The sequence below is a fragment of the Steroidobacter agaridevorans genome (genome assembly GCF_009932555.1).
GTDB classification, from domain to species: domain Bacteria; phylum Pseudomonadota; class Gammaproteobacteria; order Steroidobacterales; family Steroidobacteraceae; genus Steroidobacter; species Steroidobacter agaridevorans.
The window spans coordinates 711,842-763,207 of the sequence record NZ_BLJO01000001.1 but is presented as its reverse complement, the minus strand read 5'-3'; the positions used below and the strand labels follow the sequence as shown (position 1 = coordinate 763,207).

The window sequence follows — 51,366 nt, the reverse complement described above, 5'->3', positions numbered from 1 at the left end:
CGCCCGCGAGCGCCACTGGCCACCATCGCGACAGGAGCCAGCCCGCGAGCGTGCCGCCGATGAATAAACAAACTGCGAGCAGTACGAGACGATAGGCGGTGGTCTCGCGCCCCGCCTGCTCCAGGATGCGGGCCAGGCGCTCCATGCCGGGCAGGGATTCCAGCGTCCGCTCGAACGGCGACAGGTCGCGCAGATACTTTTCCCGGAGCAAAGATGTGAATTCCGGCCCTCCGGACGCATCGGCGAGCCGTTGCAACCGCTCGTGGATGCGCTTACTCATCTTGCGCGAGTCGCTGAAGACCGGAACCACCGTGCCCTGCAGGAGCAACACCACGGTGAAGAACACCAGCAGAACGAACAGCCAGATGCCGTTGGACATGACTTATCTCCGCGTGAACTGAGCGCCTGAAGCGTCGGTGCGGAACACGTCGATCGGCAGCTCGATGCCACGGGCGTGCACTTCCCGCAGGAACGCCGGAACGATGCCCGTCGGCTTCAGCTCGCCGAGCACGTTGCCCTTCGCATCGATGCCGCGACGCTCGAAGGCGAACAGCTCCGTCGAGGTGATGATGTCGCCCTCCATGCCGTTGATCTCCTGCAGGCTGACGACGCGCCGCCGGCCGTCTTCCATGCGCTCGACTTGAATGACGATGTCGATCGCCGAGGCGATCTGCGAGCGCAGCGCCTTGGTGGGAAAGCTGATGCCGGTCATCGACACCATGTTTTCGATTCGGCCGAGAGCATCGCGCGGCGTGTTGGCATGAATGGTCGTCAATGAACCGTCATGTCCAGTGTTCATCGCTTGCAACATGTCCAACGCTTCGCCACCGCGAACTTCGCCCAGCACGATGCGATCGGGCCGCATGCGCAAGCTGTTTCTCACCAGGTCGCGCTGCGTGACTGCGCCGCGGCCTTCGATGTTCGGTGGGCGTGTTTCCAATCGAACGACGTGCGGCTGTTGCAGCTGCAGCTCCGCGGAGTCCTCGATGGTGACGATACGATCGGTGTCTGGAATGAAACCGGACATCAAGTTGAGCAGCGTGGTCTTGCCCGCGCCGGTGCCGCCGGAGACCACGACGTTCAAGCGCGTCTTCACGATCGCATCCATGACTTGCGCGATCGCCGCCGTCAGGCTGCCGAGTTGGATGAGATCGGCGATGCTGAGCAATTCGACGGCGAAACGCCGGATCGACAGCGTGGGGCCGTCGATGGCCAGCGGCGGAATGATTGCGTTGACGCGCGAGCCGTCCTTCAGACGGGCGTCTACCATCGGCGACGACTCGTCGATGCGGCGCCCGACCGCCGATACGATGCGATCGATGATATTCAGCAAGTGAGCGTCGTTCGTGAACGTGATGTTGGTGAGCTCGAGCTTGCCGCGGCGCTCGACATAGACCTGGCGGGCGCCGTTGACCAGGATATCCGAGACGGTTTTATCGGCGAGCAGCGGCTCGAGCGGCCCGAGCCCGAGCACCTCATCCTCGATGCGGCGAATGATGCGTTGACGTGAAGCAATGCTGAGCGGTGCGCGCTCCTCGGCGATGAGGTTTTCGCAGACCTCGCGGATCTGCCGGCGGGCGTCCTTGTCTTCCACGCCGCCCAGCAACGACAGATCGAGCACTTTGAGCAGGCGCTGATAAACGGTCTCCTTCCACTCCCGCTCGGCCGGCGACAGCGGCCGCATGCGGTCATCGGCCTCGCCGGGCTCGCCCGATGCCGAGTGTTTGGCAGCCAGACTGAGGTCTGCGCTCATCGTGATCTCCCAGGAATCAAGCTGGAAAAGGTGCGCGCGATAACGCTGGAGCGCGGCTGGGCGGAGCTGCCGCCGAGACGTGTTTCCAAAGTCATCACCGCGCGCGTGATGGATGCGGACCCGGCGTAGTCGAGCAGGGCAGTGCCGCTATTGATGCATTCCGAAACGGTTTTGAAATCGTTGGGCACGAGCGCGGGCGCGTTGCATGCCAGGGTCTTCTGGATATCCTCGACGCCGATTTCCGAGCTCTTCTCATGGCGATTGACGACGACGCACAGCTGATCCTTGGCGACTCCAACATCCGAGCGCAGCCATTGAATCAGGCGTGTCGCGTCGCGCACGGCAGTCACGGATTGCTGAAGAACGATGACGATCTGATTCGCTCGCTGCATCACCGCTGTCGTGACGGCATCCACGCATCGGGGCATGTCGACGACGACGTGCTCATGCGTGCGCAGCGTGACTTCCAGGAGTTGGCTGACCGCACTGGCGGAGATCGTCCCCGGCGCGAGCGGCTCATCCGCGGCGTGACTCAGAACGTTCAGCCCAGACGCGTGCTTTGCGAAGTAGCCATCGAGCGCTACTTCGTCGAGATGGCTCAAGTTCTCCAGCGCCTGCGCTATGCCGCGTTTGGGATAAAGATCCAGATAGAGCGGGGCGGCGCCGAACTGCAAGTCGAGATCGAGCAGCGCCGCGCGTCGCTTCGATTTCGCAGCGAGCACGTGTGCGACATTACATGCAAGCATGGTCGCGCCACAGCCGCCCTTGGCATTCATGAACACCGAGATCCGCGCGGCCGTCACCGGCGCCGGCCGGCGGCGCTCCTCCTGCGTGCGTTGAATCGCTTGTAACAGGTCGGCCGGGTTGAGCGGGTCAGGAATGAGATCTCGAGCGCCGGCCTGCATCGCCAGGCGCATCACGTTCATCTCATTGGCGCCACCGACCACGATGAGTGCGGGCCTGCGGTCCGGCGAGCGCGCCGCAATCGCTTCCAACTCCTCACGCCACAAGTGGCTCAAATGCACGATGACGACATCGGGCAGGGAATCCACGCCATGCAACGGATCCACGTGCCCATTGCTGTTGAGCTGCAGCGACGGATTGAAATCCGCAGCCACCAGGATCTGCTCGAGGCGATCGAGCATGTCCTTACGGCGCGAGACCAGCAGGAGATTGAGCGGATGCGTCATGCGGGCACTACCGTGCAGGGAAGGAAGGCCTGTTGCGTCGGCGAATACCCGAGGCTCTCGATGGGCAGCGTCGCGGTGAACGCCGGCATCAGGAATTCGGGCATGACGAACGGAATCAGCAATTGGACCGTGTAGTCGACGATCTGCACCCGGACGTAGCGGATGGCTGCGAAGCTTCCCGCAGGATTGGGCAGCGTCGCGCCCGCCTGATCCAGATAGGAAACCACGACGTTGTCGGTCGTCAGACCCGGAGCGACGAGACTGTTGCCATTGGCCGTGGCGAAGATCGCGACGCGCGCCGGCCCCGGATCGCCGACGGGACAGATCGCGGCTACGCGGGCGCCACGACGCGTGCTCTCCGAGAGAGCATTGGCAATGAACAGCGCCCGGCCGAATTCGATCACGCCGAACATCACCGTGAGCAGCACGGCGCCGACGATGGCGAACTCGACACAAGTGAGACCTTGTTGATGACGGCGCATGGCTACCTCATGACGACGGCGGCGGAGAGAGTCATGGACAGATCGATTGCGTCCCCGAAACCGAACGTCGGCAGCGTTCCGAGCATGGGCCGATAGACGTACGTCGCAGAGACACGGATGAACCCATCGTCATCGTCAGTCACATCGACAGCAGCCACCGTCAGTTCTGGCAACACCGGTGCGCCCGAGCCAGCGATGTTGCCGGTCACGACCAGATTGCGGGTCGCGCTGCTCATGGCGGGCGTGATGGACACCACTCCCGAGGTGTTGGTTGCGGCGGTCACGGCGTAGCGCGCGCCATCTCGAACGGCTTTGACGAGCGTGTTGTATTGAAACAGGACGCGGCCAACCTCAGCGGTGGCAAACAGCAGCAGGAACAGGACCGGCGCGCAGAGCGCAAACTCGACCGTTGCGAGGCCTCGTTGCCGGCGAGCAAGTGAAGCGGCACTGTGCATGTGAGTCACGACCTTCATGAATCGTTGCTATTGGGGTCGTCGTACAGTTGAATGATCTGCGGCCCGAAGCTGGAGACCGGGTTGGGCCCCGGGGTGCCGTTGACCTGGCAATCTTCGATGAACTGACCGAACACGAACGCGTCGTTGCCGCCGCCGCTGACCGGCTGCAGCAGGAAGAAACAAGCAAAGCCCAGTAGCGGCACCGAGCCTGCGCCGTTGACCGTGCCGGAGCAGTCGCCGACGGGCACCGTCAGCACACGGCGTCCGAACGCGGCTTCGCCGCCTTCCGAGATGGGTAGATGATCGTAGTCGGCGTCGTTGAGCCGCTCCTCATAGTCTCGATGGTCGAACAGCCGATCGCGGATATTCTCCGGCGTGATACGAGTGCTGCCCTGATAGACGTCATAGCCTTGAGAGGGATCGCGCCGCACTCGGGGCACTGCGGTCACTTCCGGCGCCTGGCCTTCCACGATCACATCGGGAGGATAGTCCGTCGAATTCACCGGTCCGCGATATTCGCCGAAGCGCGTGTTCAAGCCGTGTGACACCGGGCCGACGTCGCCGCCTGGCTCGGTTTCTATCGTGCTGCCGGTGGTCATACAGGCGCTGTAGCTGCCTGCCATGTTTTCAAGAACGTTCCTGCCGCCGGGTCCGCCGAGCCGAACCAACTGAAAGTTGCCGGGCCCGACCGCGGACTGACCGCCCGGCGCGGCGTTCTTGAGCACGACAGGCGCGTAACGCTCGTAGCCCCACGTGCCCGGTCCACCTGGAGCACCGCACACCATCATGGGCGCGAGGTTACAAACGGTACTGCCGGCGTTGAGTGTGCGCGGGCCGGCAACGGCGGTCGCGGCGACGGTTTTCTCGAATATTCCGCCGACACTCACCAACCATGCAGGCATCACGAACCCAGTAGCGCGCACGCGAACGTAGGGTCCGTTCGGCGCGCCCGGAGCGAACGGCGGCAGTGTCGCGGAAAATTCCACGACGACGGTCAAGTCGCCACCGCCGTCACCATAAGAGATCGCCAGCTCTCGATTGCCTGCAGCGGCTGCATTGCGAGCGAATGCCTCGAACGCGTCGGCCTCGGCTTCGACGATGTTTCCCGCGGTGGCTGCGAGCGTCTTTGCCGCGGCGAGCGCGGCCGCGTCCACGGTGTTCTGCAATCGCGTCTTGTTGAGAAAGGCATGACCCATGTCGAGCGCCAATCCTGCCGTCAGGATCAATGCGCTCATGGCAATCGCGATCAGGACTGCAACGATGCCTCGTTGAGCATGGGGTGATTCGTGCAACTGCATGGCAAGCCTCGCTGCGGAGTGGGCGAACAATGGGCGATCAGTTGGTGCCGACCTCGAAGATGATCGGCTGTTTCACTTCGGTATTGCCCTTCGGGACGTCCTTGCGATAGACATCGAGCGCATTTTCCAGGCGCGCGCCGTCTGTCCCTTCCGGCGGTAGCTCTGCTGGGTTGCTCGCGGCGACGGGATCGAAAATCTGTGCCTGGACCATTTGCTGGACCGAGCTGCCGTAATCGGCATCGGCAAGCGGAGTGTCGGCACAACCGGCGATGGCGACGGTGGCGATGGCGACCGCGGTGGGTTTTGCGATGTTCATGAGTCGTACCTGGCTGGTGGACAATGCGGATCACTTGCTCGGCGGCGTGGCAGGCGGCGCCGGCTTGGCTTTGGGCTCGCCTTCGATCTTGCCGCCGAGGAAAAACGCGGCGTTGCTCGGATCGCCGACGGCGTCGGTCGGCAACTTGATCTGAGCCGGGTTGATCGGCTTGGCCAGTCGCGGCGTGACCATGATCACCAGCTCGGTCTCGCCCTTCTGATAGCTCTGGCTGCGAAACAGGTAACCGAGAATCGGAATGTCGCCGAGGCCGGGAAACTTGTTGATGGCCGAGCGCATGTTTTCATTCATCAGGCCGGCGATGCCGATGGTCTGGCCATCGCTCAGCTCGACGGTCGAGGCCGCGCGCCGCTCCGTCAGCGACGGAATCGTGAATACGGCCGAAGTGCCGATGGGCGTCAGCGCAACGGAGTTGGTATTGGCCAGCTCGCTGACGCTGACGTTGAGCTTGAGGTTGATGCGGCCGCGATCGAGGATCAGCGGGATGAAGGACAGCTTCACGCCGAAGTCCTTGAACTCGATGCCGATCGTGCCGTTGTCCTGCGAGACCGGGATCGGGAAGCTGCCGCCGGACAGGAACTGCGCGTCCTGTCCCGATAAAGTCGTGAGCGTCGGCTCCGCGAGAATCTTCGCCAGGCCGCGGTTCTGATAAGCATCGAGCACCACATTCGCGACGAAGTCGCTGCTCAAGAAGCTGGCGAACAGCCCGGTGCTGTTGATGGTCGGCAGATCCGGCGCGAATTCGTCCAACACCGGCCCGATCGGGTTGCCGCTGCCGGGGGGAAGGCCGAAAATCGGCACGCGCAAGTTGCCAGGCTGGAACAGCGCGTCTGGAAAACTCGCGCCGCCATTGACGCCGCCGGTTACCCATTTTCCGGTGTTTTGTAGCGCGTTGAATTGCGCGTTCAGATTGCGAACGGCTTCGCGGTTCACTTCCGCGATCTTCACTTGCAACATCACTTGATGCGCGCCGCCGACCGTCATCAGGTTGATGATGTCGCCGGACTTCTTATCGGGCTGTTCGCCGCCGCCGCCGCCGGACTGTTGTTTGAACATGATCTTGTCCTTGGCGGTGGCCATTTGCTCCAGATAACCCCGGGCTACCTGGATGGCGGCGTCCATCTTCGTCGCGCTCGAGACCTGTCCCGACAGCACGATGTTTCTTTGCGAGCTCCACAGCTCGACGCTCTCACCGGGCAGGACCGTCGCAAGCTGTTTCTTCAAGCTGTCCAGATCGTGAGTGACGGTGATGTTGAGCGCGCTCACCAGCCGGTCCTCGCGATCCCACAGCATCACGTTGGTGGCGCCGAGATCCTTGCCCAGCACATACAGGCCGTCATCGCCCAGCAGCAGCACGTCGGCGATGTCGGGATTGCCGATGGAAACGCGTTTGACCGGCTCCGGCAGGTCGACGATGCGGCTCTTGTATATCGGCACGGAAAACGTGGTGCTGCGAGTGGCGCGAATGACTTGGTCGCCGGCTTCCTGCGCCGGCGCCGTGATCGACGCCGTCGCGGCGGTCAATCCGATCAGCAGAGCACACACAGTGGATCTGGGGCTTGAGGGACTCATATGGAGAAAGGTCCGTCCTGAAGTTAAGTGAGTGGCAAGTTCAGTGGCTGCTCATTCAAGTGCGGGTCTCGCCGTTGTCGACCAGCGTGCCGCGGATGATCGTCACACTGGGCTCTGCGGGGCGTGGCGGTGCCGGTGCACGCCGCGGCTTGGCAACAGGCGCTGGCGGCGGAGGCTCGGGAGTTGCAGCGAGCTGCGGCCGGAACTCATCGGTGGGGTTGCGCAATGTGAGCTGGATGCGACCCTCTTCGCGAGCGCGCACCAGAACCTCGGCCTCCTGCGGCGTCATTTCCAGCGTGACGGCGCGAACGACCACCGGCTCGTTCTTGTCCTGACTCGACGACTGGTCGACGGCCAGCACGTTGATGTTCATCAAAATGGTTTCGGTCGTGGCGCGGTCGTGGACCTTGCGGGCGGCGACGATGTCGACGCGGTTGCCCGGCAATAAGAAGCCGGCAACGCCAACCACATCGTCGACGCGCACAGTCACCGCTCGCATGTCCGGTTTGATGAGTGCAGCCAGCGTGCTGCCAGCGCCGCTCTTGGTGAAGCGCTCTTTGAGCAAAACCTCGCCGTTGAGCGCCTTTTGCGTGGCGATCAGGCCTTCGACTTCCTGGATGCTGTTGAAGTGATTGCCCAACTGCGTGCCGGTGGGAACGCTGATGACTTTGACGTGACGTCCTTCGAGGGCGGTGCCATAGGGAATTTCCATGGCGGCGACCACGACCGACGCGCCCGGATCCTTGACGTTGCTGGCACGAGTGCGTTGCTCCACCCAGTTCTTCGCCGACCAGGCCGCCGCGGCGCCGAACACCAGCGACAGCAACACCATCGTTACGCCTCGACGCTTCATCATTGCGATCTCCGCAGTTCTGCCCCGGCGTCACCCGTGGACCCCGGCGTGGTTACGAAATAATTGTCCCAAGCCCATTGCAATGCCTGGGTACTCAGGTCGATGCGATCCTCGAGATAGAGGGAACGATCGAGCGCCATGCCGATCAGATCGCGAGGATGGCAGGGGAGCAGCGGCGTGCCGCTGGGCGCGTAGAGCGTATCGATCATGAACTGGCAGATGGCGGCGTCGTAGGACACGCTGCGCGCTTCGCAGGCGCGTTGCCAGATCAAGTGATATTGCTGTGGATTCAACGCATGGAAGCCGATCTTGTAGCCGATGCGACGCAGGAATGCGTCATCGACCAGTTCGTGCGGCTGCAGGTTGGTCGAGAACACCAGGATCACATCGAACGGCGTGCGGAAGTGCTGCCCGGTGTTCATGCTCAGATAATCGACGCCTTCCTCCATCGGCAGGATCCAGCGATTGAGCACCGTGGTCGGTGGAATGCGCTGCCGGCCGAGGTCGTCGAGAATCAACATGCCGCCGTTCGCCTTCACTTGCAGCGGTGCGCGGTACTGACGAGTCGCAGGATCGAACTGCACTTCGAGCATGTCGGCCGTCAGTTCGCCGCCGGTAATGACCAGCGGCCGCTGGCAGAGCACATAACGAGGGTCGTGACCGCGAGTGAGCATCACGACCGGCGAGTTGTCCTGGGCCTGCCGGTGCACGCTGGGGTCGAACACGCGGATCACGGTGTCACCGATGGCAACCGCGTGCGGTATGAGACAGGTGTCCTCGAACAGGCGTGCCAACCGCTGCGTGATGTAGGTCTTGCCCGTGCCAGGCGCGCCGTAAACAAATATTGCCTTGCCGGAGTTCAGCGCCGGCCCGAGCCGATCCAGCAGCGCCGGATCGAGTACGGTGTCGTCGAACGCAGCGAACATCCGCTCGCGGGTGACGCTGCGACCTCGAACGGATTGGGTGAGGACGACCTGGTTGTAATAGTCCAGCGGCACGGGCGTCGGGCCGACGTAACCGCTGGCCATGAGCGAGGCCATCGCCGAGCCGCGACCGCGTTCGGTGAGGGCGTAACCCAATCCCTGGTTATCGCCGTGCTGGGCTCGAATCTCGATGCGGCCCTCCTGGCGCAAAAAGCCGATCAGTTCTTCCAGCAAGCGACCGGATAGCGCGGTGCGGCTCACGAGCTCGCGCATCGACAGCACGCCACCCTCGAACAGATGTTTCTCTATCAGATCGCCGAGGAACGCTGCTGGTAGCCCGGTTGCAGCGAGCGTCTGAGGGCGCGGCGCAACGCGCGCTGCATCCCGGCTCTCTGCATCGTTCGGTGGAGTCTTGTTGTACATGACTTTCTAGTTATCCTGATTCGCCGCTCAGTGGGTCACGATCAACAGTGCAGTAGTCGCGCCGCAGGCGATGGCGATCCCATAAGGGAATCGCTGGTCTGCCGTCGGCGGGGTTTGTCGCGAGCTGCGCATGCTCGCGATGGGAGAAACGATCAGCCCGATCAGCCGATGCAGCGTCGCGCTGGCATGCATGGGCCGGAGCAGCAACATGGCGACACCGAGCAGCGCGCCCGCGATGAGAGTCATGCCGACGGCCAGCAGGGTCGTGCGTGTACCCAGGAAAATGCCGACCGTCGCCATCGCCTTGACATCGCCGGCGCCGAAGGCGCGCAGCACATAAAAAGGTAGAAACATGGCGAAACCGACTGCCGCGCCGCCCAGGGCGGACAGCAGTCCGGCTTCGCCATGCATCCAGAGTTGTGAAGAGAGCCCGATGATTGCCGCCGCCGCGCACAGCAGATTGGGGATGCGATGCGTGCGCCAGTCGACGATGGCGACGCATAGAACGAACAGGATCAACGCGGCGTCGAGGGGGCTGGCGGTGACGAGCATTCGAGAATCCCGGTGGCCGGCGGTGAAGGAGGAGAGCACACGGGGCGGTGCTCTCCTCAAACGCAGTGTTACGGTGCGTTCGCGTTGGCGGCGGTCAGGACGGCCACGAGGCGCTCGATGGCGATCTGCACTTGCGCGCCAAGGTTGGTGAACGCGGCGGCCACGGCCAGCCCGATCAGCCCGCCGGCGATCGCATACTCGACCACCGTCAAACCTTCTTCTTCGCGAATGAACTCGGCCACAGCCTGTTTCAGATTGATCATTGCTCGACTCCTCAATTTTAGAATCACCCGAAAAACTGGGCCGGGTGCCAAAGCCCTTTCTTCCCCGCTGCCGCGGTGACGTGGACTCTCCGGCAAGTGCGCCGCGCATTTCGCGGATGTTCTTGCGAACGGCCAGGACGTTTTTGCCGATAGCAGCTCCGCGCGTGTCGAAAATCACATTCGCTACGTGTTCACCACGACCCGAACCGAGTCCAGGATGGGATACATATGTGGCTAGCCGCAGGCGCTAAAAAGAAAGTGATCGACATCACTAAAGGAACATTTCTCGGCGCGTAGTCTCAGGACCGTCGTTATCTGCGGCGCTGATTGGGGAGAGGTCGGGTCATGCTGCTTTGGGTGGACATGTGCTGCGGTGCGCACGGTGCGGCATCGTCGGCGGAGTTTTCTCGCCATTGCCAGGTACGGCCCACCGATCAACAACATCTGTGGGCCGCGCTGTCGCTGGCGTCCAACGCGGATGTGATTTGTTTCGATTTCGAGCATCCGGACATGAGCTGTCTGAAGTTCATGACCGACACCAAGGCCCGGTTTCCGTCGGTGCCCATCATCATGTTGATGTCCCAACAGTCGGCGGACGTGGTGCTGTGGGCGCTGCGGACGCGGATCTTCGATGTTTTGTTAAAACCGCTGACCGCGCGCGACGTTTTGCGTTGTGTGCAGCGCCTGTCGCCGGTGCTCGAAGCACGGCGGACCCAGTCGACCCGAGCCAATGCCACCGGCGCCGAGGCGATTCCGGACGAGACCCGCTACCACGCCCGCCGCAGCTCCCGGGGCAAGCTGGATGGCGTGTTGGGATACATCGAAAAGAACTACGCCCAGCCGATCAGCGAACAGGAGGTGGCGAAGGAGTGCGGGCTGTCGCCGTTCGAATTCAGCCGGGCGTTCCGGGCGGCGCATGGCATCACGTTCAGGGATTACCTTAGCGAGTGCCGCCTGGTGCAGTCCAAGCGGCTGCTGGGGATTGCGCAAGTTTCGGTGAGCGATGTCGCGGCCATGGCCGGGTTCAACGATCCGTCGTACTTCGCCCGGTTGTTTCGCAAGCGCACCGGCAGCTCGCCGAGCGCCTATCGCGCATCGCTGTTGACCCTGAAGGGCGCCGGCACTGCCGGTTTGGTCGAGGCCGACTCGGAAGCGACGGGTTGACGGGCAAGGGATGCTCGTCCGTGAGCGTCCCTTGCGATGTTTCGAATCACCGTGACGGCAGGTGTCGATCCAGGAAATTCACCATCAGCGCCGCGATCTCCGTGCCTTTGTCCTCCAGTGCGAAGTGGCCCGAGTCGAGGAGGTGCAGTTCCGCCTTCGGCAAGTCACGCAAGTACGCTTGTGCGCCCTCGGCCGGGAAGATCTTGTCGTTGCGGCCCCAGACGATCAGGGTCGGCGGTTGCCGGTTACGGAAGAACTCGTGGAATTTCGGATACAACGCGACGTTGGTTCGATAATCGTAGAACAGATCGAGTTGGATCTCCGCGTTGCCCGGTCGATCCAATAACGCCTGATCGACCAGCCAGGCCGTCGGATCGATGCGTGACGGATCCTTCACACCATCCAGATATTGTTCGCGCGTGGCCGCCAACGTCGTCGCTCCGCGCAGCACTTCTCTATCGGCTTTTGAGCCGCTCGCCCAATAGGCCTTGATCGGATCCCAGAACGCCTTGAGTCCTTCCTCATAGGCGTTGCCGTTCTGCACGACCAGCGCAGTCACTCTATCTGGATGTTTCAAGGCCAGGCGGTAGCCCACCGGTGCGCCGTAATCCATCACATAGAGCGCATATCGGTCGGCACGCAACTCGGTCAGAAGGCGATCGGTCAGATCGGCCAGGTGAGCGAAGGTGTATTGGAATTGTTCGCGCGGCGGAGCTGCGCTGTGGCCAAAGCCTGGGTAGTCCGGTGCGATGACGCGATATTTCGTCGCGAGCGCCGGGATCAGGTTCCGATACATGTTCGAGGAGGTCGGAAAGCCGTGCAGGAGCACGACAATCGGTGCGTTGGCGGGGCCGGCCTCTCGATAGAAGACCTCGATACCGTCAATGCGCTTGGTGCGATAGCGGACGGCGTCTTGGCTGGACACTGCAGTAGGGGACGCCTTGCCATTGCTGTCCGCGAATACGGGAGTCGCTGTGGCAAGCGCAAGGACGGCGGCCGCGATCGGCTGCCACAAACGGGTTTGCTGGGTTCTCATGACGAATCTCTGCTGAGGTGAGTGGGACGATGTAACCTTCATGCGCGCGGTTAATACGTTACGGAGTCATATCGTAACTTGTCAATACCGATTTTAAAGGTTACTATGCATTGGCGTTTCCGAGGTGCCCATGCAGCCCTTATTCATTGGCAGCCTTCTGGCTGCGGATTTCCTGAACACGGCCTTTGAGCCGCACGGCGAGCACATCGAAGTCATTGGCGACGGCAAGCAGTTGCTGGAATGGCTGCAAGCGGCGGGCGTGATGGATGTCGAGCAAGCGGCTCGATTCGCACGCAAGCTGGGAGCGAAAGGACTCGATGCAGCGGCTACGGAAGTCCGGAAGCAGCGCGAGTGGGCGCGTGCCTGGCTGACGCGCTGGAGGTCAGCGCCGGGCAGGGACTACGCCGCCGAGATCGACCATCTCAACGACCTGTTGGAGAATCTGAGCGTCAGACACGAAGTCGCACGGACCAAGGAGGGGCTGGAGCGTGTCACTCGATTCCAGATCGAATCCGCCGATGAATTGCTCGCGGTGCTCGCTTCCGCTATCGGGGATCTCGTGACACAAGAAGACCCGACGCTGTTGAAGTCCTGCGCCGGCGACGGTTGCACGCTTTGGTTCCTCGATCGCACCAAAGCGCATCGACGGATGTTTTGTAGCGCTGCCGGCTGTGGCAACCGCGCGAAAGTTGCGGCTTTTCGGGAACGGCAGCGCGAGCAGTAGTAGCTAAACGGTCTGCTGTCGGCGCGCCAGCTTGCGGCCAATCCACTGCCAGAACAGTCGCAGCAGGAACAGGCCGGGCAGGATCACGACCAGCCAGGGCACGAGCACCGCGAAGAAGCGGATTACCATGCTGACGGCTTCGCGGAAATCGCTGCCGAAGGAGCGAAGTGCGTCTCTCACTGGAGTTTGTTCGGAAGTGTAGTCCTGCCGCGGCAGAGAGAGATTGATCGTCAGCAGATCGGTGTCGATGCGACGACGCAGGTTTGCACGCTGCGTGCTCATCGAGTCGAGCTGCGACTGCACGCTCGCCAGTTCCTTCGATACCGTGATGAGCTGGTCGATCTTGATGTCCTTGTTCTTCATGAACTCGGTCAGTCGATCCCGATGCAACGTCAGCAGCGCAATCTGTCGCTCGGTATCGGCCACCGGTTCCGCCAGATCCTCGGCGCGGGTGTTCCGAGATGTGACTTCGGCATCCTTGCCGGCAAGAGCAATGATGGGCTCGACGCCGCCGGGCGCGAGCCGCATTCGAATATTGCCGCTCGGTAGATCTTGATTCGACGACAGCGCCACATCGAGCACGGTGCAGTTGGAGGCGCTATCCGCGTTGCATGCTGCTTCGATTTCACGCAGACGCGTCGGGAGCAGCTCGCGTCCCATCTCGATCGAGATCACGTGCTCGTAGGCGAGCGTGTCGATCCGGCGTGCGCCGCCTTGAGCAGGTGGGGCGAGTGGGGCCGTGGTGCGCGCCTGCGGAATAGCCATCGCTTCCAGCTGGTACGACTTGTCACTGCAGCCGGCCAGGCAGCAAATCACGAGGAACGATGCAAGGCTGAGAAAGGGGGTGGTGCGACTCATGCTGGCCCCGACGTTGTCGATCCCGCTGACGCGCCGATGATAATGGAACATCGGCGCGTGCGTTCGCGATCTATTGTGGCAACGTCGGCGTGGCTGGAAACGTCAATGAATCGTCAATGAACCGTTCATGAGTCAGGGCTCGACGGCCACAACATCGTCATACTGCGTCGTAGTCTTGTACATGATCGGACCGTAGCGACCGCTCGCGTGCGAGCTATCTACCGCCTCCAGTCGCAGCACTTCGTTGATATAGACGCGCAGTTGCGCGCCGATTGCTTCGAAGCGCACGCGATACCAATTGTTTGTTCCGATGCTGAGTGGCGCGCTATCCAGTTCGACGATGCTGCCGCCCACGAGTTTCTTCAGGGACACCGTATTGTCGTTGCGCAGGGTGACGTAATAGTAGTTGCCTTCGTCTCGATATCGGGCGGCCAGCCCGAACCAGTTGTTGGCGCCCGCAGTCGCGGTGCGCCGCATCCGCGAGTGAATGATTTGATCGCCCGTTGCGATGCCGGTGATGGCTCGAGCGCCCGAGGTCATGTCACTCTGCGTGTAAGTAAAGTCGGCCAGGCGGTTCCATGTGCCGGTCTGATCCCATTCCCAACTCGAATCGCGCTGACTGGCGAATTGGTGGGTCGCCAGCGTGGTCTGGGGATTGGAGCTGAGAACGACGTTGTCCACGTCGGCCTGCGTCTTGTACATCATGACGCCGGCCCGGCCATGATCCAGCGCGTCGTCGCTGGCTTCGGCCAGCAAGCGATTGTCTACGTATACGCGCAGGCGCGTGCCGATGGTTTCCAGCCGTACGCGATAGCTTCGATTGAGCGTGACCGCCAGCTCCGCCGACGCCAGCGTCGTGAAGGTCCCATTGACCATCCGTCGCAGCAGCAGTGTGTTGTTGTTCCGGATCGTGATGTAGTAATAGTTGGCCGCGTCGGTGTAGCGGGTGACCAGGCCGAACCATTTGTCTCCAGGGGTGCTGGCGAATGCCGTCGGCTTGATGTCCGCCTCGATCGATTGGTTGGTCCGATCGGTATTGCTCCAGAGCGCGGCAGCGTTGCTGACGGTGCTCGTTTGGCGATACACGCGCGAGGCGGCCGTCGTGGCCACGGTAAAGCTGCTGCCGGCCAGTGGATTCCAATCGCTCGCATTGCCGTCTTCGAAGGAATCCTGGAGCGTGGCGGGCTGTTCGAAGCTCGGCGGCAGCTCGTAAACATAGACCGATCGGTTCGCGAGCACGCCGACCGCGACCTGCCTGCCTCTGAGGTCGGCCCAATTGCCGAAGTACTGATCCGGGCCTCGATCGCTCGCCAGCAGTTTCGCCGCATGTCGATACGTGCCCTGGCCATCGCGCTCGAACAACGAGATCGAGCCGGTGTACTGGCCATGCAATCTATCGATCGGCTGCGTCAGCATCGCCAGGGTTTCCGACATCTCGATGTCGCGCGGGCTGTAAACATCGAGAAAATCCGGCCGCTGCAGCCTGTCCGTCGAAGTGTAGATCGCTGTGGTCGGATCGCGGCGGAACGCCAGCGCTCCCCGGGCCGCGGGACCGCCGGCGAGGGCGTAGCCGCTATCGATGGCGACCGGGGCGCCGTAGCCGCCATCCGGATGCTCCGGGGATTGCACGATGAGCTGGTACGGAATCTGCCCAAACTCGCCTTCGGAAATACGCGGGTAAAGTTGCGGAGCGTAGATCGACTCGATCGTCGTATTGCCGTTCGGCGCAACGTCGACATCGCCGCGTTGGTCTTCGTTCTCGCAGAGGTCATCCGGGCCCGGCGGCACGGCCGGGGTCGAGCGGACCAGCTGCCACTCGCCGCTGGTGGGGTGCCTGCGATAGACATTGCTCGACCAGTCGCAGTAGCCGTTCGTGACCACGATGGCGCCGCCGTTCAACGCCAGGTCCATGCCGTTGGTCTGGATGGGCGAGGCGACCTCCGACCACGTGCCGCCCTGGCGCATGAAGATCCAGCTGGCGCTTTCCTTCACGATGACGGCCACATCGTCCTCGATCGCCAGCCTGACCGACGGCTCGTTGATATCGTCGTAGAAAGTGAACTGGTGAAGTTGCCGCACCGGAGACCAGCTGCCATCCGGCTGGCGCTGATATAGCCACGTGACGTTGCTGACGTACAGCGTGTCGTCGTATCGGGAGCCGCTGGCAAGCAGCCACTCGCCATCGATGGCGACCGCGGTGGGCCAGTCGTAGCTCGGATCCGGGCTTGGAATGCGCGCGGACTCTTCCAGCACCTGCGGGCCGCTCATTCCGGCGAGCGGCGTCATCGACAGCAGCGCAAGAAACGTTTGTATGCAACGGCGCTGTGTTCCCCATCGAGCAGTCATGGACGCCCCCTTTCCGTTGTGAGTTCGTCGTGTTTCCAGGCGCAGCTGGCAAATACACGTTGGAAGAGCAGGCCAAGTTCCTTGGCGTCCGCCGCCGCCAGCAAAAATATTTGTGACCGCCAGTGGCGGATCGCGGGCGCGATTGCAATCTCGATTGCCCGAGAGTATTCCTACCGGCACGCGACGCGAGACGCAGAGCTCGGCGCGTGAAATCTACAAAGCATCAGACGGGGGATCGCTCATGACGACGGATCGGCGTCGGTTGAAATTCGTCCGCGCTTGCTTCAGGCCGGCAGTGGCGATGATTGCGTTGATAGGCACGGCGTTCGCGCATGCTCACGACAACGATCGTGGCCGCGGGCACGACAAAGACGATCACGGTGGGTGGGGCGGTAAGGGCCAGTCGGTTGAATTGCGCGTGCTCTCCAGTCCCGCCCGGTATGTTTCCGGCGGCGACGCTCGCATCGAAGTTCGTGTCCCGCCTGGTCTGCAGAACAAAGTCGAGCTGTATCTGAACGGTCGCCGGCTGCAGGCCGAGCTCAAGCCCACCGGCAAGGATCGGGTGCAAGCCGTGATCAACGGGCTCGCGCCGGGCGAGAATCGCCTGGAGGCGCTGATCAAGGGGCGCTGGGATCGGGATGCGCTCAAGCTGACCAACTATCCGGTCACCGGGCCGATGTTCTCCGGCCCGCAACAGCATCCGTTCGTGTGTACAACGACGCAGAGTGCGGTCGGTCGGCAACCTATCGTCGAGAGCGCGGCCCCGCCGGGCACTCGGGTCTTCGACAGCGCCGGCAACGTGATTGGATACAGTCGCGACTGCTCGATCGACACATTCGTCACTTATCTCTATCGCACGACCGGCAACGCGTGGGCTGTCATGCCGGCCGATGGCAGCCGGCCGGCGGATCTGGCGCAGGCGACATTGCCGGATGGGCGCGTCGTCGATTTCATCGTGCGCCGTGAGGTCGGCTCGATCAATCGGTTCCTGTACAGCTTCGCGATGCTGGCGCCGGCCGGGGAGCAGGCCGGCAAGCCCGACCTGAGTCGCTGGAACGGCCGCTTGCTCTATTGGTTCCAGGGCGGCGTCGCCATCGGTCATTCGCAGGGCACGGTACACGGCGGCTCGCTGAATCCCGACATTCTCCGGCTCGGCTACGCCATCGCGCACTCGAGCGGCAATAACACCGGCACGCATTACAACCTGCAGTTGGCCGGCGAGACCATGATGATGACCAAGGAGCGCTTCATCGAGCGCTATGGCGTGCCGAGTTACACCGTCGGTCTGGGCGGGTCGGGTGGCGCGATCCAACAGTACATCCTCGGCCAGAATCAGCCCGGTCTGCTCGATGCGCTGCTGCCGGTGCAGTCGTATCCCGACATGGTCACGCAAACCATCCATGTCGGCGATTGCGAGCTGCTCGAGCACTACATGGACGCGACCGATCGCACCAATCCCAAGTGGCGCGTCACCAAGAATCGCAGCTGGCTGGTCGGCATGAACGCCGAGGAAGGGTTCGACAAGGTGAACGATCCGCTCGCGCAATTGAAACTTGCGCTCGGCTACAGCACCGCGGTCGGCACGACTGAATGTGTGCCGGCATGGCGTGGGCTGTCGCCGCTTGCGATGAATCCGTGGTACGGCCAGGCGCCCAATCAACAGAACTACGAGCCGCAATCCGACATCGCAGCGATTCGCTGGACGCATTGGGACGATCTGCGAAACATTTATGGGGTCGATGAGACCGGCGCGGCGCGCCCGACCTGGGACAACGTCGGCGTGCAGTACGGACTGCGATCGTTGCAGGAGAGCAAGATCACGTTCGAGGAGTTCCTGAATCTGAACTGGAACATCGGCGGCTGGAAACAGCCGAGCGAGATGGTGCAGGAAGGCTTCCCGTTCCTCGGCACGACGCCTGCGGAGATCAACAAGGCGCTGACCGTGCCCGGCTACTTCGATCCCTGGAGTCGACGCAATATGAATCTCAGCACCGATCCGACGCAGCCGGCGCCGCGAACCACCGGCGATCTGCGCGCGATCCGTGGCGCGTACGCGTCGGGCATGGTGTTCCATGGCAAGCTCGATCGGCCGACGATCGATCATCGTCAGTACATGGAGCGCGAGCTCGACATGCACAACGTGCATCAGAGCTTTGCCGTGCGCCAGCGTGTACTGGAACGCATGGGCAACAGCGACACGCTGGTGATCTGGTTCACCGACACCGTGCCCGGCGTGCCGAAGGCCAGCCAATCCATGGATGCCATCGCCGTGATGGATGAATGGATGCGAAACATTCAAAGGAACCCACACAAGGGCATCCGTCGCAACCGGCCGGCTCGCGCGGTCGACAGCTGCTTCGACGTGACCGGCAAGCTGATCTACGCGGGTGACGATGCCTGGAATGGCATTCTCGACGACAAGGCCGCTGGCCCATGCACCCAGCGGTTCCCGATCTATTCGACCTCGCGCATCGTGGCCGGCGCGCCGATCGAAGGGGGCATTTATAAGTGTGCGCTGAAGCCGGTGGAGAAGGCGGTCAGGGACGGCGTGTATGCGCCGTGGACGCCGACTTCGGAGCAAGTGACGAAGCTGAAGCAGATCTTCCCGAGCGGCGTGTGCGACTACAGCCGGCCGGACCAGGGGCGGCCCTGGCACCGGGATTGAGATGAATGGAGCGCTGGCGCCCTCGCTGCAGGGCGCCAGTGCCGCGATCCTCAGCGCACGCCTCGAATCACGACCTTGCCGAAGTGCCGACCGGCCTTGAGATGCTCGTAGGCGAGCTGCGCTTCCTCGAAGGCGAACTCGCGATCGATGACGGGACGAATCCGCGACGCTTCCATGAAGCGCGCCAGATCTTCCAACATCGCGCGGCTACCGACCATGAAGCCGCTCAGGCGGATATAGTTTCTGAGCAGAGCGACGGGCTCGATCGGTGTGCCGCCGAAACCAGCGAGTCCGCCGATCACTGAAACCGTGCCGCCCATGCGGGTTGCCGCCAACGACCGCGTCAGCGTGCCGGCGCCGCCGACTTCGACGGTCAGGTCGACACCGCGTCCATCGGTGAGACGCCGCGCTTCCTCCTGCCACTCGGGTTGTTTGCGATAGTTGATCGTCGCGTCGGCGCCCAAGGCGCGGGCGCGTTCCAACTTCTCATCGCTCGATGAAGTGATGATGGCGCGCAGTCCCGCAGCCTTCGCCAATTGCAGGGCGATGATGGAAACGCCGCCCGTGCCCTGTAACAGAATGGTCGAGCCGGGTTGGAGTCCGCCGTCGACGAACAATGCGTTCCATGCCGTCGTTCCAGCGCACGACAGCGTCGCCGCTTCGGCGTAGCTGAGATACGAAGGAATACGCACCAAGGTCTGTTCGTGCGCAATGAACGATTTTGCGAGCACCCCGTCGATGTGAACGCCGAACGAGCCGCTGGTCTTGACCGGATCCGGCGCGCCGTCGATCCAGCCGGAGAAGTAGCTGTGAATCACGCGATCGCCCGGCTTGAAGCGCGTGACGCGAGCGCCGACAGCGATCACTTCGCCCGCACCGTCGCCGAGCGGCACCAGCGGCTCATCTTTCAAGTTGATGTAGTCGCCCCGGGCGAACATCAGATCGCGGTAATTGAGCGACGCCGCGTGGGTCTTGATCAGCACTTCATGCGGGGCGGGCACGGGTGTCTGAATGTCCGCGACCTGCAGATTCGAGATGCCGGCGCCGGGACGCAGTCGATAGGCCTTCATGGGAATTTCCTTGGGAAGAGCGACGTAGCTGTCGTGAGTTGCTACGATATCGGAGCCGATTTGTCCCCATTGGGGATAAAGCGTCCGTAGATTGGTGCCTATCTTGCGCCAATGGCTAGCCGAGGAGATCAGCCGTGAACGAGCGTTTGAATGGCGTGGGCGTGTTCGTCGCCGTCGTGGAGGCCGGCAGTTTCGCCGTGGCTGCTCAGCGTCTCGCGGTCACGCGCTCGGCGGTCGCCAAAACCATCGCGAGATTGGAGCAGCGCTTGAAGGTGCGTCTGTTCAATCGCACCACTCGCAAACAAAGCCTCACCGAGAACGGACATGCGTATTACGAGCGCTGTGTTCGCGCGCTGGCCGAGTTGGAAGCCGCGGAGGAATGTATCGAAAGCGGACGCAGGGAACCTGCCGGCAAGTTGCGCGTGACGATGCCGGTGTTGTTCGGGCGACGGTGTGTCGCGCCCATTCTGCTCGCGCTGAGCGAGCGCTATCCGGAATTGCAGCTCGAAATGAGTTTCAACGATCGCGTCGTCGACCTGGTGGAGGAAGGATTCGATCTCGCCATTCGTGTCGGCGCGCTGCCGGACAGCTCGCAGTTGGTCGCGCGTCGGTTGGGAATGCAACGCATGGGCATTTGCGCCGCGCCCGCTTATCTCGATCGTCATGGCCGCCCCTCGAGTCCGAGCGAGTTGGACGGTCATCTTCGTCTTGCCTATCTCACGGCCGGTCGGGCGAGCGCCTGGCGCGTGCATGACGAGGACGGCGGCGTGGTCCTGCCCCAGGTGAAAACGCGTCTCGGCTTCGATGACCTGCAGGCAATTGCGGACGCCGCCATCGCCGGCGCCGGGCTCGCGTGGCTGCCGTGCTGGATGATGGCGCCGGAGTTGAAAACGGGGCGGCTGGAGCTGGTAGTGAGCGGCGATCGCGTGCCGGGCACGGAGATTCACGCACTCTGGTCGCGCATGACGCATCTACCGATGAAAGTGCGTGTAGCAGTGGACGCGCTGGTGAGCGAGATTCCCAGAATGCTGAGCCAGTAAGCCCCGACTTTTTTGCGCGCATGTACGCGCGACTGGAGGTGCCCCATGACCACCGGACTGCTCGTTCGATTGGATGCTCAAGCCGGCAGGGAACGCGAAGTGGAGCAATTCCTGAAATCGGCGTTGCCGCTCGTCGAGGAGGAGATTGGCACCCGGTCCTGGTTCGCCGTGCGCTTCGGCCGGGGCGAGTACGGCATCTTCGATACGTTCCTCGACGACGCTGCCCTCGAAGAACATATGCACGGGCCGGTAGCGACGGCCTTGCAGCAGAGCAATGAGTTATTCGACGGCCCGCCGCGGATGCAGAAGGTCGAGGTGCTGGCAGACAAGTTGCCGGTGAATCCGACGCCGCCGGATACCAAGGGATTGTTGCTCACCTTCAAGGCAAAAGCCGGACATGAGATCGAGGTGGAGCAGTTCCTGCGTGAAGCGCGGCCTCGCGTCATGGAAGAGCCGAACACGACCGCGTGGTTCGCAATCCGCACCGAAGACGGCGAGTACGGCATCTTCGACGTCTTCCCGGACAATGGCGCGCGCTTCATACATCTCATGGGCCACGTGCCGCGCGAGCTGGCGAAACATTCCATGGCGATGCTGGGCTCGGTGCCCGAGCTGCATCTGGTGAGCGTGCAGGCGGAGAAGCTCGGGGTCTGATGCTCAGTCCGCGCGAACCGCCACGTCATCGAAACCGGCTTCGATGACCGTCCCGCCGTTGCTCTGACTATCGCAAGCTTCGAAGCGCAGCGTGATCGTCTGGCCCGCGAATCTCGACAGATTGACGGACGGTGAGCGCCACACAGCGCCCACATTGCTCGACGCAGCCGTCTTCGTGAACACCGTCACCGGCACTCCATCCGATCCAACCGCACGCACGCGGAAATAGTCGGCACTGGTCGCGGTATCGATGTGGGCCAGGAAATATTTGAAGCTCAACGTGATCGTGCGGCCGGAAGGCAACGCGATGGCGGGCGATTGCATCGATGTCAGGCCATTGTCGATGTCGTACACGCCGGCGTTCACGCCCGCCTGGAGCGCGGTGATCATGCAATTTGCCGACCCGCCGGCGCAGCTATCAGGCTGCAGGGTGACGCCGTTCTGTGTGGTTGGCTGCGGGTCGCCTCGCTGCCAAAGGCCCGTCGTCGCGGTGTCCACGCCCGGCGTACGAATCCAGCCGCCGGCCGATTCAAAGGTGTCCTCGAACAATGCCGACTGTCCGCCGCTCTGGAGCGTGGCGGTGTAGGTCGTATCGTCGGTCGGCGTCGTGATCTCGTGAGTCTGCGCGCCGCCGTCGGACCAGGAACCGAACTGATAAGTCACGCCATTCGAGATTTGCGGACTGACCGCACCGATCGTGCGAACGATGCCTTCGACGCCAGTGAACGCGTGCGGCGCCGTGACCGGCACGCCATCGAGCGTCAACTGCGCGTTGGGAATATTGCTGGTGAGCGTGACGACCGACGTGCGCGGCAGGATATCGACGAACGTCGTATTCGTGAGTCCTTCGGAATCGCGCACTGTCAGGATCAGGCGATAGAAAACGTTCGCCGACGTCTCGCCGCGGTCGGCAATCGTGAACGATCCGCTGGCGATGCCGCTGGTTTCGGGCATGTGCGGATGAGTGTGATCGTCATGGTGGAAATCCACGCGCCAGGTGAATGCGGCGGCGGGCAGGGCGCCGTCTTCCGGATCGGTCGCCGAGCCTGAGAACGCGAATGTTTGACCGCCACGGTACAACGTGCCCGACACCGGCGATGAGATCGTCGCGCTCGGTACGCCATTCGAGAGCACAGTGAGCGTGGCGGAATTGCTGGTTGCGGATCCAAAGGGGTTGGTGACTGTTACAGAGATCTGCGCGCCGTTGTCGGCGGCCGTCGTCGATTGAATCGTGTACGACGACTGCGTCGCTCCCGAGATCGGTGCGCCATTGCGCAGCCACTGATATTCCAATGGCTGCACGCCCGAAGCTGAGACGGTAAACGTCGCGGGCTGGCCAGCGGATACCGACACACTCACCGGCTGTTCGGAGATCGACGGCGCCGAGTTGGCGGCGTATTGGACGCGATACAGTTCGCCGCCGTTGCCTCTCGCGAGATAGTAGAGCGAGCCATCGGGGCCAACGTCGATATCGACCAAGGCCGCGACGCCGCTCGCAAACGCCGTCGCGGCGCTGTAGCCCGGCGGCGCGAGCGTGCGGATGAAGCCGGTGCAGTAGTCGCCAAAGAAATATCGGCCGGCATATCCTGCGGGAAAGCTCGAAGCGGCCGGCCGGTAGAACGCAGCGCCGACGATCGCGCAATTCGTGCCGGCATTCGCATAAACGTAAACGGGATACCGTACGCCGGCCACACCGCCCGGCGTGAACCCTTCGGTTTGCGGCCAGCCGAAATTCGCGCCGGCAATGCCGTGATTCACTTCTTCCCAAGCATCTTGACCGACGTCGTTCACAAGAATCCGGCCGGTCGAGGGATCGACGGCGAACGTGTAAGGATTGCGCAGGCCGCGCGCCCAGATGGCTTGATTCACGCCGGTCGTCTGGCCGAGAAAAGGATTGTCCTCGGGAATCGAGCCATCCGGATTGATTCGCAGCAGCTTACCATGCGTGGTCTCGAGGCTCTGCGCGTTGGCCGAATTCGAGTTGTCGCCGGTGGCGATGTACAACTTGCCGTCGGCGCCGAAAGCCAGCGCGCCGCCGTTATGAATGTACGCCGTGCTCAACGCCGACAGCTCGATCAACTGAAGCGCGCTGCTCGCATCTGCAACGTCTGGATTACTGGCGCTGGCCGTAAAGCGGACCACCCGATTGACGCGGGGTGGCGCCGTCGGGCTCGTGTAATACAGATAAACATACGGTGTGGTCGCGAAGTTGGGATCCAGCGCGACACCCAACAGTCCACGCTCGCCCAATGTGTTCGTGCTCAATGTCACGAACGGCTGGCTGAGCAGCACGCCATCGCGGATGACGCGCAACGCGCCGGTCTGTTGAGTGACGAAGATTCGGCCGTCCGGAGCGACGGCCATCGATGTGGGACTGGCGATGCCGCTGGCGACCCGGGTTTCGGTGAAGCCCGCGGGTAGCGTCGCCGCATGAGTGACTGCTGCGAGCGACAGGCTGGCAATGCAGCCGAGAGCCACGCGCTGAAGCGCACGACGCGTTCTTTGAATCCCCATGTGTCCTCCGCTGACTGGCAACCGTGCGACGCCTCGTTGCTCGATGCGAAAACTAGGCAAGCGAGGCATGAGCCAACAATCAGTACAAGCCACCGCGCGCAAGGAACTTTGCCGACAAGGATTCGTTTCGTAAGAGTGTTGTCAGCAACGTGCGTGATAGCGGGGGCCACGGCGTCGAAGCGACCAGACCGACAATGGTGGCTGCTTGTTTCGTTGGCATTGTGCTCGGCGTGCTCGTCGAATCCCCGCGTCCAACCGCCTGAACAGGCCGCGCCCATCGTCGCAAGACAGCGAGTGCTGTCCGAGGACGAGAGCGATCCGCTGCTGAAATCGGCGCTCGAGGAATACCAGAACGACGCCGCAGTTCGCGAGTTGGTGGCAGCCGTGCGCCAGCACGCGCCCATGCCGCTGACTGCCGGCAATCGCGTCGGTGCGCTCATCGACGGCCCGCAGACGTACGCCGCGATCGAAGCGGATCTGAAGGCGGCCCGGCACTACATCCATCTCGAGACGTTCATCTTTGGCGCCGACGAAATCGGCCGGCGCTTCGGCGAGTTGCTGGCGCAGAAGCGCAAGGAAGGCGTCGAAGTTCGAGTGCTCTACGACAGTGTCGGCAGCATGGACACGCCGAAAGATTTCTTCGAGCACCTGCGTCGGCAAGGCATCGAAGTGCGCGAGTTCAGGCCGATGAATCCGGTGAAGAACCCGCGCATCTGGGACATCGACAATCGCGACCATCGCAAGATCATCGTGATCGATGGCAAGGTCGGTTTCACCGGCGGCATCAATATCGACAGCACGTATTCGAGCCCGTCGTCGAGTCGCCCCGGGCCGAAGCGCGGCATCGAAGATGGCTGGCGCGATACGCACATGCGCATTCAAGGCCCGGCGGTCAACCAACTGCAGACGCTGTTTCTGCAGTCCTGGGCCGAAGCGGGCGAGCCGCTGCAGGCGAAGGATGGCGATCGGTATCTGCCGCCGGCGCAATCGGCCGGGGACAAGTTGATCACGATCGTCGGCAACGACAGCGAGTCGGAGGACCGCTCGTTGTACGGCACGTATCTGGCGGCGTTCAAACATTCGAGCAGCCGGCTATGGATCACTCACGCCTACTTCGCGCCCAATCCGGAACTGTTGGATGCGATGGTGGACGCCGCCCGTCGCGGCGTCGATGTCCGGCTCGTCGTGCCGGCGTTCACCGACTCGCGGATCGTGCTCAATGCCACGCAAGCGACGTTCACGCCCTTGCTCAACGCCGGGGTGAAAATCTACGAGCTCAAGGATGCGCTGCTGCATGCGAAGAGCGTGGTCGTCGACGGCTCTGTCTCCATCGTCGGCTCTGCCAATCTCGACATGCGCAGCTTCCTGCACAACGACGAGGTCAACGCCATCGTCATCGATCGCGACTTCGGCCAGCGCATGGAAGAAGTGTTCAAGCGAGACGAGCGCGCCTCGCGACCCGTGACGCTCGAACGCTGGCAGAAGCGCTCGCTCTGGCAGCGGTTCAAAGAGTTCGGCGTGAAGATCTTCGGCTATTGGATCTAGGCGCCTTGCCACGCCCGCATGAACTCCGCGCGCTGCGTCGTCTCATCGTCATGGTAGCGGGAGGAGAAGTGAAAGGGCTGGGCCTCCTTGACCGAGGCGAGTCGCGCAATCGTTCCCGCTTGCGTGGTCGTAAGATGCGATTTGCCTGCGGCCAGCTCCCGATCCGCTTCCCGGAACACCGCTTCGATGAACAGCAGGTCGGCATTGGCGACGAACGGAATGACGCGCTCCCGATTCTCCGGCGTCCAGCCGGTGTCGGTCACGTAACACACCTTCTGACCCGGAACGAACTCCAGCACGTCGCGCTTCAGATCGCCTAGCGGGAATGTTTTCTCGCTGGAGCCCTCGCGGGTGCGCCACCGGACATTGATTGGCGTGTCGTCGGGCGCTCCGGCCCTCGCCAGCTTTTTCAGCTCGGTCAGCCACGGGCCGGTAGGCAGTCCGCGACTCTCCAGCCGATTCTTCCATACATTGATGTGCGTGCTTTCTTCGAAGCAGAAGGCGAGCGACTGGATGTCGTGATGCTCGAGCGCAACGGTGCGGACCAGGAACTCGTCGTCCCGCAATAACACACCGTCTTCGCTCACCGGATCGGGCAGCGCCTCACGAGCGAACTTGTCTCGGCTTCGGAAGCGGGCGCCCGCGGCGCTGCCATCGGCGTGCAGCTCATGAACCTCGATGATGAAATCGACGCTGTAGTTCTGCACCAGATTCCAGGTGTACGCCGCGAGCTTGTGCTCGACCTGAGCGATGAAATGCTCGGGACCGTAGAGCCGCACACCGGTATCGCGTCCCAGGCACACCCGCAGCAGGTGATCGAAGCCTGCGAAGTGATCCATGTGCGTGTGACTGACGAACACGTCGCTGACTCGCAACAGCACGCGCGTCGACAGCGACTGCACATCGCCAATATCGAACAACAGCGCGCGACGCTGAAATTTCAGGTCGATGCACACCCCGGGATCGCCCCAGACCCCGTTGACCAGCCTGGCTTGGTAGATCGGCCGCATGCTCGCGCAACGCGGCCCTGCCGGCGAAGTTCCTGTGCGAGCGTCGCCTTACGTGGGGCTCTCGCTGGGACTTGCGCCGGGCACTTCGTTGAGCGCCTTACCTTCAGTGCGCGGCTTGCTGAATGGCGTAGGGCGCGATGGCGTCTGCGCCGTATTCCGTAACAACATGCCGAGGCCCGCCTCATAGCCGCCGCCGGCGATTTCGAGGGCGAGACGCTCGGCGTCGCGCTCTCGAATCGAGGCGAGAATGTCGGCGATCTCCGAATCACTGACTTCGAGCAGCCGCAATGCCGCGCCGCCGGCCTGCAGCGCCGACTCGAATGTTTCTCTGATCTGGTAGTCGACGCCGGCGCCCACCAGCTGACGCGCATGCTCGCGATCGAAGGCGCGCACCAGCAGCTGGGCTTGCGGAAACTCGGAGCGCACCAGCTCGACGATGCGATCGGCGGTCTTGCGGTTCTCGACGCAGACGGCGATCTGACGCGCCTTGCCTGCGCCGGATGCTCGCAACACATCGAGTCGCGTGCCATCGCCGTAGTACACAGTGAAGCCGAATTGCTGGGCAGCGCGGATCATCTCGACATCCGCATCGATGATGCTCACATCGACGCCTCGCGCCAGCAGTGCTTGACTGACAACCTGGCCGAAGCGGCCGAAGCCGATCATGAGCACGCTGCCTTCGAGCCCATCCGCGATGGGAATGCCGTCCATCGACTGGCTGGCGGGCTTGATGAAGCGCCGGACCACGATCACGACCAGCGGCGTCAGCACCATCGAGAGCACGACGATCGCGGTCATGTTGGCGTTGACGGTGTCGTCGATGATGCCGGAGGCAGCGGCGGCGCCATATAGAACGAACGCGAATTCACCGCCTTGAGCCATCAGCACCGCGCGATCCAAGGCTTCCGCATGTGAGCTGCGAGTCACACGCGCGACGATATAGATGCACATGGCTTTGGTGACCATCATCGCCGGCACGGCAGCCGCGATCAGTGCCCAATTGTCCGCGACCACGTTCAAGTCGAGGCTCATGCCCACGGCCAGGAAGAACAAGCCCAACAGCAATCCGCGGAATGGCTCGACATCCGCTTCGAGCTGATGACGGAAAGTCGATTCGGACAACAGCACGCCGGCGAGGAATGCACCCATCGCCATCGACAGGCCGCCCATTTCCATCAACAGGGCCGAGCCGAGCACGACGAGCAATGCCGCCGCCGACATCACTTCCCGCGTGCGTGCCAGCGCCAGTATGCTGAACAGCGGATTGAGCAGCCACACGCCGGCGGCAATCAAACCGGCGAGCGAGCCGATGCCGGTCAGCATGGAAATCCAATGCGGCGTATCGCTTTCGGTCGTTACGGCCGGCGAGAGGAAACTGACCAGCGCCAGCAGCGGCACGATCAACAGATCTTCGAACAACAATACCGACACCATCTTCTGCCCGTGAGGCAGCGCGATGTCGCCGCGCTCGGCCAGCAGTTGCATGACGATGGCCGTCGAGGTGAGCACGAAACCGGCGCCGCCGACGAAGGCAACGACCGGCGAGAATCCGAACGCCATGCCGACGCCGGTGAGCCCGAGCGTGCAAGCGGCGATCTGCAGCGTGCCGAGACCGAAAATCTGCCGCCGCAGGTGCCACAGGTGCGACGGCCGCATCTCCAGGCCGATGATGAAAAGGAACATCACGACGCCGAGCTCGGCGAATCGCAGGATGGCGTGCGGGTCGGAGAACAGGCCGAGACCGAAAGGACCGATCAACAGGCCGGCGGCGAGGTAGCCCAGCACCGAGCCGAGGCCCAGCCGTCTGAACAAGGGGACCGCGATGACCGCGGCGCCCAGCAACGCCACGGCGTTGACCAGCATGCTTGAATCGTGTTCGGGGGCCATGGGCGACTCGGAGGGGGAAAGGGGCGGATGATAGGCGGGTACAGGCAGCGACGGAACAGCATGACGCGTTCCGCGAGGGCTGCGTATCGGGGGAGTCTATGACCCCAGCCGCGGGCGAACCGACTAGCGCTCTTGCGACGCCTTTTCCCGGAGCTGCTCGGCCACTTCATCGGCGGGCAGCATCAACGTCTCATCCGACAGCACGACGGCCTCGGAAATCGTGGGCGAGTTGTCGGACGACTCGTCGGCATTCATCGCCACTTGCGCCGTCGGCAGCGAGCGGTCGGCATTCTTCAGGACCTGGAAGGCTTCTTCCGCTTCGAGCGGGCCGCAATAGAAGTAGCCCTGCGCGTAGTCGCATCCCATCCGCTGCAGGTCGCGCGCGGCGTCATCGGTCTCGACGATCTCGGCGACCGAGCGCAGGCCGAGGCTGCTGGTCATTTGCACGATGGCGGCCGCGATCGCGGTGTTGGCATGGGCCGAGCCGGCGCGATCGACGAACGGCCGGTCGATCTTCACATAGCTGAAGGGGAACAGCTGCAGATAGCTCAGGGACGAGTAGCCAGTGCCGAAGTCGTCGAGCATCATCTCGATGCCCAGATCGTGCAGGCCTTCGAGGATCTCGCGGGCGCCGCCGGGATTGCTCATCAGCCCGCCTTCGGTCAGCTCCAGTTTCAGATATTCGGGCGATACCCCTGTGTCCTTGAGCGCCTGCTGCACGAAGGAAGTGAACTCGGGATCGCGAAGCGCGGCGGCGGAGACATTCACTGTCAGATAGAAGTCGCGATCACGCGGCAAGCGATGACGCCATTCGGCGGCGAGCGTGCAGACCTGCAGGATGGTCCAGCGCGTGATCGGCACGATCAAGCCGACTTCCTCCGCGAGCGCTAGAAACTTGTCCGGCGTCAGCATGCCTTCGATGGGATGCCGCCAGCGGAGCAGCGACTCGGCGCCGGCCACGCAATCGTTCCGCAGGTCCACGATGGGCTGATACATCAAATGCAGCTCGCGACGCTGGAGCGCGACATGCAAATCCGCCTCCAGGCTCACCAGACTCGCGGCACTGCTGCCCATCGCGGGCTGATAGGCAACGGCGGTTGCGGTGTCGTGCCGTCTTGCGACCGACAGGGCGATGTCGGCTTCACGCACGGCTTCTTCCGCGCGCTGCAGACCCGAGTCGATGCAGGTGACGCCAACCCGGGCCGCAACGTTGAGTTGATGCTTGCGCAGCTCGAAGGGCTGCTGCAGCGTCTTCTGTAACAGTCCGGCGATGTCGAGCGCGCCGTCCGCCGATGGAACATCGAAGACCAGCATCGCGAACTGATCGCCGCTCCAGCGCGCCAGCACATGTTCGAACTGCGCCGCGGCCTTTTGGAATCGTCGTGCTGCCTGCACGACAACCTCGTCGCCGGCGGTGTGGCCGAGCGAGTCGTTGATCAGCTTGAAACGATCGATGTTGATGAGCATCACGGCGAGTCGTTGCCGGCGCCGCGTGCGAACTTCCCGCAAGGCGCGATCGAGCTGATCCATGAAGTAGCGACGGTTCGGCAGGCCGGTGAACGCGTCGTGATAGCGCGAATGCTCGAAACTCTTCTGCAGGTTTTCACGCTGCTCGATTTCGAGCGCGAGCTTGCGTTGCGTCGATTGCAGCTGGCGTCGCGACAGTGACAGAGCATCACGCGCCCGATGCAAGCTGTGCACGAGATCGTGAGTCGCGAACGCCAGCATCCAGGCGACGACCGCCAGCAATGCGATGGCCGCTGCCAGCTCGCGCGCTGGATACCAGCCAGCCTTGGGACGCAACGCGAGCTGCACATAACCGCCGGCCAGCTCTTGCGCGTAACCTTCCGGCAAGCGGATGCGACTGATGATGGGATCGTCCAGCCGCTCGATCCGGCTGCTCACGAAGATTCGCGGCGCACCGCCACCCGTGTCCACTTTCGACAGTTCGAAGTCGTACTCCGGATCGACGATGCGATTCAGCTGCAGCTTCGAGAGCAGCTGATCCAGCTCCGCGCCGCTCTCGCGTGCGGCCAATGTTTGCAGTTGGCGCTCGACCGAGCGGCTGTACGTCGTAACGAGCGTGCCCGCCGTCGCACGCATCTGCTCGGCGCGTTCGCCGACGCTCAGCGCGATGAGCCGTCCGCCCGCGAGCACGACGACCGCCAGCACCAATAAGGTGAGGGGCCATTGCGAGCCGCGTTTCAGAAAGGACAGTTTCATTGGCCTCGCGAGCCTAGATACGCGATAAAGCTCAAGGTGACGGTGATCTTCTCGCTGCCCGCCACTTCCAGCAGGTCGCCGAGCAACTGGATCTCGGCACGTTTGAAGGGTTTGGCGATGCCGAGGAAATACTCATTCGAGTAGCTGGGCGGCAGCACCACGCCGGGCTCCAGCACCAGCACGGCCGGGTTGGCTTTGCCGGTCGAGCCGCCGAGCATCACATTGACGTGCTTGCCGTAGTAGTCGAAGCGCGCGCTGGTGAGCTCTGTGCCCAGATTGCCGCTCACTGAATCGGCATAGGCAATGTTGGTCACGAACTTCGGCGACCACACGTAAGTCAGGCCGAGCTTGGGCAGATTGCCGTGCGTGGTATCGATGTCGATCTGGCGCGTCTCGAGTTGCACCGAGAATTTGCTGCCGATCGCCTGGCTCATGCCCAGCACGCCGACCTGGTAATCGAACTTGCGGCCATTGTCGTCGCCTTCGCCGTTGTAATACTCACCGATGAGAATGAAACGACGGGCCGGCTCGCCGTGCCCCCAGGCTGCCCGCACCGAGCCGTAGGTCAGCTTGGCTTCCTCGACGAATGTATGATCGGCACCGAAGCCGGCGAGGAAGTCCGGCGTGAAGTAGTGCAGATAGCTGAGCGAGCCGCCGCCGCCTTCATCGTCGGTGTCGACGAACGTCGAGGCGCTGCCGCTGAGGGACAGCTTGTCGAACGGGCGCGCGTCGACTTCGGCGGCGCCGGCGGACGCGGTGGCAGCTAACGAGGACCAGCACAGGACGGCGGATGCAAACCTCATGGGGGCGACACCAGCGTTGAATTGGAGATGGAGTTCTTTGGAGCGTCGGCGAGGTGCGCGGCCGTGATGTCACTACGGTCGCCGAGAGCGGCGCGTCCCATCGGCAGGAACGCGACGATGTAAAGGCGTTCGTCCTCGCCGGGCAGCGGCGAGGCGGAGCAGGTCACTTGATAAACGCGCGGGCCGATCTCGATATGCATCTTGCGTCGGCCCGTGAGGCCCGGCTCCCACCAGCGCGGCGGCATGCCGCCGAGCGACAGCATGTTCGACGCGTCGCTGTCCTTGTCGAGCGCCGCGAACAAAGCCTGCGCCGGTTTGTTGAACGACAGCAGCCGGCCTTGCGAGTCGATGACCAGCATGGCCTGGCCGCTGACATCGAGCGCCGCGTGCGCCGTGAATTCTTCGGTCTTGTCGTGAATGACGACCAGCGCGAACCGGCGTCCGGTCTGTGCCAGGTGCCGCACTTGAACTTCCGTGGCACGCAGCCGGTCGCCCACCTTGATCATGCTCAGCGGCACCACGCCGCCCGAGCCGGCAATCGCCTCCTGCACCATCTCCGGATAGGAGAACCGAACGGCCTCGAACAGCGAACGACCGCTGGCGGTTTCCCGATCCTGGAAACGTGCTGCTTGCGTACTGGCGCAGACGACCTGCAGCGTGTCGCTGTCGATCAGCAAGGCCGGGAAGGGCATTGCCTCGATCAGCGTGGTCCAGAACTCCTGGCCGCGCTCCGCTTCAGCGCGAGCTACATCCACATGCGAGTGCAATCGTTCGAAGATCGTGCCGAGATATTCGGCCGCGACTGCGCAAGCGAGCAGCAGGATCGCGAACACCTGGAGCAGCACGGCGTAATAAGTCGAGGGTGCGTAGAAGCCAGGAAATGTCGACGCCGATCCTTGCTGTCCGAGAATAGTCGCAAGCGACGCGCCAACCTCGTTGAGCCCCGGCACATACCAGCGCAACTCTGGAGCTTGCGCGAGCGCGACGACACCGGCGACGGCGATCGCGAGTACCGCCATCAGATAGGGCTGCCAGCGAGATAGAAAAATCGCACCGACCACCGGCAGCGCGAACACGATCAGGAACGCCGGATTCTGCAAGCCGCCGGCATTCATCCAGATGAAGCCGACGACGACGATACCCACGATATGCAGGAGCGTGAGCACTGGGCGGCGCTCGCCGATGCGGGCCGGTTTGCCGACCACCGTGAATGAAATGTGGATGCCGCCCAGCGCCAGCAGCCCGAGGCAGGCGGCGACAAAGTTGATATCGAGCGAGCTCACCAGCCACGGCACGACCGTGCCGAGCAGGATGGCGAAGATCGTCAGCAGCCAGGTGTCATCCAACAGATGGATGCGTGGATCGGTCCACGTCGGCGCCGGGATGATCTGCGTGTCGCCGATGTTCATCGCTGCACGGTGCCGGGTTTCGGTTTGGCGTCGCCGGCCGCGACGGTCGCGGCGCCGATGCTGAAGTTGTTGCCTTCGAGAAACGGCGCGGAGCGGATCCTTTCGCCGCCGCCCTCCGGCTGATAGTCGGTAATTTTCAGGGCCAGCGCGCGTGGCCGCATGACTTGATTGCCACGCAGGATGGGCGAATCGCCGATCACGTCGATGCCGTTGAACTTCGGCTCGATGATGGTGTTCTCGATGGCGCTGCTGGGACTGCGCTGGTTGCCGAGCACGAACGCAAGGCCATAGCCGCTGTTGTGAATCCGGTTCTTGCGGATCACGGTATCGGCCGAGGTCTTCAGCATCACGCCATACGCTTCGATGCCGTCGAACTCGTTGTCTTCGATCACCGCGGCCTGCCCGTTCTCGACCACGATGCCCATCGCCGCGCCACGGCTGATGCGATTGCCACGTGCGACTGCGCCGGCGCCCATCAACTGCATCGCAGCCTCTTGCGAATCGAGCAGCTCGTTGCGCTCCATGATCATGGAGACATTGGCGGTGAGGATGCCGATGCGCTCCTTGTTGAAGCGGTTGTCGCGAATGCTGATCGCTCCACCGCGGCTGTCGGGCTCGCTGCGGACAGCCCAGATGGCGGCGTCGCGATGCTCGGAGAATTCGTTCTTCACGACCATCGCGTTCTTGTTGGACGCGGCGAAGCGCACGCCGACGCGGTTCCTGGCGAAGCGGTTTCGCTCCAGCATCATCTGATCGGCGTTCTCGGCGACATCGATGCCTACGTCGCAATTCTCGACAGAAGCCGTCTGCAGCCTGAAACGTTCGGCGCGCAGCACGATGCCGGTCTCCTTGCAGTTGTGAATGCGCACGCCTTCGATGGAAATGTTCGCACCCGAGACATCGAGCACGGCGCCGCCCGGCAGATCGCTTGCATCGATCTCGGTGCCATTCTCGGCAGCAACGACTTTGATGCCGCGCGCATTCGCGAGTGGCGGCAGGGCAGAGGCGAGCGTGATCTTCGGAACTTGCAGCGAGATGGTCACCTCGGTGGTGGCGGCCGTCGCTTTGAAAATGGCCTCACGCAGCGAGCCGGGTCCGCGATCCTCGGCGCTGGTCACATCGATGGACTGAGCGTTCGCCGCTTGTCCGGGCGTGGCCTTGCGCGACTCGTACCAGTAGCCCAGCCCGACGAAGACGCCGAGCAGGACGAACACGACGATGGAAACCGCGGAACGACGGCTAAGCGGCATGGGCGCCTCCGTTACGCTGCAAAACAAACACCGCGTGCCACGAGCGCTGCACGGCGACTCGGCCGAACAGCACATCGATTGGCGTCGAAGCCAGGGTCACCGCCGCCAACGCCGACATGCCGAACGGCCGTGGCAACCGCCGCAGATGGGGCAGCAGCCAGGTTTTGAACGGCGCCGGATCGACGCCACTGATCGCGCGCAGCTCCAGTCCCTGCTCGGCAAACAAATCGAGATAGACGTTTCGCTGCCTGGCTCGAAACACCGTCGTGTCGCAATGCTTCGCGATGCTGGACGGTGCGGCTTCCAGCAACACCATGCGCCCGCCCGGTGCAAGGTGATCTGTCATCCGCTTCACTGCGGACCGCAATGACGCCGGATCCAGAATGTGTTGCAGCACCGTGACGCCCAGAATCAGATCGAACGACCCGTCCGCGTCGAGGTGCGCCAGGTCTTGAACGATGAACCGGGTGCGAGTCGACACGTTTTGCAATTCGGCGCGGCGTCGCGCTTCGGCGATCATGGTCGGACTCAGATCCGCGCCGGTGACGACGCCACCGCGGCCGGCAAGCAGCGTGCTCCATCGGCCCACGCCACAACCCACATCGAGCACGCGCGTGCCGGGTCGTATCTTGAGCCAGGGTCGCAGCGCCAGGTGCTGACTCCAATGAATCATCCGGTTGTAGAACTCCGGCATGCCGTACGAACAGACAGCGGCGAGCCCGGAACCGTCCGCTGCGAACCGGCGTGCACGGTCCTCCCAGTAATGAGACGGCAGATATTGTTCGGGCGCCGGTGCGCCACGCGCGTTCAAGAGGCTCTCCGCATGAGACTGGTTTTCTCCTCCAACGGCAGGGTCGTGCTGGCGCTCGGCAGCGGCTCGTAGTGATCGCGATAAAGGCGGCGGCCGAACAGCTTCACTGCGATCCAGTTGGCGTAGCCGACCGTCATGGGTGCGATGTGAGTAATGGCGTAGAACAGATACAGCGGCACGATCGGCGCGATGTACGCGCGCTCCTGCTTGGGCACGACGGTGAACAATGCGAACACGCCGAGCGCGAGATAGCTGCCGATGGCAGCCATGAAGTAGCCCGGATTGATCAGCGCGTTGCGCGGGAAAATGTTGGCGAGAAACAAATTGTCGAAGCCGCTGATGAAGCTCAGCACCAGCAGAATCGCGCTGACGATTTTCAGCGGATGCACGATCAGCGACAGACCGCCGAGATAGACCACGAAGTGATACATGGCGAACGGCGTGCGCCTGGCAATGCGCCAGACCTGGCTGAAGCGCTCGATGTACACCTTGAGCAAGCCGTAGTACCAGCCGACCCGTTGCGAGAACCAGCGCCGCACGTTACCCGGACCTTCGGTGCTGACGACCAGCCGCCCGTCGTAATAGATGCGCTCGCCGTGACTGAGCAGGATCAGCGCGTTCTGGAGATCTTCGGCGTAGACCGAATGAGTGTGCTCCGCAAGCGCGCGTTCCAATGCATCGCGCCGATAGCACGACACGCCGGACGTGATGCTGTAGTCGGCCAGGCTCTCGCGACCGATGCGGAACGCCAACGCATATTCGAATGCCTGGAAGCGCGCGAGGAATCCATCGGGCTCGATCATCACTCGCGGGCAGACGGCCGCGGCGCCGGACTGCTGGAAGTCACGAATGAATCGCTCGAAGTCGATCCTGCTGCCGCCGTTCCTGTCGCGGATGCGGATGTCCGGATCGACGACCATCAAGGTTTCGATGTGCGGCGGGACGCGCTCGAGTAGACGCTTGATCGCGCCCGGCTTGTGACGATTCACCCCATCGTCGAAACAGCGCCAGCCCGCGTGGCGCAGGCGGAGCACCGTCGCATCCGTCGAGCCGTCGCTGATCAGCCAGACTTTGTCGCGATAGGCCGCGAACGCATCCATGAACTCATCGAGCAGCGGCTCCAGGTTGTGAATCGATGCGATGATCGCGTAAGGCCGCACGGGTACGAGCTGCCGCGAGCCGGCCGGGAAAGCGGCCGCCAGATCGATGGAAAGGTGACGATTCTCTTCGGTCGGCGCCGTGGCGATGTGACGTCGTCGCACATGCAGGCGCAGGATGAAATCCAGCGCATCCGTGTAGACGATCAAGTTCGCCAGACCGTAAACCAGCAGCGAGAAGCTGGCCGTCTGTAGATTGGCCGCGGACAGTGCGATCCACCCCGCCAGCAATGCGCACACCGCGAGCGGGGCGAGCAAGCTCCAGGGCGTATTGAATTTCACGCCATCGCGACGGCTCGAGTCGCCGTCGCCCTCCGAGGCTGAGGCAAGCGAGATTCGAGCTCGGCACGCACCTCCTGCTCCGGGGCAACGACGATGCCATGCTCGGCCAGCACCGGCACGCCGACGAGAATCCAGACCAGCGAGCGCACCCGTGAAGGAAGGTGCGTCGCGCGCGCTTGCAGCTCCGCCAGTTCGATTTCGAATCTGCGCTCGATCTCCAGAATCACGGCGCGCACCGTCGGATCGATGGGCAGGATCTTGGCGGCCTGGTCCCACTCGATGGTCGTGCCCTCGACATGCCGATGCACGAACTCAGTATGCGGGGCCAGGGCAGGATCGCGAGCGAACGCTGCGCCCGAGAAGGGAATGACGTAGGGATACATGCCGATCTCACATCCTTGTCGTAGCCATCGGTACGCTTCGCGCAACGTTTCCGCCACGTCTTCGAGCGACGCGCGCGGCGAGCTGAGGATCAGATCGAGAAAGGGCGTGATGCCAAGCGCCAGCGTCGCGTTCAGCATCGGCTCGATGTGCCGATGGATCTGACCCTTGTTGAACTCGTTCAGCACATTGCGCGAGAAGTTTTCGATGCCGAAGCCGAGCACGCGGAAGCCGGCGCGCCGCATGGCGCTCAGCCGTTCCTCATTCATCGCGTCGATGCGATTGGTGCTGATGAACTGCAGATCTTTGGGCAGTTCGCCAGCGTCCTTCGCGGCGACGATGCCTTCGCACAATGGCACGACGCGCTTGTCCTTCGAGAAGACGAAGATGTCGTCTTGAAAGATGATGGTGCGCACGCGCGGATGCGTGGAGACGATGCGCTTGATCATCGTCAAACATTCATCGGCGCTCAGCCGTGCGATCGAAGCCACGCTGCCTTGTGCTTCGTGCAGGAAATTCGTGGAAGAGCAGAACGTGCAGCCCATCGGGCAGTAGTTCAACGTGATCAAGCGGACCGAGCGGATCTCGGCCAAGGCCGCTTCACGCGCTGCCTTGGTGGGCAGGCCGCCGACGCGATAGGCGGCTTCGAGGCGGTCCCAGTAAGCCTCGTACGGCATGTTTTCATAGGGCGTGGAAAAGATGGCGGCGCGCAACTGGTCATGATCCATCGCCAGTTGCGGCATGCGAAGCAGACTGCCGTCCGCCCGGCGCTCGGCTGTGCCGACGATGCCGACCAACGGTTGCCCCGAACCGATGCGCGTTGCCAGCTCAACCAATGGGCGCTCGCCTTCGCCGAGGATCACTCGGTCGAACGGGCCCAGCTCGAACATCAGCTCGGGCCGGAACGTCGCTTCCATGCCGCCGGCGACCATCAGCGCATTGGGCGCGAGGCGGCGGGCGAGGTGCGCCAGCTCCAGATCGAACTTCAATGTCATGCCGGTGGTGGAGACGCCGATCACGTCCCACGTATCGCGCAATATTTCTTTTTCCAGCGCGCGATCGGGCGGTCCAACGCAGCAGTTGGGGTCGAATACTTTTACTTCGACTCCCTGCGCTGCCAGGACGCCGGCTAATCGCCATACACCCAGTGGCGGCGCCAAGAAGGTGTATTCCCCGCAGTGTGGGTCGTAAGGTCCCACTAATAGAAATTTGGGCAAGTTCGCACCCGAACTTCTGACTTGTAAATTGTGCGGAATTGAACGCGCCAACCCGCCTACGCGTTCCGGCGTAGGTGCTATTTGGTTGAGGTGGCGGATGAACGAGGACGCGAGGTGTCGCGCCGCGCAAACTATGTAGTGAAAATTCTTCTCGAGCGCGCTTCTTGCGCACCCGAGCGATTAGTTTTAGAGCGTGGCTTCGATGCCGGCGGTGAATCGATTGCCGGTGTAGTCATAGGCCGCGGCGTCGGCATCGTTGTTGGTATATGCGTAACGCAGGAATACTTGCCAGCGCGAAGTCAGTATCCGGGTCAAGCCGAGCGCCAGCTCGGTGCGCTGTTCATTCCCATTGATATCGGAATCGTAGTCGCTGCGCCGTCGCGATGCTTCGGCGAGCAAGCTCCAGTCCGTGGCGAAGCCATATTCGGCATCGAGGCTCAGCTCGTGACGAGTGGCGGAGAGCGAGCCGTCGTCGTAGTCGCCGATCTCGAACCGATAGCCAAAACTGAAGTCCCAATCGGCCCGCGTCCAGTCGAGGAACGCGCCCAGCTCGTGGCGCCGGCCGGTCAGGCCGTCGAACTCCTCGAGGCCGTCGATATCGCTGAAGCGATAGCGGCCGCGTACATATAAATCGGCGCGCAGCTCTCGACCCGTTTGTATGAACACCGCACGCCGGCTTTCGAAGCCAGAGCCGTCGAGCGTCGTGTAGCCAAGCTGGACGCCGGCGTCGTTGGTCCAGTCGGCGAGCTGCCAGCGATAGCGGGCGCCGCCTTGCAGGCCGGCCTGGTCGAAGCTGTCCAGGTCCTGATAGTCGACCAGCATCGCGCCGGCATCGAGCCGCCAGGAGGATTCACCGAGGGGGGTGCTGAACGCGAGCTGCGCTTCGGCGAAGTTGTCCGCCTTGTCGCTGATGCCGAGCACGTCGGAATTGGAGACCAGCGCGACGTTATCGTCGTGACCCACGCCGAATCCCGCGTAGCCGACCCATTGGCGCGTCGGAGCTGCGGGCTGCACATCGCCGAGTTGCGCCGCCGCCAGTTGCCGCAAGCGTGCATCTTCGGTCGCGCCTTCGACACGTGAGAACCAACGGTTGGCCGCGGCCGAGTCGTTGCGTTTCAGTTCGACCAGGCCGAGGTTGTAATAAGCCAGTCCGGCCATGGCCGGCGTGTTTGCAACTTCCTTGAATGCCGTTTCGGCGCGGGCGTAGTTGCCGACTCGATAGGCCGCCACGCCGATGTTGAAGTGCAGGGCAGGGCTCGACATGCCTTGCGCCAGGGCGGACTCGAACGCGCTCAATGCCTTTTGATAGTCGCCGGCCTGGAACGCGGTGCTGCCCGATCGAAACTGCTGAGTGGCCGCTTCGCTGTAGGCGAACGCGGGAGCGGAAGAAACAAACAGGAGCGCGAGGATGGCCGACGCGGCGTGCAGCGGCCGCGGGCGAACGGAATCAGGAGCGAGGCGGGCGGCCCGGAGGATGGGGATTGCCGGGATTGCCTGGCGGATCGTTGCGTCGGTCTTCGGCTCGGGAGCGGCGTGCCTGCTCGCGTTGCTCCGCTGCTTCTTTGGCAGCGTCCTTGGCGGACTGACCGGCTTCGCGACCCACTTCCTTAGCTTCCTGAGCGCGCTCTTTAGCGTCGGCGCCGGCGTCCTTGGACGATTGCTGACTGGGACGCGCCGCGGGCGAATCGGCTGGCTTGCGCTCGGGCAGTGGGATTCGGCGGACGACTTCGTCGGGCAGCTTGGCATCAGGATCCACGATGATCTGCATGGTCACGTCGAGATCGTCCTGCCCCTGTGCAGGTTTAGGCTTCGAATCGGACTGCTGTTGCGCCAGAGCGCCGTGCGCCAGCAAGCACAGGGCCAGGATCGTTGCGTGCTTCACTCGTGCCTGAATGATCGACGTCTGGCGCGAGCGAGGCAAGCACAAAGGTGTGATGCGCGTCATGTTCGTGCCTCTTGGTCGCGCACCGTGAGGTTCACCGTCACCTGCCGCGTGCGGCCCTCGTGCTCGATCACCGCGACCAGCTGGCCTGCGCCGGTCGAACGGGCCAGGACCGGCAGCGACAGCATGTTGCTGCCCTTGGCGAGATGCGTCTGCCAGTCGATCTGACGCTCGTTCTCGAAGCCGTCGAGCACCACGCTGCCGGTGGCCACGATACGGATGGTCGCACCGTCCAGCGCCCGTTCCGAATCGATCAGCACGTCGATGTCCCGCATTTCGTTGAGGGCCAGCGTGATGCCGGGCTCGCGCGGCGACAGCAGCATCAACGTCACGATGACGGCGACGGCGGCGCCTGCGGCCGCACCGATCCACGTCTCCCAGCGGCTCGCCAGGTGCGCCAGCCGGCTGCGGGGCGGCGAGGCGCTGCCCGTGGCCTTGGCAAAGGCGCGCTCGATGAATTCCGGACGTGGCTCCGGCGCGGGGATGCGCTTGAGCGCCCGGCGCAGAATTTCAGCGTCTTTGTCCACGATGCATGACCAGCCTGTTCAGATTGCCCCGCGGGGCGCGCACTTCATACACGATCTAAATGAGAGATTCGTTCCGTCGCGAGCAAGTCCTTCAGTTTGGCCCGCGCACGGTGCAGTCGGGATTTCAAGGTGCCCAGCGGCACGTCCATGATCTGGGCCAGCTCCGGCAGGCTGTAGTCCTCGATGTCGTGCATCGACAGCACCACCCGATGCTCTTCGCTCAAGCGCTCCCAGGCGACCAGCACCCGGTCCTGCGTGAGCTCCTGTTCCAACAGTTCGGCGGGGCCGGCCGACTGGTCGATCAGCTCCTGCGCTTCCTCTTCGCTGTCGTCGGGCGGATCGGAGCCGAACTGCACGGGTGAGCTGCGCTCGCGGCGCACCTGGTCGACGAAGATCCGATACATCACCCGCAGCGCCCAGGGCCGGATGCGATCCAGGCCGCGCAGCTCGTCGAGTTTGGGATACAGCCGGACCAGCAGCTCCTGCACCAGGTCTTCGGCGCGATCCACCGCGCCGGTCCAGCGATAAGCGGCCCGATACAGGGCGGGGACGTGCTCGCGCAGCAGATGGTCGAACTCGGCTGCCGCGTTGGCATGCGACGGACGGGTGCGCTTCTGCAAGACCATGACCTCCATTAAGCCTCACACGGAACAGGCTGTCGATTGGTTCCATGGAAATGTTCGCGGAACCGTTTCGAGGTGAGATCCGTGTCAGGGCGGGAGGGCGTCGGAAAAGGGTGGCGCCCGGTCCTGGGAGAGAGAGTGCGAATGATCGATGAGAATCAAATGCGGATGACCGGTTCGTTGCTTGCCAGCCTGATCTGGACCCTGTTGGTGAGCACGCTGCTGTTCGCCCTGACCGGATGTGGCGGCGGCGGCGATTCGGCGGGCGAGGGCCGCATCAAAGTATCCGTCACGGACGCGCCCATCGACGATGCATCCAGCGTGGTCGTGCAGTTCAGTGGCGTGGCCTTCAAGCGCGAAGGCGAGGCGGCCGAAATCGTCCGCAACCTGTCGCCCTCGGTGCGGCAGCTCGATCTGCTCGAATATCAGCAAGGCCGCGCGGCCCTGCTGCTGGATAACGTCACACTGCCTGCCGGCCGGTACGAGTGGATCCGCCTGATTGTCGATAACGAGACCAACGTCCGCGATTCATACATCGTGCTGACGAGCGGTCAGGAGTGCGAGCTGCGGGTGCCGAGCGGCGCCGAGTCGGGACTGAAGCTCAATCGCGGTTTCGAGCTGCCTGCGGATGGCAGCGCCGCGCTGACCATCGACTTCGATTTGCGCAAGTCGGTCCATGCTCCGCCGGGCCAGCAAGGGTCGACGCCGGATTGCAGCCAGGCTTATTTGCTCCGGCCGACGCTGCGCGTGGTCGACGATGCAAGCGTCGGCGCCATCGCCGGTGTCGTCGACAGCACCCTGGTGCCTGAAGACTGCTTGCCGAACGTGTATGTCTTTACCGGCAACGACATTACGCCCGACGACCTGGAAGAAGCCGCAGTCGCCGGCGATGTCGATCCGCTTCTGGTCGTCGGTGTGGCGATCGAGAACGGCAGCACCAACTATGGCTATCGCGCGGCATTCCTGCCGCCGGGCCCGTACACCGTGGCGTTCACGTGCAGTGACGACGATCCCACGCAGGACGACGAGCTGACGTTCCTCGAGCCGAAGCTGGTGACGGTACAAACGAACCTGATCGCAAGCGCGGACTTCGCGCCGCCGGCTCCCTGAGCTGGCGCATGCGTCTTGCGATGAACTGAGTAAGAGGGCGAGCCGTGGGGACGATGTCGTCGGGGCGAGGGATTTCGCCCCGGCGACATCAATTTCCCGCCACGGGATTCAATGAACGCCCGGACGCGGTTCGCCTTTCGCGGCCCGCGCAGTCTGACGCCGGCCGGCGTGACTGCCTTCTTCGATCTCCTCGATGATCTTGGCCGAGAAGGCCTCCAGGTCGCCCGGGTTGCGGCTGGTGATGATGCCTTGATCGGTCACCACCTCACGGTCCACCCACTTGCCGCCGGCATTGATCACATCGGTCTTGATCGAGTGATACGACGTTACTTGCCGGCCGCGCACTGCATCCAGTTCGACGAGTAGCCACGGAGCGTGGCAGACCGCGGCGACGATCTTGCCTGAGTCAAGGAACGAACGGATCAATTGTAACGCCTTCTGATTGACCCGCAGCAGGTCCGGATTGATCTGGCCGCCGGGTAGGACGATGGCGTCGTAGTCATCGGCCTTCGCGTCGTCGAGCGACTTGTCCACGCTGACGCTTTCGCCCCAATCCTTGAGTTTCCAGCCGCGGATCTTGCCCTTCTCGGGCGATACCACGTCGACCTGCGCGCCGGCTTCCTGCAACTTACGCTGCGGCACCAACAATTCATCCTGCTCGAAGCCGTTTGTGGCAAGGATGAGGACTTTGGCTTGGCTGATTTCGGGCATGGCGCACCTCCTTCATGAGTAGAAGTTAATGAGGCAGCGATGGCGGAGTTCCGAGATAAAACTGTGGTCGAAATCAGCAGGGCATTGCTATGGTGTGGCATGGCTCACCCTCGCTGGTTGCTCACCCTATTCGCGCTGTGCGGCTCGGTCGGCGTGCGTGCGGACGTGCTGTCCACTTGCGAGCTGCCGAGACTGCAGGAGCCGGCAAAATGCGGTGTCGTGCAAGTGCCGGAAAATCCGGCAAAGCCCGATGGCCGCAAGCTCGACATCGCCGTGGCTGTCGTGCCAGCGATGGGCGGCAAGGCGCTGCCCGATCCCATCCTCCTGCTGATGGGCGGCCCGGGCGAGGAGTCCATGAACGAGGCCGCGTTCTATGTGGAATGGCTCGAGCCCTTGCGCCGGGAGCGCGACATTCTATTGATCGACCAGCGCGGCACGGGCAAATCTCATCGGCTGGGTTGCGACCTTTATAAAGATGTCGGAGCGGCGGTGCTGTTGCGAGATGTCTTTCCGGTTGCGTCGGCCGAGCGCTGCGCGCGTGAGCTGAGCAAGGACGCGGATCTCACACAATATAGCTACGAGCATTTTTCTAAAGACATCGAGCATATTCGCCGGTTGCTCGGCTATGGGCCGCTGAACTTGTTTGCCGGCTCATACGGAACTCGCGCCGCACAGGTGTTCATCAAGACGCATGGGGCGAGTGTGCGTACGGCGATGCTCGTCAGCGTTGTTCCGATCGATGAGCCCATGCCGCTGCCGATGGCCAAGGGCGCGCAGGCCGCGATGGATCGAGTGCTCGAGGATTGCGCAGCTCAGTCGGCGTGTCATGCCGCGTTCCCGAATGTGCGGAACGAGCTGAGCCAGATGTTGCATCGACTGGAAACGGAAGAGGTGAAGGTCAATGTGCCCGGTCAGGCGACGCCGGTACGGCTGCATCGGGGGCGAGCGGCCGAGCGCCTGCGGTCGATGATGTATCGGGCGGAAGGGGCTGCGCAGATTCCTCAGGTCATCCACAAAGCTTACCTGGGCAACTATCAGCCGATCGTCGAAGACATCGTGTCGAATGCCAGCTTCATCGGCTCGGCGATCAGCTTCGGCTTGTTTTTCTCCATTGTTTGTAATGAAGACACAGCCTTCATCGACGACGCGGACATTCCGGCCGCCAGCGCGGGCACCTATCTAGGTGACTATCGTGTGCGCCAACAGCAAGCGGTCTGTTCGCGGTGGCCAAAGGCTTCCCTGCCGCGTGGCTATCGCGATCCGGTGCGCACGTCCGTGCCGACAGTGTTTGTCTCCGGCGATACCGATCCCGCCACTCCGCTGTGGTTCGCCGAGCGCATGAAGCAGGGATTCGCGCAGCGGGCCGAGGTGGTGCTGGTGAATCGCGGCCACACGGAGTATCTCGACTGCGTGGCAACGACCTATCAGAAATTCGTGGCGGCGGGCTCGGTCGAGAAGCTCGACACCTCGGCCTGCAAAGCCGAGCCCCGCCTGCCTTTCAATCTGTGAGCTGTTTTAGAGCAGCTCGTGAAACTTGATGATCGCCGCCGCCGCCGTCCGCTGTGCGACTCCAATGAAGAGTGCGCGATTGAGCCAGGCGTGCTTGCTGTCGAGCGGCGCTTCGAATTCGGCTGAAGTACGGAAGTAATACAGCGATGGATCGACTGCCTCGCCACGGGCGAGTCTGTCGATCACGTCTGGCGGGCCATGACGCAGGCCTCGATTGGTCACCATGATCAGCGCGCCGTCGGCAGCTTGCAGGGTGTATTTGGCTTCGATCTGCAGAACGCCGTCGGGGCGGACGAACTGCCAGTCGGCGCCGCCGGGCACAACCTTTCCTTGCAGTAAGGGGCCGGTGACTTCGCCGCCTCGGATCGGAACGATCCGCCGCAATCCATGCGCACTCGGGCCAATGACATGAGGCGCGTCGACGGTGACATGGGCTTCGAAGGCGAAGCGGGTTCGAACCTCGCCGGCCGGGGCGATGGCAGCAAGTGCGTCGCCTTGAACGGCAAGCAAGGCGGCGGCGCCCATCAGCTCTCTGCGGGTAGGCATCGGTTGTTACTCAACTCATGCGTGTGTGTGGCGATTTTTGGAAGATATCAACACGCGCGCGGCGTGTCAGATGACGCCTGCCCGTCGGAGGGCTACGATGCGGCACTTCCGTCCACTGTCTGCTGGAGTCGTCATGAACATGAGCTCGAAGGGTTTGCTTTTGACCGGTCTGCTGGCATTGGGCACGGCGCTGCCGGCGCTCGCTGCGTTACAGGAAGGGGCCCCGGCGCCCGAGTTCACGGCGCAGGCGTCGATGCAGGGCAAGCCGTTTACGTATTCACTCAAGGATGCGCTGAAGAAGGGCCCGGTCGTGGTCTATTTCTATCCGTCGGCCTATACCAACGGCTGCAACGTTCAAGCGCGCACCTTCGCCGTCAACCAGGAGAAGTTCGCCGCGGCCGGCGCCAGCATCATCGGCGTTTCGCTCGACAGCATCGAGCGGCTCAACGACTTTTCGGCGGATCCGGAGTTTTGCGCCGGAAAATTCCCCACCGCGTCGGATGCTGACGGGAAGATCGCGCGCTCTTACGAGCTACAGGTGCGCGAAGGCAAGGCCGGTATGAAGGACTCTCGCGGCAAAGACATCGATCATGGCTTCGCCGAGCGCACGACCTTCATCGTGACACCCGACGGCAAGATCGCCGCCACGGTCGGCGGCTTGAACCCGGTCGAGAACGTCAACAAGTCGCTGGAATTCGTGCAGAAGTTGAAGGGCGGCTGAGCGAAAGGATGGCACCGGTAGCGACCGGGGAGGTCGCTACCGTCCGGCGGCTGAGCCGCAGCGAAACGTGGTCACTTGTTTGCCCGTGCCCGGCGGCAGCGAGGGATCCTTGTTCACCGTTGAGATGATCTCGGCGGCCTGACCGCCGGCGCGACGGCATGCCCGGTTGGCGAGGTTGTTGGCCTCCTCGGCGCCGCCGTCATGTTGAATCGTGTTGGTATCGCCCTTGCCGATCTTCACGACCGTGCAGGCGCTGAAGATCACGCAAGTCGCGAGCAGTGCCGCGCGCGCCTTCACCGGAGTATTCCCGCCAGAATCGCTTGTTCCTCATCGAATCCGGCCTCGCCGAGAAACTGGACGACCGCCGGTGCGATCTGCGCAGCGAGCGGCTGTCCGATGCCGAGGCTGGCCAGCGATTCTTCGTAGTCACTGAGATCGTCGAGCGGTCTGGTCACCACACCTTGCAGCTTCACTGCCTGCATGATGGTGTCCGCATTGGGAATGCGAGCGGCGAGCTGATTGAACTGCGGCTGCGGCAGCTGTTCCCGCGCATACACCAACAGCGCCCCGATGGCGCCCCGCGCCTGAACGTCGGTGAGTCCGAACTGGTTCTGCAAATAAGCCACGGCGTTCTGTCCGGGCGTGGCCGCGAGAGCATCTTCTTGTGTTATCGAGCACGCGAGCAGGGCGAGGAGCATCACCAGCTGGACTCCGCGGATGTGCTTGGATGGTACGCGGCTCATGGAATCAGCTCGGCGACCGGCTCGCGTTTCCAGGTCTCGTCGGGATCGAACGTCTGGATGTCGCGCGCCACGGTATGTGTGTCCGGGCCAAGGTCTTTCGAGAACACCTGGCCATCATGGTTCACCATGAAGGTCATGACACCGCTGCGGCCGTACTCGGCCGGAATGGCGATCAGCGCAAAGCCGCCGATCATCTTGTCACCGACGAGATAGCTATACGCACCGCCCTCGGCATGCGGACCCTGTGCGGTGAGCAAACGATAGAGGTAGCCGTGCAGCGGCTCGTGCTTCGAAGCGCCTTTCTCGAAATATCCTTCGCCTTGGGCACGTGCGAATTGATCGCCGAGCGGGCTCGGCGGCTCGGCGCCGCTCGTGGGCCAGTACAAGCCATCTTTCTGGCCCTGGGTGCTGACCAGTTTTTGAGAGAACTGCAGCAGCGCATCGCGCTGTGGATTGCGCATGTAGTACTCGCGTTGAGCATCGACGAAAGCGAGGCACGACTGGATGGTGGCGAGCTCGTTGGCGCCCACGCGGCGATTGACGATCTCGTCCGCGCCCGCGGCGCTGTCGAAGCGCCAGCGGCCATTGCTCTGGACCAGAGGAAAAGGAAAGGGCCACTTGTCGGTTCCGACCAGCAGTGTGGCCGAGTCCGGCGTCGGGCGGACCAATGTATGTTGGGTTGCGTAGGCGCGGACGAATCGGTCGCGGGCATTCTTGTCTTGCACCGGATCGCCGGAGTCGATCGCAGGTTCGGCTTCGCTGCCGAGGATTTTCACCAAGGCGCGCGTATCGTCATCCCGCGCCGCTGCGGCCAGGGCTGCGATCGCGTCATCGATCGATGCGAAATCTCGTTGCGTTGTCTGGCGGCTGCAAGCAGCTGTAGCCAACAGCAGCAGTACCGCGAGGACGCGCAAGCCGATTCTGCTTTGATGTTTCATCTGCGCCGTCCGCCGCCACGTGACATGCCGCCTCGACTCGACATGCCACGGCTGCTGTGTGCTCGCGTGCGAGCGCCGCTGTCGACACCGCGAAAGGCGTCCGGAGATCGTCCGGACGAGGCTCCGCCGAAATCGCGGTTGCCCATGTCGCGAGACGCGCCGCCGCCCAGATCCCGGTTTTCGGCGCCACCGCCAAGATCCCGATATTCATTGCCTCGATTGCCGAGATCGCGCGACTCGCCGCCGCCGCCAAGGTCTCGATATTCATTGGAGCGATTGCCGAGATCGCGAGATTCGGCGCCGCCGCCCAGATCGTGATGCTCGTTGCCACTGCGGCCGCGATAGTTCTCTCGTGCCTGCAATGCTTCCTGGCTGCTGCCACGGCCGTATCTTTGCTGGGTGGCCGAGTCGCGATAGCCCACGCCTTGGCGATGGGCGGAGTTGTGCTCCCAGCGATTGCTGACATTGGTCCGGTTGGCGTTGATGTTGGTGTTGCGATTGAAGTTGTTATAGCGGTTGACGTTGATATCGATGTCGCTGTGCCCCCAATTGAATCCGCCCCAGAGCGCGCCGCCGACGATCACGCCCGCGCTGAACGAGAAGAAGGCAGCGCCCGCCGTGTAGCCGGGCGGGTAATAGTAATAGGGCGGATAAGCTGGATAAGGCCAGGCGCCGTAGACGACTGTCGGGTTGTAGGTGGGGACGTAGACAACCTCGGGACTCGGCGACTCGATGATGATGACCTGCTGAGCGCTCGAGCCCGCCGGCGCAGCCTCGGTCTTGACCGTCTGTTCCTTGCTGCTCTTCAAGTTGCCGGCGTCTTTCGCCTTGACGCGCAGCCGCTGTACGGCATCCATGACGTCTTTGCGTTGCGCGAGCACGGCATCGCCGAGCTTCTGCGTCCAATCGAGCTTGTCGTTCATCATGGTCAGCACGTCGGGAAAGGCGACCATGGATTTGACGCTGGCATCCCAGGTCTCGTTTTCCACCGCCTTCGCGACCGCGTCGCCCTTGATGTCGGGATGTTCCTTGGACCAGCGCGCCGCGAGCACGATCTCGAGCGGGTAGGTCGACGCCATCAGTACTTGCGCCAGCAGCGCGTCCGGATAGAGCGCGATGGGAGCGACGATCTGCTCCAGCTCCTCGGGCTTGAAGGGCGTGGCCTTGGCTTGATCCTCCGCCGAGGGCGTCGTCGGCTGCTGCTGTGGGGCCGCTGGCTCCTGCGAATTGACGACCGGCTGGGTCACAGCCAGCAGGGTCGCGAGTATCCAGAAGCAAAGGGACAACGAGCGGTTCATCCCGCTCATCATGCTCGGCCAGGTCAGCGCGATCAGTACGCGGCGAGGGATGCTTGCCGCTCCCTCTCTCGCAGCCCAGCGCTCAGCGGTATTTCAAGCCCGTGCCCGTATTGAACACAACGACCCGGTCTGCATCGCGAATGACTCTCGAGGCACGCAATGTTTGTAGCGCCGACCACGCCGCGCCGCCTTCGGGACACACGTCGATGCCGGTGCGGCTCGCGAGTTGCCGCGTCGCTGCATCGGCATCTTCGTCGGTAACCATGACGGCGGCGCCATTCGACTCGCGAAGAACACGAACGCAGATGAATCCGCCGATCGGGCTCGGCACGCGCAATCCGTAGGCGTGAGTGTGGGGATTGGGCCAGGGCTCGGTGCGATCCTTGCCTTCAAGGAACGCTTTGGCGACTGGCGCGCAGCCGGCGGATTGCACCGACACGAATCGCGGTCGCCGGCCGCGAGGAATCCAGCCGAGGCGTTCCATTTCATCGAACGCCTTCCACATGCCGACCAGGCCGGTGCCGCCACCGGTGGGATAGATCACTACGTCGGGAATCTCGCCATCGAACTGCTCGACCAGCTCGAACGCCATGGTCTTCTTGCCTTCGATGCGATAGGGCTCCTTCAATGTCGAAACATCGAAGGCATCTTTCGGGCCGTGCTCGCGCAGGAACTTGCCGGCGTCGGCGATCGTGCCTTGCACGCGATGAATGGTTGCGCCGTACAGCTCACATTCGTCGAAGAAAGCTTTCGGCGTATCGACAGGCATCGCCACCGTGACCGGCAGCCCGGCTCTTGCACCGTACGCGGCGAGCGCGCCGGCGGCATTACCGGCAGAGGGTGCAGCTAAGGCCTGCGCGCCGAGATGTTTGGCCATCGAAACGGCCAGCGCCATGCCGCGTGCTTTGAATGAGCCGGTGGGATTGCGCGACTCATCCTTCACCCACACATTCGCTTCGACTTGCAGCAGCGGGGTCAACCCTTCGACCAGCGACACCTCATCGCCGGGCAGCAGCGGCAACAGCTCGCGATAGCGCCACAGGCTGGGCTCGCGCGATTGCAGATCCCGCAGCGAGAGGTTCACCGAAGAGAGGTTGTAATCCACCCTTAGCGGCAAGCCACATGCGCGACAGACAGTCAGCAACTGCTGCGGGTCGTGTGCTGTCTCGCAGGCGAAGCAATGAATGCCAGCGAGATTCGGCGAGAGTCTGGCCATGGCCGATTCTAACGCCCGCTGTATCGGAATGTCAGCGCTCGATCAGCCCCGCCCGGAGCGCGATCAGCGTCAGCTCCGCCTGATTCCCGGCATGCAGTTTTTGTTTGATGTTGTAGAGATGCGTGCCGACGGTGGACGTGGACAGGTTCAGCTCGGCGGCGATCTTCGGGACTGCCGCGCCGTTGGCGAGCCGCAGGAACACTTCGAACTCCCGCTCAGACAACGCATCGACCAAGGTCGTGGTGCCGAGCGTCTCGGCCAGGGCGAGTTCCTGGGCAAGCTTGGGATCGATGTAACGTTGACCGGCCGCGACCATTCTGACGGCTTCGATCAGCGTCTCGGGAGCGGTGCGCTTGGACAAGAATCCGAGTGCGCCTTGCTTCAAAGCACGCCGCGCATGGATAGCGTCATCGTGCGCGGACAGCGCGAGCGTCTTCACATCCTTGTCACGTGCCCGCAGTCGGCGGATCGCCTCGAGGCCGCCCATACCCGGCATGGACAGATCGAGCACGACCACATCGGGCTTGTCTTCATCGAAGCGCACGCAGGCCGTCTCACCGCTGTCGGCTTCGGCGATGACGCGCACATCCGCGACAGTTTCCAGCAGCAGCCGGAAGCCGGTGCGCACCACGGTGTGATCGTCCACGAGCAGCACTTTGATCATCCGTGCGCTCCTAAGGGGATCTCTGCCGTCAGTTCCACGCCGTGCGGCGGATGATCGTTCAAGGTCAGTGTGCCACCGAGCATCGCCATTCGCTCTTGCAAGCCTCGCAGTCCGAAATGTCCGGGGCGCGACCAGTCCTCGGGCAGGCCAATGCCATTGTCTGCCACGCGCACGCGAACATGCGAGTCGGAATGCACGACGCTCACGTCGACCTGCGTCGGACGGGCATGGCGAACGGCATTGATCACCGCCTCCTGCACGATCCGATACACGGCGAGGGTGGCGCTGGTGCCAAGCTCGGTGGGCAGCTCATGGCGCAGCGAGAACTGAATCGACGGATGACGGCCTTGCCATTGCCGGATGAAGCCTTCAAGCGTTTCCGCCAGTCCCAGGGTATCGAGATTCAGCGGCGCGAGGCGGGGGATCAAGCCGTGCATCGCGTCGTACAGTTGCGCGGCCTCGGTTGATATGAGTCGTGCGACTTCGGCGGTGCGCGATTCGGGGGGATGTTGGTTCGCGATCACGACCGCGAAGCTGCGGATCGCCGTCACCGATTGCGCGAACTCATCGTGCAGCTCGCGCGCGATCACGCGTCGTTCCTCATCCAGACGCTGCTCGATGAGTTGATCGAGCTCGCGACGCTGTTGCAATCGCTGTTCCGCTTCGATGGCCTT

General features: G+C 63.0%; 47 protein-coding genes and 1 pseudogene (1 of these 48 running past the window's edge). 9 read left to right on the top strand and 39 right to left on the bottom strand.

The annotated features are described in order from the left end of the window. The 12 genes and pseudogenes from GYH35_RS34505 to GYH35_RS03235 all read right to left on the bottom strand — a co-directional run. A pseudogene (locus tag GYH35_RS34505) lies at window positions 1–379 on the bottom strand (type II secretion system F family protein); the annotation flags it as partial. 3 nt (window positions 380–382) lie between these two features. Beyond that, window positions 383–1,684 (bottom strand): CpaF family protein, encoded by a 1,302-nt coding sequence (locus GYH35_RS03285; RefSeq protein WP_407700187.1) that lies wholly within the window; start codon window positions 1,682–1,684, stop codon window positions 383–385. Window positions 1,685–1,749: 65 nt separating this feature from the next. Then, window positions 1,750–2,943, bottom strand: coding sequence for an AAA family ATPase (locus GYH35_RS03280; protein ID WP_161827642.1), 1,194 nt, complete (start codon window positions 2,941–2,943; stop codon window positions 1,750–1,752). Continuing rightward, window positions 2,940–3,425, bottom strand: coding sequence for a TadE/TadG family type IV pilus assembly protein (locus GYH35_RS03275; RefSeq protein ID WP_161827641.1), 486 nt, complete (start codon window positions 3,423–3,425; stop codon window positions 2,940–2,942). The genes GYH35_RS03280 and GYH35_RS03275 overlap by 4 nt, the downstream gene beginning before the upstream one ends. Window positions 3,426–3,427: 2 nt before the next feature. Continuing rightward, window positions 3,428–3,898, bottom strand: a complete 471-nt coding sequence (locus GYH35_RS03270; RefSeq protein ID WP_161827640.1) for a TadE/TadG family type IV pilus assembly protein — start codon at window positions 3,896–3,898, stop codon at window positions 3,428–3,430. Continuing rightward, window positions 3,895–5,178 carry a pilus assembly protein TadG-related protein gene (locus GYH35_RS03265; RefSeq protein WP_161827639.1) on the bottom strand — a complete coding sequence of 428 codons (1,284 nt, stop codon included), beginning with the start codon at window positions 5,176–5,178 and terminating at the stop codon, window positions 3,895–3,897. The genes GYH35_RS03270 and GYH35_RS03265 overlap by 4 nt, the downstream gene beginning before the upstream one ends. Before the next feature lie 37 nt (window positions 5,179–5,215). Next, a complete protein-coding gene (locus tag GYH35_RS03260; RefSeq protein ID WP_161827638.1) occupies window positions 5,216–5,494 on the bottom strand; it encodes a hypothetical protein in 279 nt (92 codons plus the stop codon). Window positions 5,495–5,524: 30 nt separating this feature from the next. Beyond that, window positions 5,525–7,057, bottom strand: coding sequence for a type II and III secretion system protein family protein (locus GYH35_RS03255; RefSeq protein ID WP_161827637.1), 1,533 nt, complete (start codon window positions 7,055–7,057; stop codon window positions 5,525–5,527). Between the two features lie 82 nt (window positions 7,058–7,139). Beyond that, window positions 7,140–7,940: a Flp pilus assembly protein CpaB gene (gene cpaB / locus GYH35_RS03250; protein WP_202624049.1), complete on the bottom strand. Its 801-nt coding sequence runs from the start codon at window positions 7,938–7,940 to the stop codon at window positions 7,140–7,142. After that, entirely contained in the window at window positions 7,937–9,283 is a 1,347-nt protein-coding gene (locus tag GYH35_RS03245) for an AAA family ATPase (protein WP_161827636.1), read from the bottom strand. The genes cpaB and GYH35_RS03245 overlap by 4 nt, the downstream gene beginning before the upstream one ends. Window positions 9,284–9,310: 27 nt before the next feature. Beyond that, the gene (locus tag GYH35_RS03240) at window positions 9,311–9,835 is read right to left on the bottom strand and encodes an A24 family peptidase (RefSeq protein ID WP_161813609.1); all 525 of its coding nucleotides are present in this window, start codon (window positions 9,833–9,835) and stop codon (window positions 9,311–9,313) included. A gap of 68 nt (window positions 9,836–9,903) precedes the next feature. Further along, a complete protein-coding gene (locus GYH35_RS03235) occupies window positions 9,904–10,098 on the bottom strand; it encodes a Flp family type IVb pilin (protein WP_161813610.1) in 195 nt (64 codons plus the stop codon). A 345-nt stretch (window positions 10,099–10,443) separates the two neighbouring features. Here GYH35_RS03235 and GYH35_RS03230 point away from each other — a divergent pair, with 345 nt between their 5' ends. Beyond that, complete coding sequence (locus GYH35_RS03230; RefSeq protein ID WP_161813611.1) at window positions 10,444–11,262, top strand: helix-turn-helix domain-containing protein; 819 nt, start codon at window positions 10,444–10,446, stop codon at window positions 11,260–11,262. A gap of 46 nt (window positions 11,263–11,308) precedes the next feature. On the opposite strand, the gene GYH35_RS03225 is transcribed toward GYH35_RS03230, so the two are convergent. Further along, window positions 11,309–12,298, bottom strand: coding sequence for an alpha/beta fold hydrolase (locus GYH35_RS03225; protein WP_161827635.1), 990 nt, complete (start codon window positions 12,296–12,298; stop codon window positions 11,309–11,311). A gap of 130 nt (window positions 12,299–12,428) precedes the next feature. Between GYH35_RS03225 and GYH35_RS03220 the strand changes: the two genes are divergently transcribed. Further along, window positions 12,429–13,022 carry a CGNR zinc finger domain-containing protein gene (locus GYH35_RS03220; protein ID WP_161827634.1) on the top strand — a complete coding sequence of 198 codons (594 nt, stop codon included), beginning with the start codon at window positions 12,429–12,431 and terminating at the stop codon, window positions 13,020–13,022. 3 nt (window positions 13,023–13,025) lie between these two features. Here the strand turns inward: GYH35_RS03220 and GYH35_RS03215 are convergent, their stop codons facing one another. Beyond that, complete coding sequence (locus tag GYH35_RS03215; RefSeq protein ID WP_161827633.1) at window positions 13,026–13,880, bottom strand: DUF4349 domain-containing protein; 855 nt, start codon at window positions 13,878–13,880, stop codon at window positions 13,026–13,028. Window positions 13,881–14,012: 132 nt separating this feature from the next. Then, entirely contained in the window at window positions 14,013–16,226 is a 2,214-nt protein-coding gene (locus GYH35_RS03210; RefSeq protein WP_161827632.1) for a hypothetical protein, read from the bottom strand. A gap of 241 nt (window positions 16,227–16,467) precedes the next feature. On the opposite strand from GYH35_RS03210, the gene GYH35_RS03205 reads away from it, so the two are divergent. Beyond that, window positions 16,468–18,891, top strand: a complete 2,424-nt coding sequence (locus GYH35_RS03205) for a DUF6351 family protein (protein ID WP_161827631.1) — start codon at window positions 16,468–16,470, stop codon at window positions 18,889–18,891. A gap of 50 nt (window positions 18,892–18,941) precedes the next feature. On the opposite strand, the gene GYH35_RS03200 is transcribed toward GYH35_RS03205, so the two are convergent. Beyond that, window positions 18,942–19,961 (bottom strand): zinc-dependent alcohol dehydrogenase family protein, encoded by a 1,020-nt coding sequence (locus GYH35_RS03200; protein WP_161827630.1) that lies wholly within the window; start codon window positions 19,959–19,961, stop codon window positions 18,942–18,944. A gap of 134 nt (window positions 19,962–20,095) precedes the next feature. Between GYH35_RS03200 and GYH35_RS03195 the strand changes: the two genes are divergently transcribed. Both GYH35_RS03195 and GYH35_RS03190 read left to right on the top strand, forming a co-directional pair. Then, complete coding sequence (locus GYH35_RS03195) at window positions 20,096–21,001, top strand: LysR family transcriptional regulator (RefSeq protein WP_161813618.1); 906 nt, start codon at window positions 20,096–20,098, stop codon at window positions 20,999–21,001. A 45-nt stretch (window positions 21,002–21,046) separates the two neighbouring features. Next, window positions 21,047–21,655, top strand: coding sequence for a hypothetical protein (locus tag GYH35_RS03190; protein WP_161813619.1), 609 nt, complete (start codon window positions 21,047–21,049; stop codon window positions 21,653–21,655). A gap of 3 nt (window positions 21,656–21,658) precedes the next feature. Here the strand turns inward: GYH35_RS03190 and GYH35_RS03185 are convergent, their stop codons facing one another. Then, complete coding sequence (locus GYH35_RS03185) at window positions 21,659–24,169, bottom strand: PQQ-dependent sugar dehydrogenase (protein WP_161827629.1); 2,511 nt, start codon at window positions 24,167–24,169, stop codon at window positions 21,659–21,661. 294 nt (window positions 24,170–24,463) lie between these two features. On the opposite strand from GYH35_RS03185, the gene cls reads away from it, so the two are divergent. Then, window positions 24,464–25,714, top strand: coding sequence for a cardiolipin synthase (cls, locus tag GYH35_RS03180; RefSeq protein WP_161827628.1), 1,251 nt, complete (start codon window positions 24,464–24,466; stop codon window positions 25,712–25,714). Here cls and GYH35_RS03175 read toward each other — a convergent pair. The 13 genes from GYH35_RS03175 to GYH35_RS03115 form a co-directional block, all read right to left on the bottom strand. Then, window positions 25,711–26,724, bottom strand: a complete 1,014-nt coding sequence (locus GYH35_RS03175; RefSeq protein ID WP_161827627.1) for a ribonuclease Z — start codon at window positions 26,722–26,724, stop codon at window positions 25,711–25,713. The two genes, cls and GYH35_RS03175, sit on opposite strands and share 4 nt — an antisense overlap. A gap of 48 nt (window positions 26,725–26,772) precedes the next feature. After that, a complete protein-coding gene (locus GYH35_RS03170; protein WP_161827626.1) occupies window positions 26,773–28,611 on the bottom strand; it encodes a monovalent cation:proton antiporter-2 (CPA2) family protein in 1,839 nt (612 codons plus the stop codon). A gap of 123 nt (window positions 28,612–28,734) precedes the next feature. Next, window positions 28,735–30,834, bottom strand: coding sequence for a putative bifunctional diguanylate cyclase/phosphodiesterase (locus GYH35_RS03165; RefSeq protein WP_161813624.1), 2,100 nt, complete (start codon window positions 30,832–30,834; stop codon window positions 28,735–28,737). After that, on the bottom strand, window positions 30,831–31,637 hold the full coding sequence (locus GYH35_RS03160; protein WP_161813625.1) for a hypothetical protein: 807 nt from the start codon (window positions 31,635–31,637) through the stop codon (window positions 30,831–30,833). Before GYH35_RS03160 ends, GYH35_RS03165 begins: the two co-directional genes overlap by 4 nt. Continuing rightward, window positions 31,634–33,046 (bottom strand): nitrogen regulation protein NR(II), encoded by a 1,413-nt coding sequence (locus tag GYH35_RS03155; RefSeq protein ID WP_161813626.1) that lies wholly within the window; start codon window positions 33,044–33,046, stop codon window positions 31,634–31,636. Before GYH35_RS03155 ends, GYH35_RS03160 begins: the two co-directional genes overlap by 4 nt. Beyond that, complete coding sequence (locus GYH35_RS03150) at window positions 33,043–34,296, bottom strand: right-handed parallel beta-helix repeat-containing protein (RefSeq protein WP_161827625.1); 1,254 nt, start codon at window positions 34,294–34,296, stop codon at window positions 33,043–33,045. The genes GYH35_RS03155 and GYH35_RS03150 overlap by 4 nt, the downstream gene beginning before the upstream one ends. Continuing rightward, window positions 34,286–35,107 (bottom strand): SAM-dependent methyltransferase, encoded by an 822-nt coding sequence (locus GYH35_RS03145; protein WP_161827624.1) that lies wholly within the window; start codon window positions 35,105–35,107, stop codon window positions 34,286–34,288. The genes GYH35_RS03150 and GYH35_RS03145 overlap by 11 nt, the downstream gene beginning before the upstream one ends. After that, entirely contained in the window at window positions 35,104–36,546 is a 1,443-nt protein-coding gene (locus GYH35_RS03140) for a glycosyltransferase family 2 protein (protein ID WP_161813629.1), read from the bottom strand. Before GYH35_RS03140 ends, GYH35_RS03145 begins: the two co-directional genes overlap by 4 nt. After that, complete coding sequence (locus tag GYH35_RS03135) at window positions 36,543–38,126, bottom strand: B12-binding domain-containing radical SAM protein (protein WP_235936718.1); 1,584 nt, start codon at window positions 38,124–38,126, stop codon at window positions 36,543–36,545. The genes GYH35_RS03140 and GYH35_RS03135 overlap by 4 nt, the downstream gene beginning before the upstream one ends. Window positions 38,127–38,330: 204 nt before the next feature. Next, a complete protein-coding gene (locus GYH35_RS03130; protein ID WP_268894916.1) occupies window positions 38,331–39,542 on the bottom strand; it encodes a tetratricopeptide repeat protein in 1,212 nt (403 codons plus the stop codon). A gap of 49 nt (window positions 39,543–39,591) precedes the next feature. Further along, window positions 39,592–40,089: a hypothetical protein gene (locus GYH35_RS03125; RefSeq protein ID WP_161827621.1), complete on the bottom strand. Its 498-nt coding sequence runs from the start codon at window positions 40,087–40,089 to the stop codon at window positions 39,592–39,594. Further along, window positions 40,086–40,613 carry a hypothetical protein gene (locus tag GYH35_RS03120; RefSeq protein WP_161813633.1) on the bottom strand — a complete coding sequence of 176 codons (528 nt, stop codon included), beginning with the start codon at window positions 40,611–40,613 and terminating at the stop codon, window positions 40,086–40,088. The genes GYH35_RS03125 and GYH35_RS03120 overlap by 4 nt, the downstream gene beginning before the upstream one ends. Window positions 40,614–40,657: 44 nt before the next feature. Further along, window positions 40,658–41,248: an RNA polymerase sigma factor gene (locus tag GYH35_RS03115; RefSeq protein WP_161813634.1), complete on the bottom strand. Its 591-nt coding sequence runs from the start codon at window positions 41,246–41,248 to the stop codon at window positions 40,658–40,660. Window positions 41,249–41,380: 132 nt separating this feature from the next. Between GYH35_RS03115 and GYH35_RS03110 the strand changes: the two genes are divergently transcribed. Continuing rightward, window positions 41,381–42,346 carry a DUF4382 domain-containing protein gene (locus GYH35_RS03110; protein ID WP_161827620.1) on the top strand — a complete coding sequence of 322 codons (966 nt, stop codon included), beginning with the start codon at window positions 41,381–41,383 and terminating at the stop codon, window positions 42,344–42,346. A 108-nt stretch (window positions 42,347–42,454) separates the two neighbouring features. Here GYH35_RS03110 and GYH35_RS03105 read toward each other — a convergent pair whose 3' ends face one another. Next, window positions 42,455–43,057 carry a type 1 glutamine amidotransferase domain-containing protein gene (locus GYH35_RS03105; protein WP_161827619.1) on the bottom strand — a complete coding sequence of 201 codons (603 nt, stop codon included), beginning with the start codon at window positions 43,055–43,057 and terminating at the stop codon, window positions 42,455–42,457. Window positions 43,058–43,156: 99 nt separating this feature from the next. Between GYH35_RS03105 and GYH35_RS03100 the strand changes: the two genes are divergently transcribed. Further along, a complete protein-coding gene (locus GYH35_RS03100; RefSeq protein ID WP_161827618.1) occupies window positions 43,157–44,566 on the top strand; it encodes an alpha/beta fold hydrolase in 1,410 nt (469 codons plus the stop codon). A 6-nt stretch (window positions 44,567–44,572) separates the two neighbouring features. Here GYH35_RS03100 and GYH35_RS03095 read toward each other — a convergent pair whose 3' ends face one another. Continuing rightward, entirely contained in the window at window positions 44,573–45,112 is a 540-nt protein-coding gene (locus tag GYH35_RS03095; RefSeq protein ID WP_202624048.1) for a DUF3237 domain-containing protein, read from the bottom strand. Window positions 45,113–45,245: 133 nt separating this feature from the next. Between GYH35_RS03095 and GYH35_RS03090 the strand changes: the two genes are divergently transcribed. Next, window positions 45,246–45,833, top strand: coding sequence for a peroxiredoxin (locus GYH35_RS03090; RefSeq protein ID WP_202624047.1), 588 nt, complete (start codon window positions 45,246–45,248; stop codon window positions 45,831–45,833). Between the two features lie 36 nt (window positions 45,834–45,869). On the opposite strand, the gene GYH35_RS03085 is transcribed toward GYH35_RS03090, so the two are convergent. From GYH35_RS03085 to GYH35_RS03055, 7 genes are all read right to left on the bottom strand, one after another. After that, window positions 45,870–46,130: a hypothetical protein gene (locus tag GYH35_RS03085; RefSeq protein WP_161813637.1), complete on the bottom strand. Its 261-nt coding sequence runs from the start codon at window positions 46,128–46,130 to the stop codon at window positions 45,870–45,872. Then, window positions 46,127–46,576, bottom strand: a complete 450-nt coding sequence (locus tag GYH35_RS03080; RefSeq protein WP_161813638.1) for a DUF2780 domain-containing protein — start codon at window positions 46,574–46,576, stop codon at window positions 46,127–46,129. Before GYH35_RS03080 ends, GYH35_RS03085 begins: the two co-directional genes overlap by 4 nt. Next, window positions 46,573–47,514: a DUF2950 domain-containing protein gene (locus GYH35_RS03075; protein WP_161827617.1), complete on the bottom strand. Its 942-nt coding sequence runs from the start codon at window positions 47,512–47,514 to the stop codon at window positions 46,573–46,575. Before GYH35_RS03075 ends, GYH35_RS03080 begins: the two co-directional genes overlap by 4 nt. After that, complete coding sequence (locus GYH35_RS03070) at window positions 47,511–48,812, bottom strand: DUF3300 domain-containing protein (RefSeq protein ID WP_161827616.1); 1,302 nt, start codon at window positions 48,810–48,812, stop codon at window positions 47,511–47,513. The genes GYH35_RS03075 and GYH35_RS03070 overlap by 4 nt, the downstream gene beginning before the upstream one ends. 82 nt (window positions 48,813–48,894) lie before the next feature. After that, the gene (locus tag GYH35_RS03065; RefSeq protein WP_161827615.1) at window positions 48,895–50,028 is read right to left on the bottom strand and encodes a threonine synthase; all 1,134 of its coding nucleotides are present in this window, start codon (window positions 50,026–50,028) and stop codon (window positions 48,895–48,897) included. Between the two features lie 31 nt (window positions 50,029–50,059). Next, window positions 50,060–50,692 carry a response regulator gene (locus tag GYH35_RS03060; protein WP_161813641.1) on the bottom strand — a complete coding sequence of 211 codons (633 nt, stop codon included), beginning with the start codon at window positions 50,690–50,692 and terminating at the stop codon, window positions 50,060–50,062. Further along, window positions 50,689–51,366: the 3' portion of a sensor histidine kinase gene (locus GYH35_RS03055; protein ID WP_161827614.1), read on the bottom strand. 669 nt of this gene lie beyond the right edge of the window; the window shows 678 of its 1,347 coding nt (coding positions 670–1,347); its start codon lies off the right edge, out of view; the stop codon is at window positions 50,689–50,691. The genes GYH35_RS03060 and GYH35_RS03055 overlap by 4 nt, the downstream gene beginning before the upstream one ends.

What these genes read in the sequence shown, in the direction of transcription:
- GYH35_RS03105 (WP_161827619.1), bottom strand. Translation starts at nt 43,057, where the DNA reads ATGCCCGAAATCAGCCAAGCCAAAGTCCTCATCCTTGCCACAAACGGC.
- GYH35_RS03190 (WP_161813619.1), top strand. Translation starts at nt 21,047, where the DNA reads ATGACCACCGGACTGCTCGTTCGATTGGATGCTCAAGCCGGCAGGGAA.
- GYH35_RS03280 (WP_161827642.1), bottom strand. Translation starts at nt 2,943, where the DNA reads ATGACGCATCCGCTCAATCTCCTGCTGGTCTCGCGCCGTAAGGACATG.
- GYH35_RS03270 (WP_161827640.1), bottom strand. Translation starts at nt 3,898, where the DNA reads ATGAAGGTCGTGACTCACATGCACAGTGCCGCTTCACTTGCTCGCCGG.
- GYH35_RS03080 (WP_161813638.1), bottom strand. Translation starts at nt 46,576, where the DNA reads ATGAGCCGCGTACCATCCAAGCACATCCGCGGAGTCCAGCTGGTGATG.
- GYH35_RS03150 (WP_161827625.1), bottom strand. Translation starts at nt 34,296, where the DNA reads ATGCCGCTTAGCCGTCGTTCCGCGGTTTCCATCGTCGTGTTCGTCCTG.
- GYH35_RS03065 (WP_161827615.1), bottom strand. Translation starts at nt 50,028, where the DNA reads ATGGCCAGACTCTCGCCGAATCTCGCTGGCATTCATTGCTTCGCCTGC.
- GYH35_RS03210 (WP_161827632.1), bottom strand. Translation starts at nt 16,226, where the DNA reads ATGACTGCTCGATGGGGAACACAGCGCCGTTGCATACAAACGTTTCTT.
- GYH35_RS03125 (WP_161827621.1), bottom strand. Translation starts at nt 40,089, where the DNA reads ATGACGCGCATCACACCTTTGTGCTTGCCTCGCTCGCGCCAGACGTCG.
- cpaB (WP_202624049.1), bottom strand. Translation starts at nt 7,940, where the DNA reads ATGATGAAGCGTCGAGGCGTAACGATGGTGTTGCTGTCGCTGGTGTTC.
- GYH35_RS03230 (WP_161813611.1), top strand. Translation starts at nt 10,444, where the DNA reads ATGCTGCTTTGGGTGGACATGTGCTGCGGTGCGCACGGTGCGGCATCG.
- GYH35_RS03205 (WP_161827631.1), top strand. Translation starts at nt 16,468, where the DNA reads ATGACGACGGATCGGCGTCGGTTGAAATTCGTCCGCGCTTGCTTCAGG.
- GYH35_RS03070 (WP_161827616.1), bottom strand. Translation starts at nt 48,812, where the DNA reads ATGAACCGCTCGTTGTCCCTTTGCTTCTGGATACTCGCGACCCTGCTG.
- GYH35_RS03060 (WP_161813641.1), bottom strand. Translation starts at nt 50,692, where the DNA reads ATGATCAAAGTGCTGCTCGTGGACGATCACACCGTGGTGCGCACCGGC.
- GYH35_RS03265 (WP_161827639.1), bottom strand. Translation starts at nt 5,178, where the DNA reads ATGCAGTTGCACGAATCACCCCATGCTCAACGAGGCATCGTTGCAGTC.
- GYH35_RS03275 (WP_161827641.1), bottom strand. Translation starts at nt 3,425, where the DNA reads ATGCGCCGTCATCAACAAGGTCTCACTTGTGTCGAGTTCGCCATCGTC.
- GYH35_RS03160 (WP_161813625.1), bottom strand. Translation starts at nt 31,637, where the DNA reads ATGAGGTTTGCATCCGCCGTCCTGTGCTGGTCCTCGTTAGCTGCCACC.
- GYH35_RS03175 (WP_161827627.1), bottom strand. Translation starts at nt 26,724, where the DNA reads ATGCGGCCGATCTACCAAGCCAGGCTGGTCAACGGGGTCTGGGGCGAT.
- GYH35_RS03245 (WP_161827636.1), bottom strand. Translation starts at nt 9,283, where the DNA reads ATGTACAACAAGACTCCACCGAACGATGCAGAGAGCCGGGATGCAGCG.
- GYH35_RS03170 (WP_161827626.1), bottom strand. Translation starts at nt 28,611, where the DNA reads ATGGCCCCCGAACACGATTCAAGCATGCTGGTCAACGCCGTGGCGTTG.
- GYH35_RS03240 (WP_161813609.1), bottom strand. Translation starts at nt 9,835, where the DNA reads ATGCTCGTCACCGCCAGCCCCCTCGACGCCGCGTTGATCCTGTTCGTT.
- GYH35_RS03110 (WP_161827620.1), top strand. Translation starts at nt 41,381, where the DNA reads ATGATCGATGAGAATCAAATGCGGATGACCGGTTCGTTGCTTGCCAGC.
- GYH35_RS03090 (WP_202624047.1), top strand. Translation starts at nt 45,246, where the DNA reads ATGAACATGAGCTCGAAGGGTTTGCTTTTGACCGGTCTGCTGGCATTG.
- GYH35_RS03115 (WP_161813634.1), bottom strand. Translation starts at nt 41,248, where the DNA reads ATGGAGGTCATGGTCTTGCAGAAGCGCACCCGTCCGTCGCATGCCAAC.
- GYH35_RS03200 (WP_161827630.1), bottom strand. Translation starts at nt 19,961, where the DNA reads ATGAAGGCCTATCGACTGCGTCCCGGCGCCGGCATCTCGAATCTGCAG.
- GYH35_RS03285 (WP_407700187.1), bottom strand. Translation starts at nt 1,684, where the DNA reads ATGCGGCCGCTGTCGCCGGCCGAGCGGGAGTGGAAGGAGACCGTTTAT.
- GYH35_RS03165 (WP_161813624.1), bottom strand. Translation starts at nt 30,834, where the DNA reads ATGAAACTGTCCTTTCTGAAACGCGGCTCGCAATGGCCCCTCACCTTA.
- GYH35_RS03075 (WP_161827617.1), bottom strand. Translation starts at nt 47,514, where the DNA reads ATGAAACATCAAAGCAGAATCGGCTTGCGCGTCCTCGCGGTACTGCTG.
- GYH35_RS03225 (WP_161827635.1), bottom strand. Translation starts at nt 12,298, where the DNA reads ATGAGAACCCAGCAAACCCGTTTGTGGCAGCCGATCGCGGCCGCCGTC.
- GYH35_RS03220 (WP_161827634.1), top strand. Translation starts at nt 12,429, where the DNA reads ATGCAGCCCTTATTCATTGGCAGCCTTCTGGCTGCGGATTTCCTGAAC.
- GYH35_RS03155 (WP_161813626.1), bottom strand. Translation starts at nt 33,046, where the DNA reads ATGAACATCGGCGACACGCAGATCATCCCGGCGCCGACGTGGACCGAT.
- GYH35_RS03215 (WP_161827633.1), bottom strand. Translation starts at nt 13,880, where the DNA reads ATGAGTCGCACCACCCCCTTTCTCAGCCTTGCATCGTTCCTCGTGATT.
- GYH35_RS03100 (WP_161827618.1), top strand. Translation starts at nt 43,157, where the DNA reads ATGGCTCACCCTCGCTGGTTGCTCACCCTATTCGCGCTGTGCGGCTCG.
- GYH35_RS03095 (WP_202624048.1), bottom strand. Translation starts at nt 45,112, where the DNA reads ATGCCTACCCGCAGAGAGCTGATGGGCGCCGCCGCCTTGCTTGCCGTT.
- GYH35_RS03260 (WP_161827638.1), bottom strand. Translation starts at nt 5,494, where the DNA reads ATGAACATCGCAAAACCCACCGCGGTCGCCATCGCCACCGTCGCCATC.
- GYH35_RS03185 (WP_161827629.1), bottom strand. Translation starts at nt 24,169, where the DNA reads ATGGGGATTCAAAGAACGCGTCGTGCGCTTCAGCGCGTGGCTCTCGGC.
- GYH35_RS03235 (WP_161813610.1), bottom strand. Translation starts at nt 10,098, where the DNA reads ATGATCAATCTGAAACAGGCTGTGGCCGAGTTCATTCGCGAAGAAGAA.